Below are 57,671 nucleotides of genomic sequence, written 5' to 3'. Positions count from 1 at the left end.
CGGCGCGACCGGCAGTGGCAAGTCCACCTTGCTGCGTCTGCTGTCGCGCAGCTGGCCTCTGACGCCTGAGCAAGGAGTCCTGACGCTCGGGGGCAGAGAAGCGAGTGAGTACACACTATCCATCTGGCGCCAGCAGTTTTCACTGGTCCCCCAGGACCCGTTCCTGTTTGCGCTCTCGGTGGCCGACAATGTCGCCCTCGCCTGCCCCGAGGCCTCTGACGAGCGAATTCGTGAGGCGCTGCGCGCAGCAGCCTTCGAGGAGGATCTGCGTCGCCTCCCCCAGGAGTTGGAAACGCTGGTGGGTGAGCGAGGCATCACACTCTCCGGCGGCCAGCGTCAGCGGCTGGCATTGGCACGCAGCCTGCTCAGCGAGGCGCCTATCCTGCTGCTGGACGACACCCTGTCGGCGGTCGACCAGGTCACCGAACGCACCCTGCTGAAGACTCTCGCGCGCCTGCAGCAACCCGATCACCACGGCCTCAGGCGCACGCTGATCATCAATTCCCATCGCCTGTCTGCCGTACAGGCCTGCCAGAAAATCCTGGTGCTCGAGGACGGGTGTATCCTGGAACAGGGCGATCACGCCAGTCTGCTGGCCGCGCGCGGTGCCTACTGGCGACTATGGCAGGCCCAGCAGGTCAACCGCGAAGACGATGCCAAGGCGGAGCGCTCATGAGCCACGATGCCGCGACATGCCCCGACACCCTCAGCGGCACTCGCCTGCTCAGCCGACGGCGGCTGGCATTGCTCTGGCGACCGCTGGGCCGGCGCCGCGCAGAGGTCCTGCGCGCGCTGTTGATCCTGATCGCGGCGACCGTACTGGATGTGCTCGGCCCGTGGCTGACCCAGCGCTATCTGGATGATTACCTGATTCCCGGCAACCTCGCCCCCGAGGCCTTGGCCGGATTGGTGGCCATCTACGTGATCACCCAGCTGGGCGCCGCCGCCGGACGCTATTTCCAGCAGCTGCGCTTTGCCCGCCTGGCCCTCGCCAGCGTGCGCGATATCCGTGAGCGAGTCTTCACACACCTGCTTCACCAGCCACTGTCGACCCTCGACAATATCGCCGCCGGTGAATTGGTGGCCCGCGTGACCAACGATACCGAGTCGCTCAAGGAGCTGTATATCGGGGTGCTGGCGACACTGATCGGCAATGTGGTGCTGTTGATCGGCATCCTGTCGGCGATGGCCCTGATGGATGGCACCCTGGCGATGATCGCGACAGCGCTGGTGCCGCTCTCCATCGGCATGATCTGGCTGTATCAGCGCTTCTCCGGGCGCGCTGCGCGCGAGGTACGCCGCCTGCGTGCCTTGCAGAATGCCAGAATCGCCGAGGCGATCGGCGGCATGAGTGTGCTGCAGGCAAGCGACCAGACCGAACGCTTCAGTCGGCGCTACCATCGACTCAACGTCGCGCAATATCAGGCGAGAATGCGCACGGTACGGGTATCGGGCTTGCTGCTGCGTTCGGCTATCGACCTGATGGCGATGCTGATCACGCTCTCGCTGGTCGCCGTGTTCGGGCTGCGCGAACTGGGCGGCGGTGCGGAACTGGGGGTGCTCTACGCGTTCATCGCCTGGCTGGGACGCATCAGCGAGCCCCTGATCCAGATCACACAGCGACTGCAGGTCTTCCAGTCGGCGCTGGTGGCGACTGGCCGGCTGGAAGAGGTCCTGGACCGCCCACGCGAGATGCCTGAGCCAGACACGCGCGCCGCGCAGGCGGCCACGCGTCGGCACACGGACAATGCCGTGATAGCGAGTGGTCACTATCAACTCGAGCAGCTGAGTTTCCGTCATAAGGGTGCGGAGGGTCCGGCCCTCACTGGCCTGACGCTTGCCATCGAGAGCGGTGAGTTTCTCGGCGTGGTCGGCCCGACGGGCAGCGGCAAGTCCACCCTGCTCGATCTGCTCAGCGGGCAGCGCCCTGCCCCGGCGTCTCAGCTGCTGCTCGATGGTCGTCCGCTGATGGAGTGGTCGGCTCGGCAACGCGCTACCGCGATCGCCGTCGTCCCGCAGGAGCCCTTCATCCGCGCCACGACACTGCGCGACAACCTGCTGCTGGGGCGTGAGATCAGCCAGCAGCACCTGTCACGGGTTCTGCACAAGGCGCATCTGGCGCCGCTGGTCGATAGTCTTACGCTGGGGCTCGACACCTTGCTGGGCGAACGCGGCCTGAGTCTTTCCACGGGTGAGCGCCAATTGCTGGCGCTCGGACGCGCACTGGTCACGACACCACGCGTGCTGTTGCTGGATGAGGCCACCGCCAGCATCGATAGCCATACCGAAGCCCTGTTGCAGCAGGCACTGCATGAGCTGCGTGGCGAAGTGACCTTGATCGTGGTGGCACACCGGCTTGCCACGGTGCGCGATGCAGACCGCCTGCTGGTGCTGGAACAGGGCCGCATCACCCAGCTGGGGGCCCATGATGCCCTGATGGCAGAATCCGGCCTCTATCGGCGACTATGGCGAGAAGACATCGCGCTCTGATCAGGCCACTGGTCACCACAATACAAACGTCCTCACGATGTAAGCCCCCACGACGCAAACGCCCCCACAGGCATGGCCTGTGGGGGCGTTGTCAGTCCGAGCTCTTGATATGACGCTCAGCGTACTGCGTTCATCTCAGCCATCACGGCTTGCGCGGGCCGCGTGGCTTGTTGCCCTGTTTCTTGCCAGGCGCTGCCTTGCCAGAAGTGGTCTTGCCAGAGCTGTCCTTGCCTGGGGCTGCCTTGTCGGAACTTGCCTTGCTGGCGCCGCCCTTGGCAGCCTTGCCTCTCATGGCATTGCTTTCCTGCTTCTCACGCAAGGCACGCGCTTCACGGGCATCCAGCGGCTTGCCGACATCCTTGTTGTCTTCAGGACGCTGCTTGGCCGCGTACTTTCTGGGCAGCTTGGTCGTGCTGTTCGGGTTGACCTGACCATCACGACCGATCGCCGGTGTGCTGCGCATGCTGACCCGCGTGGAACCTTCGCGGCGGCCCTTGCCCGGCACGCTGGAGGACCAGTCGCTCCAGCTGGCAGAATCCTTGCCCGCTCCCTTGCCAGCCGTCTCACCCTTGCCACGCGGACGAGTCGGCTCGACAGCGGCCGTCGACTTGCGCTCGGCGGGCTTCTCGCTGACGCGCTTCTGACTCGGCGCGGAATGCCCATGCACCTCATCCTTGACCTGCGCCTTGATGCTGGTCTTGGGCTTGGCCGTCGCGGAATGGCGCTTGCCCTTGGCCTTGGGCGTCGCACTGTCATTGCGCACGCGAGGCTTGGCCCAGCCTTCACCGCGCTTGAGCTTCTCGCGCTTGGGCTTGGCCTGGGTCACCTCGACATCGCTGTCGCGCTTGACCTTCTGGTTGAGCTTGCGCAGCGCCAGCAGTCGCTCACGCGGCATCGGCTTGGGCTCACTGCGCGCACGGGCGACCTCTTCCGACAGCCACCACAGGCCCTTGTGCTCGACGGCAACCGACTGCGGTGCCGGCAGCGCGCCCTTGAGCACCTCGACCACTTCCTGCATGGCGGTGGAGAATTGACGATCGAACTGCCACGGCGGATTGATCACCAGCATGCCGGAACCGTACATGCCGTGATCGCCTTCCGGCGAATCGATCGTCAGCTCACTGCGCCACATCGGTGCTGGCGAATGCTTCTTGAGACGCTCGAGCAGATCATGCTGACGACCCGCCGGCAGCAGCGGATACCAGATCATGATGGTGGCATGACGTGATTTTCGCAGGGTCTCGACAACGACCTCGGCGACATCACGGTAATCATTCTTCAGCTCATAGCTGGGGTCGATCAGTACAGCGACGCGCGGCGTGGTGACCGGCACGGCAGCCAACAGACCGGACAGACCATCCTGCTGACGACGCATGACCTTGCCGAGGCTGTCACGCTGCACCGGTGCCTGATCGAAGTGGTAGATCTCGCCCGGATGCAGCTCATAGGCCAGCAGACGATCGCCGCGGCGTAGCGACTGGCTCAGCCACCAGGGCGAACCGGGATAGACGCTCAGCTCGCTGGCGCTGCCCTTGGCGGCATCCGGCTGCATGTCCGCCAGGCGTGCCAGCCAGCGGGCCAGCGGCTTTTCAGCTGACGAGGACTTGGGCTCACCCGCATCGGTCAACCAGCGATCACGCACCTGCCACAACGGCAGAACGCCCTGCTCGTATTCGCGCAGCTGTTCCGTCTCGCGGGCCGCCAGCGGATACCAGCCACGACCAGCGTGAGTGTCGACAAACGTAACGGGGGATTCTTTACGTAATAGCTGCTCAGCCAAGGTGGTGGCGAGCAGGTGCTTGTGCAGGTCGGCAAAATTGCCAGCGTGATAGGCGTGCTGATAGGCGAGCAAGAGCGCCTCCTTGATACGGCGGTATCTGTCACCTCCAGCGAGGCAGCAGATAGAAATCTGGGGGCGGCGACTACGAGGAAAACCAGAGAGGGTCACCGAAGGGGCTGAAGGATAGCAGAGATGATCACTTGTCACCCCAAAAGCCGTGCTTGCCAAGCAATGAGGCCCACGCAAATGCGCAGGCCTCGTGGTCATTCACCGTCATGTCGCCATGACAGCTGATGGGTCTCAGCTTTCCATCGGCGTCAGCGTGATCTCGACGCGACGGTTCTGGGCGCGCCCGGAGGCAGTGTCGTTGGATGCCACCGGGCTGGCTTCACCATAACCGCGCATGTTCAGACGGTTGAAGGCGATGCCGCCACTGGCCAGATAGTTGCCGACGGCCTGGGCACGCAGTTCAGACAGGTTCTGGTTGTAGTTGCTGGCACCGGTGGAATCGGTATAGCCCGCGATGTTGACGCGAGTCTCGTCGTATTCCTTGAGTACGGTGATGACGCCATCCATGACCGGCTGAATCTGGCCGGACAGGGTGCTGGAGTCGGAGCCGAAGGTGACGTTGGACGGCATGTTGAGGATGATCTGGTCGCCGACACGGGTCACGCTGACACCGGTGCCCTGCAGCTGATCGCGCAGCTTGGCTTCCTGAACATCCATGTAATAGCCGATGCCACCGCCCGCGGCGGCACCCGCAGCGGCGCCGATCAGCGCCTTGTCGAGACGATGGTTACCACTCTTGGTCGCCCCGGCGATTGCGCCGACGACCGCACCGATGCCGGCACCCTTCGCCGCACTGGAGGTCTGCTGCTCATTGGTATACGGATTGGTCGTGGAACAACCCGCCATCGCGACGGCGGCTGCCAACGGCAGGGCCAGGAGTACAGACTTCTTCATGGTAACGCTCCCTATCTACACACTCATTAAAGGCAAGACGACAATTGCGCAAATAATCGTCATGCCTCCGATAATGCCTGATCAATCAGGTGTCGAACATGGCCAGCAGGTCATTGAGGAACAATAAGCCCTGGGGCGTGGCGCGCAACAGCATGTCATCCTCAACGATGAGACCGCGCGAGCGGGCCTGGCTCAGGCCTGGCTCCAATGCCTCACGATCCAGCCCGGTCGTGCGGCGCAGGTCCTCGAAGCTGACACCCCCGGTCAAGCGCAGTGCATTCATCATGAACTCCAGCGCCAGCTCATCGCGGTCAATTTCCTGCTGACCCGCCACGAACCCGCGAGGGTCCTGCATCCTGCGCAAGTACGCTTCAGGCTGACGACTTTTCCAACGTCGTTGGAGCTGCAACTCGCCGTTCAAGTTCCCTGCCGAGTCGGTCTTCAACAACGTCAACTTGCCGTGCGCACCCGCTCCGATGCCCAGGTAATCCCCGAATTTCCAGTAATTGAGGTTATGACGCGCGCTGCGCCCTTCAAGGGCATAGGCGGAAATCTCGTAACGACGGAAACCGGCAGCCTCCAGCTCGGCGTGTCCGTGATCCTGGATATCCCACAGCAGGTCATCCTCCGGCAGTACCGGCGGACGCGAATAGAACTCGGTATTCGGTTCCAGCGTCAATTGATACCAGGACAGATGGGTCGGCTTGAGTGCCAGGGCACGCTGGATATCATCCAGCGCCGTCTCCAGTGTCTGGCCCGGCAGGCCATGCATCAGATCGATATTGAAATTGTCGAAGCCCGCCGCACGTGCACTGGCCACCGCGCGCTCGGCTTCTTCAGCGGAGTGGATGCGCCCCAGCACCTCGAGCTGCTCCGGCTGGAAGGTCTGTACGCCCAATGACAAGCGATTGATGCCGGCGGCGCGATAGGCGGCAAAGCGGCCCTGTTCCAGCGTGCCGGGATTGGCCTCCAGCGTGACCTCGCAGTCGGCAGAGAATGTCATGCGCGCCCGCAGACCGTCGAACAGTCGCTGGTAAGCTGCACCGCTCAGCAGACTCGGCGTGCCGCCGCCGATGAAGATACTGTGCAATTCACGCTCGGGCTGATCCTGCAGCAACTGCAGGTCCTGATCGAGATCGGCCAGCAGTGCCGTGATGTATTCCTCTTCAGGCAGGCCGGCATCACGTCCGACTCCGTGGGAGTTGAAGTCACAGTAGGGGCACTTGCGCACGCACCACGGCACGTGAATATAGAGTGACAGAGGCGGCAGGTTATCGGCGGACATCACGCCTGACCGCTCTGCGCGGCAAGCGCCTCAAGCAACTGTTGCATCGCACGTCCCCGGTGGCTGAGACGGTTCTTGGTCTCGGCATCCAGGGCAGCGGCGGTCATGCCATGCTCCGGCAGCCAGAAAAGCGGGTCATAGCCGAAGCCACCCTCGCCCTGAGGCGCGTCAAGGACACGCCCCTCCCAACTGGCCTGAACGATGATCGGCACCGGGTCTGCCGCATGGCGCAGATAGACGAGCACGCACCAGTAGCGCGCCGTACGCGCTTGCTCAGGCACGTCCTCAAGCGCTGCCAACAGGGCGGCGTTATTGTCACCATCACCGCTACCTTGCTGACGCCGTGCGGCAAAGCGTGCGGAATAGATGCCCGGCTCCCCGCCCAGCACATCGACTTCGATCCCGGAATCATCTGCCAATGCCGGCAGGCCGGTGACCTCTGCGGCGTGGCGCGCCTTGATCAACGCATTCTCGACGAAGGTCAGCCCTGTCTCTTCGGCGTCACTCACTCCCAGCTGCCCTTGAGGAATCGGTTCGATCCCCAGCGGTGCGAGCAGGTGGGAAAATTCACGTAGCTTGCCGGCATTGCCACTGGCCAGTACGAGAGAAGAAGCGGACATGTGAATCTCCGGGATAGGAACAACGAGAATGCGGCCGCGTGTGAGTCACACGGGCGAGGCGCTTGCAGCACCCCATTCTAGCGCGTGAGTCCGGTGCGTACACGCAAGAGGTCTGCGCCAGGCGCGACTGAGATTCATGGTGTCATGGGCCGATGTCACTCATGTGCTCAACTTGATGACTGACAGGCCGATACAGGCTATCTGCCCCAGCGCGGGCTAATGCCTGTGCAGGATTTGTCTGTGCCTCGCGGCTCAAGCAAGTAAACATCTCCCGAAAAAACCACGTAACGCAATGATTTTCATAGCTTTAAAGTGGGAAATAAAAGAAATGCGCGTTATGCCATCTAACACTATGCGCAGCGCCAGCCCCCAGGTGTCACTCGACTAGACTTCAAGATAACCATCGAATCACCGTGGATTCATGTCTCCGCCTCAGCCTGCTGATGATGAGCCCCCCAACGCTTGCGACAGGAGCGCCCCATGACTGCTACCAGAGTCCTGTTCGTGACAAGCCCTTCACCGCAGACCGAACTGTTCGTCGAGTACCTGCAAGAGACACTGAAATGTGTCGTCGAGGCCTGCCACCACGAAGCCCCACTGCCGTCATCTCCCTGCCTGGTGCTGATCGACAGCACCCAGTGCAGTCTGGCCCAGATGATGCGATGGAGCCATATCGACAAGATCGCTGCCTTCAATGTCGAACATGAAGACGATGCCATCTCACTACTTCTGAATATTCCCTTCAGCGGAATCTTCTATCGTCAGGACAGTCTTGAACAAATCAGCAAGGGTATCGGCAAGATACTCGAGAATGAAAATTGGTTGACTCGCAATATCATGCAGACATTGATTCGTCATTATCGTCAACAACAACAGATTGCGTTCCAGCCTGTCATGGGACTGACACAAAGGGAACTGGAAATATTGTCACTTATTGCATCACAGCAGAGTAATGCAGACATCGCGCATAAATTGATGTTGAGCCAGCACACCGTGAAGTCTCATTTATATAATATCTTTCGCAAGATTAGAGTCCATAACCGCCACCAGGCGATCCAATGGGCCCACGAGCACCTCAACCTTTACATCCCCAAGCGCACGACGGAGCCTGAATCCTGAGGCCCAGGTGACGCTAGGCGAGCACCTCTTTCAGGAGGTGGACCTATGAGGTCACTACTGCGACAGAGCATGTCTCACGCCGGCTACGCGTAGTAAGCGCTTCACTTTTCAATAGTGAAATGACTCATGCGCAGTACTGCGTCGCATTCCTGACGCCCCTTGAATCCGAAGATACAAAAAGACAAGGCCGGTTACATAATGACATTGAAGGGAAGCCTTTCAGCATTAGAAATGTGGTACCTTTGGACCAGCAGAAGCCTTGGTAAAAAAAGCGCAAAGGTCTGGTTTTCATTGCACTCTCGAGAAGGGTCATCATGACCAGCGCTATTTTCATCAGGTTTACGTACTGTTTTTCCTATTCTTTTTCTGGATTAAATCAGGACTGAAGGGGAAGGATAAACTGGTTATTTTAGCAAGTACTGATTAGAGGTTGCCTTATCCCCACTATCGCGCAATCCTATAAAGGTGCTCAGCGCGTAATGCCCGACGTGAATGAGTGCAGTGCTACACGACTCACCCAACCACACTTCAGATATGGCTCCGCCAAGAAAAATCGGTACGACAACTCAGAGGTCTCGCACCATGATTACAGGGAACGCAATGGTGCTGCTGGTGACTGACTGCAATCCGCAGTCAGCGCTTTTCATGGATTACATTCGCCAGCAGCTTGAGTGTCAGGTGGCTTCCGCAAGCCCCGACGAGGATTACACACCCGGGCAGGCAGAAAGAACGATAGTGCTGCTGGACACCGACCACGTCGATGAAGGCACGATGCAACGCTGGGATGCAGATGCCAGCCAGGATGCCAGCGCAGAGCTGGCCGCTATCAACATCAGTGATGAAGAGGAAGCTGCCAGCCTGCTGGTCAGCACCCATCTTCAAGGCGTGTTCTACCGACAGGACAGCCTCTCACTGATCAGCAAGGGCATCGCGAAACTGCTGGAAGGCGACATGTGGATGTCCCGGCCGCTGATGACCCGCCTGCTGGATTTCTACCGCCGTCAGCAGCTCAACGCCTATCGCCCGGTCTGTGGTCTGACCCAGCGTGAGGTGGAAATCATCGGCTTGCTGGGCACGGGTGCCTCGAATACCGAGATTGCTGACCAGCTGTTCGTCAGTGAACACACGGTCAAGTCACATCTCTACAACATCTTCCGCAAGATCAAGGTGCATAACCGCATTCAGGCCATGAACTGGGCACGTCAGAACCTGGCGATGCCTGTCTCGCGCACCCCACGTATCGCTCGCAGAGCGCAGATGTCGTGAACGGCCGGGGCATGACAAGCCGCCAGGTGGTCGCCTGGGGACTGACATGCTTCAGTCTGTCGCCCGCCTTCGCGCAATCCGCGCCGGAGGCGGTGCGACCCGAGGTATCCGTTGCCAGTGAAGAGCAGCAGGCTCGCCCTCAGGGAGAAGATGGCGTCGCCATTCAGCGCGCGCGCCCTACGCTCTCCGATGGTCTCAGCGGCGTGATGATCGATCGCACCATGACCATGATCGGCAAGACCTTCTTCCGCCAGTTCAGCCAGCAACGCCTCGATAGCCCAGCCATCCGCAACACATCTCTCAGCATCCATGAACGTCCCTCAGCACGCTGGGGAAGTCTCATCTGGATCACCGAGGGCAACAACGTTCTGTATGAAGCGACGCTTCCTCCACGCCTGAATGACGTGGATATGTATGCCAGTGCCGCCGTATCTAGCGTCTCCGACCAGTTCCTGCGTCGCAAGGTCATGGAAGCCCTGCGCAATGACCCGGACATGGCCGGTGACGAATTCTGATGTATTGAAGACCGACATAATAAATGGGCTCCGGACACGGAGACCCTGACAATACGCAAGGGAACAGGGGAACATCATGAAGCATCAGACACTCGCGGTGTCGTTGCTGTTGTCGGCGATGCCGCTATATGCCGGTGAACTCATCTATCAGCCCATCAACCCGAGCTTTGGTGGCAATCCTCTCAATGGCAGCTACCTGCTTGGCAAGGCCCAGGCTCAGGACACCCACGAGGATCCTGATGCCTACTCCTTCGATAGTCTTTCCGAAACAGAACTTTTCATCAGCGACCTTCGCAATAGCCTGGTATCCGATGCCATCACTGATGCTGTCGATTCCACAGAGCCCGGCCGTTCCAGCGTGATCGACAGCGCTCAGCTGCGTGTCGAAGTCATCAGTAACGGCAATGGCGGTTTCTCCATGCAGGTGCTTGACCGCGCCACAGGTGAAACCACCGTCATCAACCTCGGCACATCAGGCAATACATTCTGATCCGCTACTGATGAAGGGTTTCGCTCAATGAAGACACTCACTTCCATGCTGGCCGTTGCCAGCCTGGCGCTTGCTGGCTGTGCGCCGATGGTCGCCAATACTCAGGGTCTTGAAGGGGTGCCCAGCACCTTGATGCCAAGAACCGCCACCTATCAGGACCTGATCAGTCTGCCACCTCCCGCCGGACGTATTCCGGTCGCCATCTATGACTTCCGTGACCAGACGGGGCAGTACCGGCCTGCCCCTGCCAGTACCTTCTCTACGGCGGTCACCCAGGGCGGCGCCGCCATGCTGAGCGCAGCATTGTCGGACTCCGGCTGGTTCATCCCCCTCGAGCGCGTGGGACTGCAGAACCTGCTGACAGAGCGCAAGATCATCCGCGCCAACATGGAGCGCACGGGCCAGAATGATCTTGCCGCGCTGCAAGCCGCTAACCTGCTGTTCGAGGGTGGCATCATTGCCTTCGACTCCAATGTCAGAACAGGCGGGGCAGGTGCGGAATACTTCGGCATCGGCGCCTCTGGTCAGTATCAGGTGGACCAGGTGACGGTCAATCTGCGGGCTGTGGATATCACCACGGGGCAGGTCATCGCCAACGTCAATACCAGCAAGACGATCTACTCACGCGAGCTGAGGGCGGGCGTCTATCGCTTCATCGATTTCAGTCGCTTGCTGGAGATGGAGGCGGGGTATACCAGCAATGAACCCGTACAGATGGCGGTCATGTCCGCCATCGAATCTGCCGTGATTCACCTGATAGCACAAGGCGTCGAACGCCAGCTCTGGGTTCTCCAGGACCCGGACAGCCTTCAGACATCAGAGCTGATGGATTACCTGCAAGCCCCGACCCCGATGTTGTAGAGCCAACCCACATTCAAGCCCCCCGTAGAGAGTATCGTGGTATTCGCGGTGATTCTCTCTCCCTCAAAAGGCAGTCACCTCGCAAGAGGTGGCTGCCTTTTTTCGTATCGGCACAAACATGAGAAATAAATAAAACAATAAAGCATGAAATATTACGCACTTAATACCATCAACAGTAAAACCACCCTGAACGGTGCTGAAAATCTGCCCACCCTTTGTCATTACTCATCGCTATTGAGTGAGGCATCAAGAGTAGCAATCCCTAGCCCTCATAAACCCGAAAAGGACTGATGGTGATGGCCTCGATAAAGGCCAATAGTTAGTGCACCTAGACGGTCACCTGGATGGACTCACGCCATGGTTTTGGCAAAGCATCAACAACGAAGAATGCTACAGGCCTGCCTTTTCTTTTCATCACTGACACTCAGCTTATGGGTCTTGGCCAATGACCTGGCGACCACCTCCGAATTGGGAAGCGGCCACTCGGTGGCGGTCATCGAGCAATCTGGCACGTACAACTCAGCGATGATCACTCAGCATGGCAATGGTAACGCCTCGCTGATCGGCCAGAGCGGCGTCCTGAATGAAGCAGGTGTCAACCAATATGGCAATGGAAACACGGCATACACGCTGCAAGAGGGTGCCCTGCATGAGGCCAGCATTCTTCAGCATGGCCAATATCATGATGCACTGATCATTCAGCAAGGTGTTGGGCAAAGCGCCAGCATTCAGCAGACAGGCATCGGGGGAAGCGCCACACTTCTACAACAGGCCAGTAGTCAGATACCGGCAAGTATCACTCAATATTCACGGGGTCATATGCGTGTCCAGGTCATACAACAGTGATCTTTATCGCGATGGCTCGTATGACATCGTTATATGACGATAGTTCTTGCGAAGGTGGTGGCTGAATACTCGTTTTCGTCAAATCACCAATACGGATTTTGCCTGGCCAGGAGAGGGTCTCACTTTCATGTCGTCAAGAATCCTGCATGACGAACACGACCTTCTGGCAAGGGCACAAAAGAGCAGTAGCAGTACAACATGATGTCGCGGATCACGAAAAACCAATCCGTCATCATGTCAGGGGATGTACGACCATAAGCAAATCAATAATAAAAACACAAATCAAAAATGATCTACACAAGGGAACAAACCATGAAAATCCAAATGAGCTTGCTGGCTATCGCGATTGCTTTTTCTACCCAGGCAATGGCAGACAATAACACCGCAGATGTCGATCAAACTGGCTTCATGAACATGGCCAATGTTAGCCAAACATCACGTGATGGTGGGTCTCTCGACAGCTCCCACGATAGTGATATTGATCAGGTCGGCCTCTACAACAAGGCAAACACCTATCAGAACGGCGTCAATCATACGATTCGCATCAATCAGCTGGGTGGCGCCAACAAGGTAGAATCAACCCAATACAGCAGCACCAATACCGGTATCGTCAACCAGACTGGCGTCTACAATTCCGTTGACCTGAACCAGAAAAGCTACAAGCACCTCACCCGTGTCACTCAGGATGGCTTTGCCAACCATTCTGAATCGTGGCAGGGCGCTAGTGGCTCTCCGGCGGGGCGTGAAAATACTCTTGTCGTGACTCAGACAGGCGCATTCAATGACTCCACGGCCACCCAGCAGGGCAGTTATGCCATTGCCCGAGTGACCCAAAGCGGCTATCAGCACGCCTCGGATGTGATGCAGACCGGCGAATACAATCGCGCACGGGTCACTCAGGAAGGCCGCTTCAACAACTCCACAGTGACACAGACCGGTGAGCTGGGTCTTGCCGTCGTGACCCAGACCGGATCGCGTATCGATTCCACCGTCACCCAGGCTGGCGCCAATCAAGTCGCTCGGGTCACGCAGGATGGCAGCTCTCATGACTCGCTCGTCAACCAGAGCGATGCGAACAATACCGCGCTGGTGAACCAGTCCGACATGCTGCAGTACTCCGATATCAGCCAGACAGGTAGCGAGAACCTGGCCATCAACAATCAGAGTGGCTACTCCAACTACGCCATCGTCGAACAGGGTGGTACCAACAGTGACTCACTGATTACCCAGACCGGCCTCAATGATCATGCTCGCGTCCAGCAGACGGGATCTGGTCACAGCTCTGATGTCCTTCAGCAGTCTGGGGGTTTCCTGAGCTTCGTCGCCAACCGTGCTCACGTCGTTCAGTCAGGAGCCATGAATGCTTCCAGCGTGACCCAGACTGGCGGTGGCAACATTGCCAGCGTGCTGCAGTACTGATTACACCTCAGCGAGGATGGCTTATAGAACCCCGCGCAAGCGGGGTTTTCGTTTTTCCACCCGGTGGATCCACACAATGAAAAAGGCCGCTGACAGGGTTGTCAGCGGCCTTTCAGTACCAGCTGCGAAATGACTATCGCAGCGGCAAGTTACTTCTTTTCCAGTGTCACGGACTGCTCCGGGAAGGATTGACGATAAGTCGAGAGACTCTCGTCCACCATCTTGCGTCCCTGGGCAACCTGCTTGTTGCCACTGGTGATACGGGCCTTGCCTTTCTTGATCTGCTTGTTGCCCTTTTCAATCAGAGCCTGACCCTTGCGAACATTGGCTTCACCATCATCAACGAGATCCTCACCGCTGACGATCTGCTTCTCACCTGCCGCGACCAGTGATTTCCCTTCTTCCCACTGATCTGCCAATTGGTCACGCACCTTGGCGACAGCCTTGGCTTCCTCTGCCTGGCCTCGCATCAGGTCCGCCGTGGAAGGCTGACTCGAACAACCGGCGAGCAGCGCCAGACTGATGGCGACGGCGGCAGTAGGGACGAGATTATGACGCATGATGTTTCCTTATCTGATGCAGAGTTCTCAAGTATTGCCGGGGTTACGCGAACATTGGCCAGCGCCAAGGAGCATGACGATCACTCGCCATGCTCCTTGGCGCTGGCCGTTCGACTCAGTGCAGTCTAAGCTGCTCGCGAATCAGACGTGCCAACGTTACATTAGCGTTGGGCGCCGTCGTGTCGATGTGGACCAGCTGACCATGCTCTTCCGGTGCGAATGGCTCGCGATTGGCCAATTGCTTGTCGAGCACCTCGAGACCTGCCTCGGACGCCTCGCCACTCCGCTGGCTGCGCTTGATGATGCGCTTGCGCAGCGTCTCGTCATCGGCCTCGAAGCTGATCATCAGCACCGGCAGGCCACGGGCTTCTGCCTCATGACGCAGGCGATCACGCTGCACCTTCTTCAGACAGGTGGCATCGATGCAGACGGGGATACCCGATTCCAGCAGCGTGGCTGACAGATTCGAGAGTCGCTCATAGGTCGCATGCGTTGCCTGCGGCGTATAGATGCCGCCATTGAGTCCGGACTCGGTATCGGCATCCGCCGCAAAGCCATACAGGCGCTTGCGCTCGACATCGCTGCGAATGCGTACTCCGCCCAGCTCGCGCACCATCTCTTCGGTGAAGCGACTCTTGCCGCTGCCGGAGACACCCACGCCGATGATCATGTAAGGAAAACGGATCTCGCTATAGCGCTCCGCCAGCCCGATATAGCGCTCGTACTCGGCCAGTACGTCGGCGCGATCCGCTTCACACAGTTCGGGCTGGTGATAGCGAATCATCGCCACCTTGGCCCGGATCAGTGCGCGATAGATCTTGTAGTACGGCAGCAGACGCACCAGCGAGTAATCGCCGGAGAGCTCGAGATAACGGTTGAGAGCATGATGGGCAAAAGCCTGCTCATCACGCGCTTCAAGGTCCATCACCAGGAAGGCCAGGTCACAACCGACATCATTCCAGCGCAATTCTTCATTGAACTCGATGCCGTCAAACAGCAGGGCACGGCCTTCATGGCGCACGGCGTTACCCAGGTGGATATCGCCGTGGGTCTCACGCACGAAACCTTCCTGCCAGCGACGCTCGAACTCGGGATTGAGGCGCTGGAAGGTCTCTTCGGTCCACTGCTTGAGCAGTGCGAGTCGCTTGATGGCCTCGGCATCATCACCGAGACGCGGACGAATCAGCTCGAACTCGTTGTCGATGGTACGGCTGACCATCTGCGGGCTGCCAAGATCACTGTCGCCCTGGATGCGCTCGGCCTGCTCGTGGAAGGCCACCAGCTGGTCGACCAGATCATCCAGCAATTCCAGCGACAGCTCGCCACTGGCCTGCAGAGCGCTGAACAGGTGGCGATTGGAGAACTGGCGCATCTTGACCGCGTACTCGAAGACAGCGCTGTCGTCTCCGATGCGCGGAGCTTCGGGCGTGCCCGAGATCGCCACGGTATCCAGGTACAGCGTCGGTGCCAGACGGCGGTTGAGGCGCACTTCCTGTTCACACAGGAGCTTGCGGCGCTCAAGGGTCGAGAAATCCAGGAAGCTGCCGAAATCCAGCGGCTTCTTGATCTTGTAGGCGTAGTCGCCGGTCAGCACGATCCACGAGATATGTGTCTCATGCACTTCGATATCCTTCACGGGGTGATCGAAGCAATCGGCTGTGTGAAGGGCTCGAATCAAGGCCTGGCTCAAGGTCGTCTCCGCTAAGGCAAGCTGGCTATAAGGTCATTAGCGCAATCGCTATCGTTGGCGACAAGTGTACCGGATGGCAGCCCGCCCGGCAGCCTGCCGAGCGGGTTCCTGTCTACGTTGGCCAACCCGCGGACTCAGGGACTGTCTCGTGTCGCACTCAGTTCGATGCGGACATCTGCGCGAAGACCCGCTCAGCCGCATCCAGCGTGGCCTGGATATCAGCATCGGTATGCGCCGCGGACATGAAGCCGGCTTCATAGGCGGACGGCGCCAGATAGACGCCTTCGGCGAGCATCGCGTTGAAGAAGGTCACGAAATCCTGCTGACGGCAGCGCGTGGCGGAGGCGAAATTGCTGACCTCTGCATCATCGGTGAAGAAGACACCGAACATGCCACCGGCATGCTGGGTGATCAGACGGATGCCTGCCGCCTTGGCACGGCTTTCCAGGCCATCACACAGCATCTCGACCTTGCGGGAAAGCTCGGCATGGAAGCCGGGCGCCTTGAGCTTGCGCAGCAGCGCGACGCCAGCGGCCATCGCCAGTGGATTGCCTGCCAGCGTCCCCGCCTGGTAGACCGGCCCCAGCGGCGAGAGGTGGTGCATGATCTCGCGCTTGCCGCCGAAAGCACCCACCGGCATGCCACCGCCGACGATCTTGCCCAGGCAGGTCAGGTCAGGCGTGATGCCGTAATGCGCCTGAGCACCGCCCAAGGCAACGCGGAAGCCCGTCATCACCTCATCGAGGATCAGCACGCTGCCGTGGGCATCGCACACTTCGCGCAGGCTTTCGAGGAAGCCCGGCACCGGCGGGATGCAGTTCATGTTGCCGGCGACCGGCTCGACGATGATGCAGGCGATCTCGTCCCCCAGCTCGGCGAAGCAACGGCGCACGCCCTCGGCGTCGTTATAGTCCAGCGTGATGGTGTGCTCGGCCAGCGAGGCGGGCACGCCCGGGGAGCTCGGCTCACCATGGGTCAACGCGCCGGAGCCGGCCTTGACCAGCAGCGAGTCGGAGTGACCGTGATAGTTGCCCTCGAACTTGACGATCTTGTCGCGACCGGTGAAACCCCGCGCCAGGCGGATCGCCGACATGGTGGCTTCGGTGCCGGAGTTGGTCATGCGCACCATGTCGAGACTCGGCAGCATCTCGCAGATCAGCTCGGCCATCTCGGACTCGATCTCGGTGGGCGCACCGAAGGACAGGCCACTCTCGAGACGCTCGCGCACGGCGCTGAGCACATCTTCGTCGGCGTGACCGGTGATCATCGGCCCCCAGGAACCGACGTAATCGATATAGCGCGTATTCTCCACATCGAACAGATACGCGCCCTTGGCATGGTCGATGAACACCGGCGGACGATGCAGCCCCTTGAAGGCGCGGACCGGCGAATTGACGCCACCGGGAATATGACGGCTGGCGCGTTCGAACTGGGCAGCGGACGTGGTCATGACATACCTCTTGATAAGCGGCGAGCGGCACATGGGCCGCGAAAATGGCGGAAAAGGTGATCAGACATAAAGGCCCTGTGGATAACGTGAATGCAGCTTGTCCACAGCCGATGAAACGGTCCGATAGCCTCGGGGCGGCAAGGGGGATGTGGATAACCCGAATGCCGTCGATGGCGACAGCTTAACGCGACTCATGGGTGAGTTGCAGCCGCGCGAGCGCAAGGGGTACCGGCATCGAAAGGAGCAATAGCGTTAACGCCAGGGCAGAAACTGGGCCTCAGGCAGCGCGCCTTTCCGCCCACGTTGCTGACCATCGACGAGACTCTGCCAGGTGGCCTGCTGGGCAGCCTGCCATGCCGTTGGCAACGTCATGCCGCGGGCCAGACGCACCGCCAGGTGCGAGGCCAGCGTGCAGCCGCTGCCATGAAAGCTGCCCGTCAGTCGCGGGCAGTCCAGTGCGAGCGTGGCTTGATTACGGCGATACAGGCGATGGATCACCGACGACTCAGCCAGCGATTCAGCCAGCGAGTGAGCATCACGCTTCAGAGGGTCAGCATCGCGCTCGACAGGATCGGTACCGGTGACCAGCACGGCCCCGGCGCCGGCCGCCAGCAGATGCTCGGCGAGTTGGCCGTCGCCCGCCCCCGTAGGGCAGGCCGCCAGCCGCGCAAGCTCCGCGCGGTTGGGCGTGATCACATCCACATGCGGCAGCAAGCTCTCACGCGCCTGATAGATCAGCGAGTCGGTGGAAAGCTCCAGCCCGCCGCCCGCCTTGAGCACCGGGTCCCATACCACCGGTAGCCCCGGCCAGCGCTGCTGGAGTTCCTCGATCAGCGTCACGCACGCCGTGAGCGCCGCTTCACTGGCGAGAAGACCGATCTTGAGCGCGCCCGGACGGAAGTCCTCACACAGAGAGCGGGCCATGGCGAGCATCGACTCGCCCGATTGCGGGATCACCGCCTGCACATTGCAGGAGTTCTGCACCGTCAGCGCCGTCGGCACCGTCAGCGCCCAGCCGCCACCGGCACGGATCGCCTCGCTGTCAGCGATCAGACCCGCACCACCACTGGGGTCATGCCCCGCCAATACCAGCACGTAAGGCAATTGCGCTGAGCACTCGGTCATGGCTGAGCCATCCCTCAGAACGGTTTGACGATGACGCAGATGACGATCACCACCAGCATCAGCACCGGCACTTCATTGAAGAAGCGGAAGTAGCGCGAGGTTCTCTTGCAGGTATCGGCGGCGAACTGCTTCAGATACAGGCCACAGGCATGGTGATAGCCGACCAGCAGCACGACCATGGTCAGCTTGAGGTGCATCCAGCCCATGCTCATGAAGCTCGGCACCAGCGCCAGCAGCCAGATGCCCAGCACCAGGGTCGCGATCATCGACGGCATCATGATGCCGCGATAGAGCTTGCGCTCCATGGTCTTGAAGTACTCGATGGCCTTGGCATCGCCGGCATCACGCGCCTGGGCGTGATAGACGTACAGCCGTGGCAGATAGAAGAGGGCAGCAAACCAGCACACTACGGCAATCAGATGAAAAGCCTTGATCCACAGATACATGAGGGAGCTCCGTCAGTCAGGGTCGGGAAGGTCAGAAAGTGGACGCGCGAATGAAGCAATCGGATCGCCACGATGGCATGTGATACCGCCAAGGCCCATGCGGTATGCGGTCGCGGCCAGGCACGCGCAGAGCGCATTCACGCCGAAGAGACAGGTGCCACGCTACACTTCAGGGCGTATAGCGATAGTAGCTTTCTATTGCATCCCGCGTGATGATACCTGAAATCTTGCGAATCATCGGTGCGGTAGTGTGCTCGACATAGAGGGCATCGACATCACTGGGCAGCAGCCGCTCATAGGCCTCGGACAAGGTAGCCTGCAGGTGGATGGGCGCGAGATCCAGACGCTGAGCGGGGATCTCAAGCAGATCGAGCTCCTCCTGCTCCCGCCAGTGCTCATCCATCAGCACACGCACCAGATCCGCCGCCGGCAGCGCGACCATCGGCTTTTCCGGCGTCGAGCGCGTGACCACCAGCCATACCGGCTTGCTGTCGAGCAGGGCGCGAGCGCGTTCACGCGTAACCCGTCGCGGAACGCTGACCAGCGAGCGCTCCATTACCGCCGGCACCGCCACCCGCGACAGCGCCTGCATCAATGGCTGCTGGAGCGGATGCAGTCCCTGCGCGGTCAGCGTCGAGATGAAGAAACCCTGGCAGTGACACAGCTGGCGACAGGTCAGGCCTGCCACCACCACCGCCAGCATGCCGGGCAGGATGATATTCGGCGAATGCGTCAATTCGAGCAGTGCCATCAGGGCGGCCAGTGGCGCCTGAAGTACCGCCCCCATCATCGCTGCCATGCCGAGCAGGGCGTAAAGCGCGATATCCGAGGCCTGGTCCGGCAACAGCCATCCGCCCAGCATGCCCATCAACGCCCCGGCCGCGGCGCCCGCCACCACCACCGGACCGATGATGCCGATCGGCACGCCACAGGCCACGCACAGCGCCGACAGCACCAGCTTGCCGATCACCAGCGCCAGCAGGATATCCAGCGCCAGCTGGCCATCGAGCAACTGGGCCAGGCTGTCATAGCCGATGCCTTGTACCTGGGGATACCACCACGCCACGACGGCCGTCGAGACTCCGACCAGCGCCATGCGCATCCCCCATGACAGGTGCGCCACGCGCGCCTGCTGACGTGCCAGATGCACGAAGCCCCCCGCCAGCAGGCCGATGACCAGCGCGGTGACGATGACCCAGGGCAGATCGAGCAGTGAGTGCAGCAGCAGGGAGGGCACCGCGAAAGCCGGCGCCGAGCCGTAGACCATCTGCGTGACCACCGCGCCGGTGGTCGAAGCCAGAATCACCGGCATGAAGCCCATCAGGGTGTACTCCATCATCACCACTTCCATGGCGAAGATGACCCCCGCGATCGGCGTATTGAAGGAGGCGGAGATGCCCGCCGCGGTGCCGCAGGCGACCAGCACGCGCAGGCTGTTGTTGGGCAGCTTGAGGCGCTCGCCGATCCAGCTCGAGGCACCGGCACCCAGGTGGATCGCCGGCCCCTCACGCCCGGCCGACAGGCCGCCGAGCACGCTCACGACCCCGACCACGACCTGATTGAGCCAGGCACGCAGCGGCATCTTGCCCTGATGGTAGGTCAGACGCTCGATGACATGCCCGATGCCCAGCTTGCGCTGCGCGGGATGCTGTCGCCCCAGCACGATGCCGATCACCAGCACCGCCAGCAGCGGCAGCGAGGCGCGCACCCAGGGGGCAAGTCCCTCGAAGTTCTCCGGGTTGTCATCGGGCATGAAGCCCAGGGCACCGGCGCTCAACAGCAGGCGGAAGCCGACCATCAATGAGCCGGTCAGCAGTCCTGCCACCAGCCCCAGCAGACACAGTTGCGGGAGTGCATCGACCGCCGCCAGCTTGCGCCGAAAATTGTCGAGACTGGGACGAGGCAGATGCGGACGCGTCAGGCGTGACACTCACGACTCCTTGAAGGCACTGGCAATGACAGAGGACATCCATGTCGGCAGCGCATTACTGCCCGCCTGACACCTGTGTATCATATCGATTGCGAACCGTCGCGACCGTGCGCAATCCGACAACCTCGGCACAGCATGGCGCAACGCCTGTCTCGCGCACAGGCCACCAAAGGTCGCAGCAGCAGATCGGACACACGATTACATCTCGCATCAACAGGACACCGCCCGAAGGCGGGGAGGCAGCATGATCAAGGTAGGTATCGTCGGCGGCACCGGTTACACCGGAGTGGAACTCCTCAGGCTCCTGGCCAGCCACCCGCAGGTGGAAGTGACCGTGATCACCTCGCGAAGCGAGAAAGGCGTGCGTGTCGACGAGATGTACCCCAATCTGCGCGGCCACTACGACACCCTCGCGTTCAGCGAGCCGGATGCCGAGGTGCTGGCCGCCTGTGACGCCGTGTTCTTCGCCACGCCCCATGGTGTCGCTCACGCCCTGGCCGGCGATCTGCTGGCACGCGGCACGCGTGTCATCGACCTGTCCGCGGACTTCCGCATCAAGGACGCCGACGTCTGGGCCGAGTGGTATGGCCAGCCGCATGGCGCGCCGGAGCTGCTCGGCGAGGCCGTCTACGGTCTGCCGGAAGTCAATCGCGATGCCATCCGCGAAGCGCGCCTGATCGCGGTGCCGGGCTGCTACCCGACCTCCGTGCAGCTGGGCCTGATCCCGCTGCTGGAAGCCGGCCTGATCGAGACCGACAATATCATCGCCGACTGCAAGTCCGCCGTCTCCGGCGCGGGTCGCGGTGCCAAGGTCGGCTCGCTGCTGTGTGAAGCCGGCGAGTCCATGAAGGCCTACGGCGCCTCCGGCCATCGTCATCTGCCGGAAATCACCCAGGGCCTGGACCTGGCAGCCGGCAGCGCGGTCGGTCTCACCTTCGTCCCGCACCTGACGCCGATGATCCGCGGCATCCATTCCACCCTCTATCCGCGTCTGAGCGGCTTCAGCGGCACGCTGGAAGATCTGCAGGCGCTGTTCGAGCAGCGCTACGCCGACCACCCCGCCGTCGATGTCATGCCACTGGGCAGCCATCCGGAGACGCGCAGCGTGCGTGGCACCAACCTGTGCCGTATCGCCCTGCATCGTCCGGGCAACGGCGACACCCTGGTGGTGCTGTCGGTGATCGACAACCTGGTCAAGGGCGCATCAGGCCAGGCCATCCAGAACCTCAACCTGATGTTCGGTCTCGATGAGATGACGGCTATCGGTGCGCCGGCGATGATGCCCTGAGCCGCCAACGTTGCCCGCAAGGCGGCACGTCAGACAAAGTTGACCCTTTTGCTCGGATATAGGGATAATAGGCGTCATTCCGTTCTCTATACCGTGCCGGGCGCTGTCTTCAGCGTCCGGCCTCCGACTCCTTCCAGGAGGCCCGCATGAGCGAAGCACAAAGCTTCATCCCGACGCCGTTGTACCTGTCCGAGCGCGCCAGTGCCCGGATTGCAGCGCTGCGCGCGGAAGAAGCCAACCCGGAGCTGCGTCTCAGGGTCTACGTCACTGGCGGCGGCTGTTCCGGCTTCCAGTACGGTTTCGATATCGCCACTGATCTGGCCGATGACGACACCGTGGTCGAGCTGGGCGACGCCGCCATCGTGATCGACCCGCTGTCCTATCAGTATCTGGTCGGCTCGACGATCGACTATGAGGAAGGTCTGGCAGGCGCCCGCTTCATGATCCAGAACCCCAATGCCACCAGCACCTGCGGCTGCGGGTCTTCCTTCATGGTCTGATCAGTGAGGGCCTGAACGTGGGCCTGACAGGCCCGCGCATGACATTGACGCCTTGCTGACGCCTGATCGCCCCCTACCGGTACCCGGTAGGGGGCGATTTTTTTCGTCATCTCAGTGGCTTGCGAGCTTCCATTCGCCGCATGGCAGCGGCGGGAGACTTGACGGGGTCCGGTGTGCTCGTCAATCTAAAAACGCTATACATCCTAAAATCTAAATATAAAGAGGAATGTAAAATGCGCAGATCTCACCTGCTGGCCTCCCTCTCTGGCCTCGCGGCCGCCACCTTCATGGCCAGCGCTGCCCATGCCGTCACCCTCAAGGCGGCGACCGACCCGAGCTTCGTGCCCTTCGAGATGCTCGACCAGGAAAGCGGCGAGATGGTCGGCTTCGATATCGACATCCTCAATGCCATCGGCGAGCGCGCCGGCTTCGATATCGACCTCAAGACCATGGACTTCAATGGCATCATCCCGGCCGTGCAGACCGGTAGTGTCGATGTCGCCATCGCCGGCATCACCATCACCGAGGCGCGCGAGAAGATCGTCGACTTCACTGATCCCTACTATGACTCCGGTCTGCAGATTCTGACCGCGGCCAACAACGGCGACATCGAGGATATCGAGGGCCTGGAAGGCAAGAAGATCGGCACCAAGATCGGCTCCACCAGTTATGACTACCTCACCGCCAACCTCGGTGACTCCACCATCACGCCTTATCCGGGCAGCGCCGACATGTACATGGCCCTGATGTCCGGCAGCGTCGATGCCGTCTTCTACGATGCCCCCAACGTCGGCTACTTCGCCAAGACCAAGGGCGATGGACGCGTCAAGACGGTGGGGCCGCTCTATGAAGGCCAGCAATACGGCATCGCCTTCACCGAAGGCAGCGAGTGGACCGAAGCCGCCAACAAGGCGCTGGCCGAGATGAAGTCCGACGGCAGCTATGCCGAGATCTACCAGAAGTGGTTCGGCGCCATGCCCGGCGATAGCCAGTAAACCGCTTTCGATTCGCCTCGGACGCCCCACGTCGCGTAGTGCAGAACATAGTACAGAGCGTAGTGCAGATCATCATCACGACATTTCGGCAGCGACAGCCTGCCGGAATGTCGGTCGTTTCGAACCTCCGGCGCACGCAGCGGCGCGTGAGAGGTTCGTGCCAAGGAGCCCCCCGTGGACGTTCAGTTCCAGTTTGATTGGCAGGCCGCACTCAATTCGGTGCCCTACCTGCTCGAGGGCATTCCCTGGACCCTCGCCATTTCCTTCGGTGGCCTCGCCATCGGCTTCGTGCTCGGCATCCTGTTCGGACTGCTGAGCCTGTCTCCCAGCCGGATCCTGCGCTGGGTCGCCACCGCCTATATCGAGATCTTCCGTGGCACCCCGGTACTCGTACAGGTGCTCTTCATCTTCTATGGCCTGCCACAGATCATCGGCGGCCCCATCGATGCCCTGACCGCCGGCATCGCCGCGATCGCCTTGAACTCGGCGGCCTATATCTCGGAAATCGTGCGCGGTGGCGTGCAGTCCATCGCCCGAGGCCAGCGGGAAGCCGGGCTGTCACTCGGCCTTTCCACCCCGCAGACCTTCCGCTATGTCATCTGGCCCCAGGCGCTGCGCCGCATGATTCCAGCACTCGGCAACCAGGGCATCGTCTCGATCAAGGACACCTCATTGTTCTCGGTGATCGGCGTCGGTGAGCTGGTCCGCCAGGGTCAGATCTACATCGCCACGACCTTCAATGCGCTGGAAACCTACTTCATGGTCGCGCTGCTGTATCTGGTGATCACCCTCAGCCTGTCATTTGGCTTGCGGATGCTCGAGCGCCGCGGGTTGGTGGGCCAATGATGTCTCTCACCCCCCCACTCGCGACGGATAAAGCAGCGCCATTTCTCCTAGTGCCTGATCTCATTCCTCTGACGACCTTCCGGCATGCAGCGCCGGTTCGGAGTGCCCCATGACTGCCATCGTGAAGATGCACAAGCTCAACAAGCATTTCGGCAGCCTGCATGTCCTCAAGGACATCGAGCTCGAGGTCGCCCAGGGGGAGGTGGTGGTGATCATCGGGGCCAGTGGCTCCGGCAAGTCGACACTGATTCGCTGCGTGAACGGCCTGGAGGAGTTTCAGGACGGCAACATCGAGGTGGATGGGCACTCGCTGATCCCCCATGGCAAGAGTCACAGGGCGCTCAAGGCGATACGCACCGAAGTCGGCATGGTCTTCCAGCAGTTCAACCTCTTCCCGCACATGAGCGTGCGTGACAACGTCAGCCTGGCCCCCATCAAGGTCCGAGGCACCTCGCGACCGGCGGCCGAGCAGCAAGCCGACACGCTGCTCGAGCGGGTCAATATCCTCGAGCAGGCCGACAAATACCCGGGGCAGCTCTCCGGTGGCCAGCAGCAACGCGTGGCCATTGCCCGCTCACTGGCGATGGAACCCCGCCTGATGCTGTTCGATGAGCCCACCTCGGCACTGGACCCGGAAATGATCGGCGAGGTGCTCGATGTCATGCGCAAGCTGGCCCGCGAAGGCATGACGATGATGATCGTCACCCATGAGATGAGTTTTGCCCGTGAAGTGGCAGACCGGGTGGTGTTCATCCATCAGGGCAGCATCGTCGAGGAGGGTACGCCAGAGCAGGTCTTCGATACGCCGCAACATCCACGTACCCAGAGCTTCCTGGCCCGCGTACTGTCCCACTGAGCACCTTCCACAAGGCTCGCTGAGCCACTGGTCAGACAAGCGTTGAGCACGTGATGCCCCACCCGCTGCCATGCGTGCAGTGGCCATGCCCCGACCGTCAGGTCGGGGCATTTTTTTGTCCCCAGAGAGGCTAGCGAGCCCTGCAGAGCGCCAAACGATGAAAAATCTTCTCCCTTCATGCCATCTGTCGGCATTTCGAGAAGAAAAAAACGAATTTTTCTGGCCCCGTCCACCCCCTTGCCAGGTCACGCAAACACGCCTTGGCGCTCGAACGAAGGATGCTGTCTTCGCCTGGCAATCCTCACTGAGACGGCGCTTTAGCGTGTGAAAAACAGGGATAAATCAGGGGCCTAGCCGGAAAACCACACGAGGATAGCGTGCACCGTCAGTCGCTGAGGCAGCGTTCAGGCAGTCTCAGCGGCCGACACGGGCAAAACAAGCGAAAAAGTATCCACAGGCTGGGGTGCGTCGCGTCATTGGCACCATTGGCGAGGGCTGTAGCCGTTCACACACCACTTATCCCATGACTGTCTACAGCCTTGGGCAGCGCAGGAAATCGACATTTGCCTCTGTGGACATTTTCCGGCATTATCCGCGGCCTTCTTGCCGTCAGGCCATGCAGCACTAGGGGTTGTGGGTAACAACGCCACTTGTGCACAGCAGGGCAGAAAAGTCGGGTACCAGCTCGGTATGAATCAGGGGATAATCGGGGCTGTGGACAAGGGCGCATTTCATCCACAGGAAGCGACCGGTGGCGTCCTCAGGTACTCCGCATTTTCTCCCCAACTATATCAACATCGTAAGCGTTTGATTTGTAACAGATAAAGTCGATTTCCCACTGATTTTGTCCACAACAGTAGTTACAACATCAACAGAACCCCTTTTTCTTTTCTTTATATAATCTTGTTATCCGGAAACCCGAAGGACGGACCGAGACCTCACGATCGACCTGACGTGAACTCGCCGAATCCAAAGTGTTCGGGATAACGAACGGCTGCCTGGGTAGCGCATCCCTCGCCGGAAAATCGACGCGTCGTATCCGCAAGACTCGTGAATCGCCGCGGCGTGGATTGATGCTCCAGAAGAAACAACCCGGGCATTCGCTCATGGCCTGCCAGGGCAAGGCGCTGTGGAAAACTCCTGACGCTTACCCACAGGCGGTTTATACTGTGCGGCCCGGACGTCATCCTGCTGGCTTGCAAGCTCCCTCACCGGTCGAGCACATGCCTTCGGCGACGGACATCATTCGCCATGCCGTCTGGCAGTCCTTGATTCATCCAGGCATCGATTCATCGCCCTGCCTGGCCGATTTGCCTGCTTCGCCAACCAGCGAGCAGCGCTTCACCCAAGTTTCGTGATACCCCGAGGTGCCAACGTGGATTACCCGAACCGCTTTGACGTGATCGTCATCGGCGGCGGTCATGCCGGTACGGAAGCCGCACTGGCTGCTGCCCGCATGGGCCGTCAGACCCTGCTGCTGACCCATAACATCGAGACGCTGGGCCAGATGTCCTGCAATCCCGCCATCGGCGGGATCGGCAAGAGCCATCTGGTCAAGGAGATCGATGCGCTGGGCGGTGCCATGGGCCTGGCCACCGACATGGCGGGTATCCAGTTCCGTACCCTGAATGCCCGCAAGGGGCCGGCAGTACGTGCCACTCGCGCACAGGCCGACCGAGCGCTGTACAAGGCCGCGATCCGCAACGTGCTGGAAAACCAGCCGAACCTGACGCTGTTCCAGCAGGGGGCGGAAGACCTGATCGTCGAAGGCGAGACCGTGCGGGGTGTCGTCACCCAGACCGGAATCCGCTTCCACGCCACCACGGTGGTGCTGGCGACCGGGACCTTCCTCGGTGGCGTGATCCACATCGGCCTGGACAACCATGCCGGTGGCCGTGCCGGTGATCCACCCGCCAATGGCCTGGCATCGCGTCTGCGTGAACTGCCGTTCCGGGTCGATCGCCTCAAGACCGGCACCCCGCCGCGCATCGATGCCAAGAGCGTCGACTTCAGCAAGATGGAAGCCCAGCCGGGCGACACGCCGCGTCCGGTGATGTCCTACATGGGCAGCCGTGAGATGCAGCCGGAGCAGGTCAACTGCTACATCACGCACACCAACGAGCGCACCCACGAGATCATCTTCGCCAATCTCGACCGCTCGCCGATGTACTCCGGCGTCATCGATGGCATCGGGCCGCGTTACTGCCCGTCCATCGAGGACAAGGTGCATCGCTTCGCCGACAAGAACAGCCATCAGGTCTTCATCGAGCCGGAAGGCCTGAATACCCATGAGCTGTATCCCAACGGCATCTCCACCTCGCTGCCCTTCGATACGCAGCTCGAGGTGGTGCGCTCGATCCGTGGCATGGAGAACGCGCACATCACGCGCCCCGGCTACGCCATCGAGTACGATTTCTTCAATCCCCAGGACCTGCATCATTCCCTGGAGACGCGTTTCATCAAGAACCTCTACTTCGCCGGTCAGATCAACGGCACCACCGGCTATGAAGAAGCCGGTGCCCAGGGGCTGCTGGCGGGCGTCAATGCCGCCTTGCGCGCCACTGACGACGAGTCCTGGCATCCGCTGCGTGACGAGGCCTACACCGGTGTGATGGTCGATGACCTGATCACCCTCGGCACGCGCGAGCCGTACCGCATGTTCACCTCGCGCGCCGAATATCGCCTGCTGCTGCGTGAGGACAATGCCGATCTGCGTCTGACCGCCAAGGGCCGCGAACTGGGCCTGATCGATGACGCCCGCTGGGAAGCCTTCGATCGCAAGCGTGAAGCCATCGCCCGCGAGACCGCGCGTCTCGAGAGCACCTGGCTGACGCCGAAGAGCCCGGAGCTGGCCCCGTTGAGCGACAAGCTCAGCTCGCCGCTCAAGCGTGAAGCCAGCCTGATGGAGCTGCTCAAGCGTCCGGAGCTCGAGTATCCGGATGTGGCAGGCCTGAAAGGGGAAGGGGTCGACGACTGGCGCATCGCCGAACAGGTGCAGATCACTGCCAAGTACGCAGGCTATATCCAGCGTCAGCAGGAGGAGATCGACCGCCTGCGTCGTCACGAGCACACCGAACTGCCGACCAGCCTCGACTATGATTCCGTCGATGGTCTGTCCAACGAGATCAAGCAGAAGCTCAACGAAGCGCGCCCGGCGACGCTGGCTCAGGCCGGCCGCATTTCCGGTGTCACGCCGGCAGCTGTCTCTATCCTGTTGATCCACTTGAAGAAGCGTCAGCTGATCAAGGCGGAGATACCCGCAGATGCCGCAACGGCTGACACGGGAGCCGCGCAATGAGCCAGACGCTCAACGAGACACAGCGTGAACGTTGCGCTCAACTGCTCAGTCGCGGTGCCAGCGCCATGGGAGTGGCGCTGAGCGAGGAACAGCACGCCCAGCTGATGACGTTGCTGGTGCTGTTGCACAAGTGGAATCGCGCCTATAACCTCACCGCGGTACGGGAGCCGGAGGCGATGGTGACTCGCCATCTTCTCGACAGCCTCAGTGTGCTGCCTTATATCCGTGGGCCACGCCTTCTGGATGTCGGCGCCGGTCCGGGCCTGCCCAGCATCGTGATCGCGATCATGCGTCCCGATATCGCCGTCGTGCCGTTGGATTCCAATGGCAAGAAGGTGCGCTTCCAGATTCAGGCCGGCCATGAGCTGGGCCTCAAGAATCTGAGCCCGACCCAGGTACGTATCGAAGCCTATGATGGTGCGCCGTTCGAACAGATCATCTCGCGTGCCTTCGCCGATACCGATGCCTTCGTCAATCTGTCAGCGGCCGTGCTCGCCGAGGGCGGCGAATGGCTGGCCATGAAAGGGCGCATCCCCAGTGATGAGATTGCCCGCCTGCCGATGGGTGTCTCGCTGGTCGAGACATTGGTGCTGGAAGTGCCCGGCGAGGAAGGGGAGCGTCACCTTCTGCGCCTCAAGCGCGACTGATAAAGCGCCTCAAGGCGTGCGCAGGGATTGTGCCGGGCGCAAAAGGCAGGCAGCCTGATGTTTTCACGAGGGCAGATCATTGATCTGTCCTCGTGAGCATGCGGCTGGTGCCAATGGCCCCGCTTCTCAAGGAACCAAGGAAGTCGCTCGTGACCAAGATCATCGCGCTGACCAACCAGAAGGGTGGCGTCGGCAAGACCACCACTGCCGTCAATCTGGCGGCGTCGCTGGCGGCACTCGATCGCCGCGTTCTGCTGATCGATCTCGACCCGCAGGGCCATGCCACCATGGGCAGCGGCATCGACAAGCACGACCTCGAAGGCAGCGTGCTGGATGTGCTGCTGGGCGAGCTGCGTGCCAGTGACGTGATTCTCGATTGTCCCGATGCCGGCTACGCCCTGTTGCCCGGCAATGGCGACCTTACCGCCGCCGAGGTCGATCTTCTCGGTGTCGAGGGGCGTGAGCGCCGCCTCACGGAAGCTCTGGCGCCGATCGCCGCGGAATATGACGTGGTGCTGATCGACTGCCCGCCCTCGCTCAACATGTTGACCGTCAATGCCCTGACTGCCGCCCACGGCGTGCTGATCCCGCTGCAGTGCGAGTTCTATGCACTGGAAGGGCTGTCAGCGTTGCTCGATACCGTCGAGCAGATTCAAGGCAACGTGAATCCGGCCCTCGACGTGTTCGGGATCGTGCGTACCATGTACGACGCTCGCAACAGTCTGACCCGCGATGTCAGCAAGCAACTTTCCGATTACTTTGGCGATACCCTGATCAAGGCGACCATTCCGCGCAACGTGCGGGTGGCGGAAGCGCCGAGCCACGGTCTGCCGGTGACCAAGTATGCGCGTCTGTCGCGTGGCAGCCAGGCCTATCGGGTGCTCGCCAAGGAATTGATTCGTCGTCTCTCGCTGTAACTTCACCGAGGAAGGTCCATGACGCGTAAGCGTGCCCTGGGAAGGGGCCTGGATGCCCTGATTGGCGCCGGAAACCGCCGCCGCCATGTCGAAGCCGATATAGAAGCTGTCGATGGCGATGCCATCGATGCGTCACCGGATGCCGCGCTGGCCGCGAATCCGGCCGCTGCCACGGCGGAATTGCCCAGCGAGCGTCTCGAGCGCCTGCCGCTCGGGCAGCTGCAGCGTGGCAAGTATCAGCCACGGCGTGACATTCAGCCGGAAGCGCTCGAGGAGCTGGCGGATTCCATCCGGGCTCAGGGCGTGATGCAGCCCATCGTGGTGCGTCCGGTGGGGGAGGGGCGCTACGAGATCATCGCTGGCGAGCGCCGCTGGCGTGCCTCGCAGCTGGCGGAGCTGGATACCATCCCCGCTGTCGTCCGCGAAGGCATCAGCGATGAGATCGCGCTCGCGCTGGCATTGATCGAGAACATCCAGCGCGAGAACCTCAATCCGGTCGAGGAAGCGCTGGCGCTCAAGCGCCTGCTTGAGGAATTCGAGCTGACCCAGCAGCAGGTGGGCGACGCCGTCGGGCGTTCACGCGCCCAGGTCACCAACCTGCTGCGACTGCTGACGCTGGAACAGGAAGTGCAGACCCTGCTGGAGCGCGGTGAGCTCGACATGGGGCACGCGCGTGCCCTGATCGGTCTGACCCCGGCACGTCAGCGCAAGCTGGCCCATGAAGTGGTCGAGCGCGAGCTGACCGTGCGCCAGACCGAAGCGCTGGTGAAAAGCGTGCAGAAGGGTGAGCAGCCCAAGCCGGCACCGGCGCGACCGGACGCCGATATCCAGCGCCTGGAAACGCGCCTCTCGGAACAACTGGGTGCTGCCGTCAATATTCGGCACGGCAAGAGTGGCAAGGGCAAGGTCACCATCTCCTACACCAGTCTGGATGAGCTGGACGGCATTCTCGGCCATATCCACTAGTAGGCAAGCAGGGGAGGGCTGACCGCGCGTCACACCTCCCCGGGCGGCAATTTTCCGCGTGACGGATCACGATCCTCTTTCGCGCCCCTGTGACCCATTGTCGCAGGGGCGCGAAATGCATCTGACATTCAAGATATTGAAGGATGTTGCTGACGTCAGGTTGTGATTCATGCAACCCTGTGTCGCTCGCATCGCAAGCGACTGTCAACGTAAGCAAACTGTCATCGGTTTCCCGCAAGATAGTGAGGCTTTGGTCGTAAGCTTGCGAAAGATCAAGGAATTTAGCTTGTCGTTTGGTTGATGGCGGTGAAGCGCTCCCCTATAATCCGGCGAGTTTGCTCCCGGGCTGTGTCCAGCGCAGCGCCAGAAATGGCGAAGGCCATCATTGCGAGACACAGGTCCAAGATGCACAAGACGACACCCGCTGCTCTACAACGCCCTCAGGTGGCTCGATTGCTCTGGGGCCAGGCGCTGGTCATCGTGATTGCCGTCTTGCTGGCGGGGGTGATGAAAGGCAGTGGTGCGGCGCTTTCCGCGCTGTGTGGTGGGCTGGTCTGCCTGCTGCCCAATCTGTTTTTCGCCTGGCGTTCACTGCGTGTGACCGGTGCACGCTACGCCCAGGCAATGGTCAAGGCCTTCTATCAGGCCGAGGCCGGTAAGTTCGGTTTGACGGCCGTATTGTTTGCGTTCTTCTTCATTGCAGTGCCGCCCTCAAACCCCGCTTTATTTTTTTGCGCTTACGTGGCGGCAATGGCGGTTCACTGGCTGGGCCCCTGGCTGGTGAAGCGAACACCGTACACACGAACCTGAGGCAGAGTCATGGCAGGCACCAACCCGAGTCCCTCCGAATATATTCAGCACCACCTGCAGAATCTGACGTACGGCAACCACCCGGAACACGGATGGTCACTGGCGCACAGCGCTCAGGAAGCGGCCGACATGGGATTCTGGGCCATCCACCTGGATACCATGGGCTGGTCCATCGGTCTGGGCCTGATCTTCCTGTGCCTGTTCCGCAAGGTCGCCAAGTCCGCCACCACTGGCGTTCCCAGCGGTCTGCAGAACTTCGTCGAATTGATGGTCGAGTTCGTCGATCAGTCTGTGCGTGAGACCTTCCACGGTCGTTCACGCCTGATCGCGCCGCTGTCACTGACGATCTTCTGCTGGATCTTCCTGATGAACCTGATGGACTTGATCCCCGTCGACTGGCTGCCTGGCGTTGCTGCCAAGGTCGGTGAGATGTTCGGCGCCGATCCGGCTCACGTGTTCTTCAAGGTGGTGCCGTCCACTGACATCAATGCCACGCTGGGCATGTCACTGTCCGTGTTCGCGCTGATCATCTTCTATTCCATTCGCGTCAAGGGCCTCAAGGGCTTCCTGGCCGAACTGACGCTGCACCCGTTCAACACCCCGAACAAGCTGGCACAGATCGCGCTGATCCCGGTCAACTTCCTGCTTGAGTTCGTGACGCTGATCGCCAAGCCGATCTCTCTGGCGCTGCGTCTGTTCGGTAACATGTATGCAGGCGAGCTGATCTTCATCCTGATCTCGCTGGTCGGTATCTGGCAGCTGCCCCTGCACTTCCCGTGGGCGGTCTTCCATATCCTGGTCATCACCCTGCAGGCATTCATCTTCATGATGCTGACCATCGTCTACCTGAGCATGGCCAGCGAAGACCACTGATGCAATTCGCCCCACGCCATCCGTGGCGTGGGGCAAGATTTCCGAGCTCTGCTCACACCCTCAACCCTTGACTTAAACTTGACTAAAACTGGAGTTCCACAATGGAAGCACAAGTTCTTGGCATGACCGCTATCGCCGTCTCCCTGCTGATCGGCCTGGGCGCCCTGGGCACCGCCATCGGTTTCGGTATCCTCGGTGGCAAGTTCCTGGAAGGCGCAGCGCGTCAGCCGGAAATGATCCCGCAGCTGCAGGTCAAGATGTTCATCGTCGCTGGTCTGCTGGATGCCGTGACCATGATCGGTGTTGGTATCGCGCTGTTCTTCACCTTCGCCAACCCGTTTGTCGGTTAAACATCGGCTGGCCTTCGGCCTACCGTGTTTTTGACCCAACAATCGTGAAGCGAGAGGTGCTGGCGTGAATCTGAACTTAACCCTGATTGGTCAGGCCATCGCCTTTGCGGTCTTCGTTTATTTCTGCATGAAGTATGTCTGGCCGCCGGTCACACAAGCTCTGGCAGAACGTCAGAAGAAGATTGCAGATGGTCTGGATGCTGCCAGCCGTGCTACCCGTGACCTCGAACTGGCGCAGGAAAAAGCCACCGAGACTCTGCGGGAAAGCAAGGATGAAGCAGCACGCATCATTGAGCAGACCCATAAGCGCTCCAACCAGATGATCGAGGAAGCACGTGAAACTGCACGTGCGGAAGGCGAGCGTCTCGTTGCGCAGGCCCGTGCCGAAATCTCCCAGGAGATCAACCAGGCCAAGGACGAGCTCCGTGGCCAGGTCGCTGCTCTTGCAGTGATCGGCGCCGAGCGCATCCTGGAATCCTCCATCGACGAAGCCAAGCACCGCGAGCTGATTGACAAGCTCGCTGCCGAGCTCTGAGGAGACTGATTCCATGGCTGAAACGTCTACCTCCACCGCGGCTCGCCCGTACGCCAAGGCGGCGTTCGAGTTTGCACGCGGCCAGCAGGCGCTAGAGGCCTGGTCCGGCATGTTGTCGACAGCGGCGCTCGTCGCTGTCGACGCAAACGTCAAGGCGGTGCTCGACAACCCCAAGCTCTCCACCGAGCACAAGGTTGGCACCTTCCTGGACGTGTGCGGTGAGGCGCTGGATGACAGCGCCCGCAACTTCATCCGGACTCTCGGTGAGCAGGACCGCCTCGCGGCCCTGCCCTCCGTGGCCGAATTGTTCGAGGCCCAGAAGGCCGAGCAGGAACAGCGTGTCGAGGTGACCCTGGTGTCTGCCTTTGCACTGGAGAGTGAGCAGGAAGAAAAGCTCGCCACTGCCCTGCGCAAGCGTCTGAACCGCGACATCTCCATTACCACTCAGGTGGATAGTACGCTGCTCGGCGGCGTCATCATCCGTGCCGGAGATACCGTCATTGACGGCTCCGTGCGCGGCAAGCTGGCCCGGCTTTCCGAAGCACTGAACTCCTGAGTCCGAGGGACATGGCATGCAGCAACTGAATCCTTCCGAGATCAGCGACATCATCAAGCAGCGTATCGAAAAGCTTGACGTCGCATCCGAAGCCCGTAATCAGGGCACCATCGTCAGCGTCTCCGACGGCATCGTGCAGATCCACGGCCTCGCAGACGTCATGTTCGGTGAGATGATTGAATTCCCGGGTGGCGTCTTTGGTATGGCGCTCAACCTCGAGCGCGACAGCGTCGGTGCTGTCGTTCTGGGTGACTACCTCCAGCTCGAAGAGGGCATGACCGCGCAGTGCACCGGTCGTATCCTCGAAGTGCCGGTAGGCCCGGAAATGGTCGGCCGTGTGGTCGACGCGCTGGGTAACCCGATTGACGGCAAAGGCCCGATCGACGCCAAGCTGACTGACGCGGTTGAGAAGGTCGCTCCGGGCGTCATCGCCCGTGAGCCGGTCGACCAGCCGGTGCAGACAGGTCTGAAGTCCATCGATGCCATGGTGCCGATCGGCCGTGGTCAGCGCGAGCTGATCATCGGTGACCGTCAGATTGGTAAGTCTGCCATCGCGATTGATGCCATCATCAATCAGAAGGGCAAGGGCATTACCTGCGTCTACGTCGCCGTCGGCCAGAAGCAGTCCACCATTGCCAACGTCGTGCGCAAGCTCGAAGAGCACGGCGCGATGGAACACACCATCATCGTCGCTGCTGGCGCTTCCGACCCGGCTGCCATGCTGTTCCTGGCACCGTACGCCGGTTGCACCATGGGTGAGTACTTCCGCGACCGCGGTGAAGACGCGATGATCGTTTATGACGATCTGACCAAGCAGGCATGGGCGTATCGTCAGATCTCCCTGCTGCTCAAGCGTCCGCCGGGCCGTGAAGCCTACCCGGGTGACGTCTTCTATCTCCACTCCCGTCTGCTTGAGCGTTCCGCACGCGTCAACGCCGATTATGTCGAGCAGTTCACCAAGGGTGAAGTGAAAGGCAAGACCGGTTCCCTGACTGCGCTGCCGATCATCGAGACCCAGGGTGGCGACGTGTCTGCGTTCGTTCCGACCAACGTGATCTCCATCACCGACGGTCAGATCTTCCTCGAGACCAGCCTGTTCAACTCCGGTATCCGTCCGTCCATCAACGCGGGTCTGTCTGTTTCCCGTGTCGGTGGTGCTGCTCAGACCAAGATCATCAAGAAGTTGGGTGGTGGTGTGCGTCTGGCACTGGCTCAGTACCGTGAGCTGGCAGCTTTCTCCCAGTTCGCCTCCGATCTGGACGAAGCGACCCGCAAGCAGCTCGAGCATGGTCAGCGCGTCACCGAGCTGATGAAGCAGAAGCAGTACTCTCCGATGTCCGTGGCCGACATGGCGATCTCGCTGTTCGCGGCCAACGAAGGCTACCTGGACGACGTCGAAGTCGCCAAGGTGCTGGGCTTCGAGAAGGCGCTGCTGGACTTCATGCGCTCCGAGCACGCGGATCTTCTGGACAAGATCAATCAGTCCGGCGGCTACGATGACGAGATCAAGAATGGTCTCAAGGCTGGCGTCGAGAAGTTCAAGGCGACTCAAAGCTGGTAAGTGGCATGGCCCGGCCAGTCCGGGCCATGTCGTTTCCCTTCGGGTGGCATGAATAAGGCAGATCGCTATGGCAGCTGCAAAAGAGATTCGCTCCCAGATCGGGAGCATCAAAAATACGCAAAAGATCACCAGCGCCATGGAAATGGTGGCTGCGTCCAAGATGCGTAAAGCGCAGGATCGCATGGCGGCCAGCCAGCCTTATGCTCATCAGATCCGCAAGGTTGTAGGACACATCGCCCGGGCCAACCCGGAATATCGCCATCCGTATCTGATGGAACGCGATGTGAAGCGTGTCGGTTATATCGTGGTCTCCAGTGATCGCGGCCTGTGTGGTGGCCTGAACGCCAATCTGTTCAAGGCTGTCACCAAGCATGCGAAGAGCTGGCGCGACCAGGGTGTCGAGGTGGACTTCTGTGCCCTCGGCTCCAAGGCCGGTACCTTCTTCCGCAACTACGGTGGCAACCTGCTTGCCGCCAAGTCCGGTCTCGGGGATTCCCCGGGTACCCAGGATCTGATCGGTAGCGTCAAGGCCATGCTGGACGCATTCGACGAGGGCAGCCTCGACCGTCTGTATGTGGTGTTCAACGAGTTCGTCAACACCATGACGCAGAAGCCGGTCGTGCGTCAGCTGCTTCCTCTCGAAGCTGATCTGAATGACGAAGAAACCGGTCCCACTACATGGGACTACCTGTATGAGCCGGATGCCGTCTCGTTGCTCGACAAGCTGCTCAAGCGCTATGTCGAGGCCCAGGTCTACCAGGCCGTGGTCGAGAACATCGCCTGCGAACAGGCAGCGCGAATGATCGCAATGAAGAGTGCGACCGATAACGCCGGCGACCTGATCGACGACCTTCAGCTGGTCTACAACAAGGCCCGCCAGGCAGCGATCACTCAGGAAATCTCCGAGATCGTATCCGGTGCCGCCGCCGTCTGATGACAGCGTGGCAACAGGCAAGCAGGTTTCAATCGCAGGTTTAAGAGGAACCAGGAATGAGCGGACGTATCGTACAAATCATCGGCGCGGTGATTGACGTCGAGTTTCCGCGGGACGCAGTGCCCAAGGTCTACGACGCCCTGAACGTCGCCGATAGCGAGACCGTACTCGAAGTCCAGCAGCAGCTGGGCGACGGCGTGGTCCGTACTATCGCAATGGGTTCGACCGAAGGCCTCAAGCGCAGTCTCGCAGTTGAGAGCACCGGTGCTCCGATCTCCGTGCCGGTCGGCACGGCGACTCTGGGTCGCATCATGAACGTGCTGGGTCAGCCGATCGACGAAGCTGGCGACGTGGGTGCTGAAGAGCACATGCCGATCCACCGTGCAGCCCCGAGCTTCGCGGAACAGGCAGCGTCCAACGAGCTTCTGGAAACCGGCATCAAGGTCATCGACCTGGTCTGCCCGTTCGCCAAGGGCGGCAAGGTCGGTCTGTTCGGCGGCGCCGGTGTCGGCAAGACCGTCAACATGATGGAGCTGATCCGCAACATCGCCACCGAGCACAGCGGTTATTCCGTGTTCGCGGGCGTGGGTGAGCGTACTCGTGAAGGTAACGATTTCTTCCACGAAATGAAGGAATCCAACGTTCTCGACAAGGTTGCCCTGGTCTATGGCCAGATGAACGAGCCGCCGGGTAACCGTCTGCGCGTGGCACTGACCGGCCTGACCATCGCCGAGAAGTTCCGTGACGAAGGTCGTGACGTTCTGCTGTTCGTCGACAACATCTATCGTTACACCCTGGCGGGGACCGAAGTGTCCGCACTGCTGGGTCGTATGCCGTCCGCGGTAGGTTATCAGCCGACTCTGGCGGAAGAGATGGGCGTCCTGCAGGAACGCATCACTTCTACCAAGACTGGCTCGATCACTTCCGTGCAGGCCGTCTACGTCCCCGCGGATGACTTGACCGATCCGTCTCCGGCGACCACCTTCTCGCACCTTGACGCGACTGTCGTACTGTCCCGTCAGATTGCCGAGCTGGGTATCTATCCGGCCGTCGACCCGCTCGACTCCACCTCTCGTCAGCTCGACCCGCTGGTCGTTGGCGAAGAGCACTACAACACTGCCCGTAACGTTCAGGGTGTGTTGCAGCGCTACAAGGAGCTGAAAGACATCATCGCCATCCTCGGGATGGACGAGCTGTCTGACGAAGACAAGCAGACCGTGGCACGTGCGCGCAAGATCCAGCGCTTCCTGTCACAGCCGTTCTTCGTTGCGGAAATCTTCACCGGCGCGCCGGGCAAGTACGTGTCCCTCAAGGACACCATCCGCGGCTTCCAGGGTATCCTGGACGGCGAATATGACGCACTGCCGGAGCAGGCGTTCTACATGGTCGGCACCATCGACGAAGCTGTCGAGAAAGCCAAGGGCATGTAATTTCCCTGTTCAGGCATGAGGAAACAGGTATGGCTATGAGCGTCCATTGCGACATCGTCAGCGCTGAGAAAGGCATCTTTTCCGGCCTGGTCGAGCGTCTCGTGGCTGCCGGCAGCGAAGGTGACCTCGGCATCATGCCGGGTCACGCTCCGCTGCTGACCGAGCTGCAACCCGGCCCGATTCGCGTTCAGCGTCAGGGTGGGGCCGAGGAAATCTACTACGTCAGTGGCGGATTCCTCGAAGTGCAGCCGAACCTCGTTTCAGTCCTCGCCGACACCGCAGTACGTGCCGACGATCTGGATGAGGCAGCAGCCCAGGAAGCCAAGGAAGTGGCCTTGAAGGCCATGAACGAACAGGCTTCCGAACTGGAATACTCACGCGCCACGGCCGAACTGGCCGAGGCGATGGCCAAGCTGCGCACCGTGCAGCAGATGCGTCGTCACACGCGCTGAGATGCACTGGGCCATGACGGCCAGTGACAGGAAAGAGGCGACCTTCGGGTCGCCTTTTTTTGTGCTCATCACCCGGGAATGGACAGTCTTGCCGCTGGGGTAGCCTGGCGCGATTCAAGGTTGAGCGTGCTCATCCGTCAGCACCTTGAGCGCTGAGCCGCTTGGCTGAGAGCCCTTGCGGGAGCACTGATACTTTCTCGGGTCTGTTCTCGGCGACAGTCCCGTGGGTAAACCTCGTCACTGGCAGGTCACGGATCAGCTGCTATCATGGCGCCACTATTTTAGGGCTTCAGGTATGAAGACCCGCTTTCTACAGGAGTTCACCGATGAGCAGCGCAGAGCGTACCGACGTCGTCATTCTTGCCGCAGGCCAGGGCACCCGGATGCGTTCCAAATTGCCGAAGGTGCTGCACCCGCTGGCAGGCAAGGCGATGGTGCGTCATGTGGTTGACACCGCTGCAGGCCTGGACGGTGCGCATCTGAATGTCGTCATCGGTCATGGTGGCGAGCGTGTGCAGCAGCAGCTGGCCGATACCGGTGCCAGCTTCGCGGTGCAGGCAGAGCAGAAGGGCACCGGCCATGCCGTGGCCCAGTCACTGGACGCCATCGGTGATGGCAAGGTGCTGATCCTGTATGGCGATGTGCCGCTGATTCGTCGTGAGACCCTCGAGGCGCTGCTGTCCGAAGTCAGTGAGCAGACCCTGGGCCTGCTGACGGTGATCCTGGAAGACCCGACAGGCTATGGCCGTATCGTGCGTGACGCCGAGGGTCGCGTCAGCGCCATCGTCGAGCACAAGGATGCCACGCCGGAGCAGCTGGCCATCCAGGAAGGCAACACCGGTATCCTCGCCACCACCGGTGCCCAGCTCAAGCGCTGGCTGCCGGCGCTGTCCGCCGACAATGCCCAGGGCGAGTACTACCTGACCGACATCATCGCCATGGCGGCCAGCGAAGGCGTCAACATCGCCACCGCCCAGCCGGCGGCGGTCGAGGAAGTGCAGGGCGTCAACAACCGCCTGCAGCTGGCCGATCTCGAGCGTGCCTTCCAGCGTCGTGAGGCTAACCGCCTGATGACCGAAGGTGCCAGCCTGGCCGATCCGTCACGCATCGACGTGCGCGGCAATCTGACCATCGGCACTGACATCAGCATCGATGTGGGCTGCATCTTCGAAGGCGACGTCACCCTGGCGGATGATGTGGTCATCGGCGCCCACTGCGTGATCCGCAATGCCACCATCGGGGCCGGCGCCAACATCGCGCCGCACAGCGTCATCGACGGCGCCGTGCTGGAAGGTGACAACAACGTCGGCCCGTTCGCGCGTCTGCGTCCGGGCACCGAACTGGCGCGTGGCGCACGCATCGGCAACTTCGTCGAGACCAAGAATGCCCAGGTTGGCGTGAATGCCAAGATCAATCACCTGAGCTATGTCGGCGACGCGACCCTCGGTGAGGCGGTCAATGTCGGCGCCGGCACCATCACCTGCAACTACGATGGTGCCAACAAGTTCCGCACCGAAATCGGCGCCAATGCCTTCATCGGCTCCAACTCGGCGCTGGTGGCACCGCTCAAGATCGGTGCCGGTGCCACCGTGGGCGCCGGCTCTACCTTGAGCCGCGATGTCGCCGAGGGCGCGCTGAGCGTGGCGCGTGGCAAGCGTATCGACAAGCCGGAATGGCCGCGTCCGACCAAGAAGTGATCGGCAGCAGTGGTAGCGATGCCTGCCCTTGAGGGGGATGAGCATCACAGACGGGGAGTCACCGACAGGTGTCTCCCCGTTTTTCGTCACGGCAGATTGTGCTGGACGGCCTGCCGGGAGTGAATCGTCTCATCCCCTATCGTCTTTCACTTGATGTTTCGATTTATCTCTCTTATCTTTCGGTTCGAAACTTTATGGGGGTCCCCGATGTCAAAGCGACTGACACCACAACGGCGTCACCAGATCCTTGATCAGCTGGCGCGTGACGGTGAGGTCAGTGTCGAGGCACTGGCGCGGGAGCTTGCCACCTCGGAGGTCACCATCCGCAAGGACCTGGCCTTCCTCGAGAAGAGTGGCCTGCTGCTCAGACGCTATGGCGGTGCCGTGGCCATGCCGCGTGAGCTGCTGGTGCATGACGAGCCGGTCAGCGCCGCCAAGCAGGCCATCGCCCGCCTCGCCGCGAGCCGTATCCGCGCGCACCAGCGCATCATCATCGACAGCGGCACCACCACGGTGGTGTTGATCCCTGAGCTCAAGGGGCGGGATGACCTGATCGTGATGACCAACTCGCTGAGCGTGGCCAATGCCATCCGCGAGCTGGAAAACGAGCCGGTGCTGCTGATGACCGGCGGCACCTGGGACCCGCACTCCGATTCCTTCCAGGGTCAGGTGGCGGAGCAGGTACTGCGCAGCTATGACTTTGATCAGGTATTTCTCGGCGCGGATGGTCTCGATCTCGAGCGTGGCACCACCACCTTCAACGAGCTGATCGGCCTGTCGCGCGTGATGGCCGAGGTGTCGCGTGAAGTGGTGGTGATGGCGGAATCCCACAAGCTGGGCCGCCGCATTCCCAACCTGGAGCTGGCCTGGTCCAGCGTCAGTACCCTGATAACCGATGACGCGTTGCCTGATGCTGCGCGTGACCAGATTCGTGCTCATGGCGTCGAGGTGTTGATCGCCCCGCTCATCGAGCCAGCAACTGCATAAGGAGATCGCTCATGTGTGGCATCGTCGGCGCCGTCGCCAGTCGTAACGTCCAGAACATCCTGCTCGAGGGCCTGCACCGCCTCGAATACCGTGGTTATGACAGCGCGGGCATGGCCGTCCTCTCCGAAGAAGGCCGCCTGAATCGCGTGCGTGCGCTGGGCAAGGTCGGGGCGCTGCAGAGCCGCCTCGAGGAAGCCCCGCTCAAGGGCCGTGTCGGCATCGCACACACCCGCTGGGCCACCCATGGCGCGCCGAGCGAAGCCAATGCCCACCCGCACCAGTCCGGCGACAGCCTGGCCGTGGTCCACAACGGCATCATCGAGAACTATGAGACCCTCAAGCGCGAGCTGGAAGGTCAGGGCTACGTCTTCACCTCCGAGACGGACACCGAGGTGGTCGCTCACCTGCTGGCGCGTGAATACACCCTGAGTCAGGACCTGCTGACCGCGGTGCAGAAGGCCGTGGCGCTGCTCGATGGCGCCTTCGCGCTGGGCGTGGTGCATCGTGCCCAGCCGGACGTGCTGATCGGCGCGCGTCAGGGCAGCCCGCTGGTGATCGGTGTCGGGATCGACGAGCACTTCCTGGCCTCCGATCAGCTGGCGCTGCTGCAGGTCACCGATCGCTTCATCTACCTGAAGGAAGGCGATCTGGTGCGCATGACCGCCGAGCAGATCGAGATCTTCGAGCAGGGCGAGCGTCTGGTCACCGAGGCCAACGAGCGTCCGGTCCAGACCTTCGAGCACGCGCAGGATGCCGCTTCCAAGGGCGATTACCGTCACTTCATGCTCAAGGAAATCCACGAGCAGTCGCGTGTGCTGGCCGCCACGCTGGAAGGCCGCCTGAACGGTGATCACGTGCTGGTGCGCAGCTTCGGCAGCGAGGCGGAAAACCTCTTCCGTCAGGTCAAGCAGGTGCAGATCGTCGCCTGTGGTACCAGCTACCACGCCGGCATGGTCGCGCGTTACTGGATCGAGCGTCTGGCCGGTATTCCGGCGGCGGTCGAGGTCGCCTCCGAGTTCCGCTACCGTCCGGTGGTGGTCGCCGATGGCACCCTGTTCGTCACTCTGTCCCAGTCCGGCGAGACCGCCGATACGCTGTCCGCGCTGCGCTATGCCCAGTCATTGGGTGGCTTCCTCGGCAGCCTGGCGATCTGCAACGTCCCGGGCAGCTCGCTGGTGCGGGAATCAGACCTCAGCCTGATGACCATGGCCGGCCCGGAAATCGGCGTCGCCTCCACCAAGGCCTTCACCACCCAGCTGGTCGGCCTGATGCTGCTGACACTGTCGCTGCGTCGTGTGCGTGGCGGTGATGAGGCCGGTGAAGCCGAAGTGGTGCGCGAGCTGCGTCAGCTGCCGTCGCTGGTCACCAAGGCGCTGGCCATGGACAGCGAGATCGAGCGTCTCTCCGAGGCCTTCGCTGACAAGCACAATGCCCTGTTCCTCGGACGTGGCACCCAGTTCCCCATCGCACTGGAAGGCGCGCTCAAGCTAAAGGAAATCTCCTACATCCACGCCGAAGCCTATCCGGCGGGCGAGCTGAAACACGGCCCGCTGGCACTGGTGGATGCCGACATGCCGGTAGTGGCGGTGGCGCCGAACGACGAGCTGCTCGAGAAGCTCAAGTCGAACCTGCAGGAAGTGCGCGCGCGTGGCGGCGAGCTTTACGTGTTCGCTGACGAGAACATCAGCCTTGAAGAGAGCGAAGGCGTGCGCGTGCTGCGCATGCCGCATGTCAGCGAGGTGCTGGCGCCGATCCTCTACACCCTGCCGCTGCAGCTGCTGTCCTATCACGTCGCCGTGCTCAAGGGCACCGATGTCGATCAGCCGCGCAACCTGGCCAAGAGTGTCACGGTCGAGTGATTTTCGATGCAAGACTGCTGCGTCGTGTCTGGCGCAGCACTGGATGAGCTCAGTCTCATTACGCCAACGGCAGCCTCAGGGCTGCCGTTTTTGGTATCCTGTGCGCCTGCCTTCTTATCCCCTTCCGTCCGCTGCGCGTTCATCGCCCGGCGCACGCACGTGACCTGCCATGACTGATCGCGACGCATCGCTTACCCGCCTCAACAAGTTCATCAGCGAAACGGGCTTCTGCTCGCGGCGTGAGGCGGACCGCTACATCGCTGAAGGACGAGTGACCATCAATGGTGTCGTGCCCGAAATGGGCACCAAGGTCGCGCCGGGCGATGAGGTGCTGGTCAATGGCAAGCCATTGAAAGCCAAGCAGGAAGCGGTCTACCTGGCCTTCAACAAACCGGTGGGCATCACCTGCACCACCGAGCGTCATGTCGACGGCAACATCATCGATTACATCGGTCATCCGAAGCGGATCTTCCCGATCGGCCGCCTCGACAAGCCCTCCGATGGCCTGATCTTCCTGACCAGTGACGGCGATATCGTCAACAAGATCCTGCGTGCCGGCAATGCCCACGAGAAGGAATACGTGGTGCGGGTCGACAAGCCGATCAACGGCGACTTCCTCAAGCGCATGGCCGCTGGCGTGCCGATTCTCGACACCATCACGCAGCCGTGTCGCATCGAGCAGATCTCGACCTATGTGTTCCGCATCATCCTGACCCAGGGCCTCAACCGTCAGATCCGTCGCATGTGTGAGGCACTTGGCTATGAGGTCTTCAAGCTCAAGCGGGTGCGTATCATGAATGTCAGCCTGGACGGGCTGGGAGTCGGCGAATGGCGCTATCTCACCCAACGCGAGATGGCGGATATCCAGCAGATGATCGAGGGCTCCAGCGGCACTGAGGAAGCCTCGCGCCTGGCGGCGGCACCGCCTCCTTCCCAGCATGCGACGGCCGCGCGCCATCAGCGCGCCGCCCAGGATACGGACGCTGGCCGGCGTAGCGGGACTCGGCGCCAGGAAGGTGGCAAGAACGGATCCGGCCAGCGCAGCCCTGATAAACGCGACACACGTCAGCGCGATGCTGATCAACGCCATCCGGGCCAGCGTTCAGGCGCTCAGCAGGCTGGAGCCAAGCAAGAGGGTGCGGGGCGTCGCGAGCGTTCAGACGAGCGCACCACGGGGCGTGGCAATCAGGAAGGCAGAAGCGACGGCAGAAGTGGCAGCAGGAATGCCAACAAGAATGCCAGCAAGAGTGCGGGAGGCGCCGGCAAGCTCGCCAGCGGCCTCAAGCCGCGCACGCGTGGCAATGCCAGCGATGGCCGCAATGAGCGTGGCGCGACCAACAGCAAGACTTCTGCCAACAAGGGTGGCAGCAGCAAGAGTTACGGCAACACGAGTTCGGGGAAAAACAGCCCGGCTGGCAAGGGCACCTCGTACAAGGGCGGCGGCTCCAATGGCGGGCGCGGTCGCCGCTAGTGAGCCGTCTGCACCTGCTTGTCATGCGCCGGTGAGGTAGATTGTGTGGTCTGGGGCGTGCGGCGATGATAGCGGCCCAGCACGAAGGACAGTGTCGCGAATGCCAGCGCCGAGCAGATGACCTGTGGCCAGGGATAGACCAGCGCGGCGATCGCGATCAGCAGCAGGTCGAAGGCGAAGGTGGTGCGACCCGCATGGATGCCGAAACGTCGTTCCAGATGCAGCGCCAGAATGTTCAGGCCGCCCAGCGAGGCGTTCTCGCGAAACAGCAGCGTGATGCCCAGGCCGATCAACAGGCCTGCGGCAATCGCCGCGACTGGCAGGCTGACGGCGCCCAGCGGCAAGCTGACCGCCAGCACATCGGACAGCACGGAGAGCAGGCTGACGCAGCCCAGCGTGCGCAGGGTGAAATTCAGCCCCAGCTGTTTCCAGGCCAGGCCGTAGAAGGGCAGGTTGATCAGGAAGAACAGGCTGCCGAAACTCAGTGCTGTGAGGTCGGCACCCAGCAATGACATGCCGGCGGTGCCACTGACCATCAGGCCACCGGCCTGCAGCAGGCGTACGCCGAGCGCCACCAGCAGGCAGCCCTCGATGAGCGTGATCAGGCTGCGCAGGGTGATGGCATTTGCCGCGCGTGAGCGGCTGCCGCTGGCGCGCAGAATGAGTCGTTGGAAAGCGGTCATGACAGGCTCCGGGGTATGGGCAGTCAACAATAGTGTCTTCCGGCGTGGCTTGTGGCTGGCAGGAAGTGGAGTCAGGGCGGTAGGTGGACCGCCTGCTGACGTGTCATGCAGGATGCGGACCATAGCACGCCGTGATGACAGTTTTTATTGTGCTTACGTCGCTCTGGCAGGCGATATTCTTCGGCTTGTTGGCTCTTTGACCCTTATATTCCTCTAGTTCTGGCCTCCTCATGCACCATTTTCATGCAGCCTCCGCACCGTCAGATGCCTCGCACTCGGCGGGGCATCTTCATCTCGGGCTCGCGATGTGGGCCAATGACGACTGGCGCGGCAGCCTGTTGCCGGGCAGCGGCCCGCGGGAACATCTGGCGGATTACGCCCGGGTCTTCGATAGCGTCGAGGGCAATACCAGCTTCTATGCCCAACCCACACCTGCTGCCATCGCCAGCTGGGCACGTCAGGCGCCGGCCAATTTTCGCTTCTGCTTCAAGTTGCCGGGCCGACTGACTCATGAATTGCGTCTGCAGGGCATCGAGCAGGAGCTGGCGGAGTTTCTCGATTGCCTGGCACCGATAAAGGGCCGCCTCGGCCCGATCATGATTCAGCTGCCGCGTGACCTCGGGGCGGACGTCCTGCCACGCCTCGAGCAATTCCTGCAGTCGGTGAAGGGAGAAGAGCTTGCCTGGTCGGTAGAGCCCCGCGACCCGGTATTCTTTGCCAAGGGTGAGGCGGAACGACAGTTGAATCGCTTGTTGATAACTCACGCAGTCGATCGCGTGATGCTGGATGTGCGTCCACTCTTCAGTGGCCCTACCACCGCACATCCGGGCCTTGCGGTGGCGCGCTCGGAAAAGCCTCACCGCCCATTGCATGTGTTCTCCAGCGGACAACATCCCGTGGTGCGTTTCATCGGTCATTACGATGAAGCTACCAACCGGGCACTGTTCGCTCCCTGGGTAGAGCGGCTTTTCTTGTGGATAAGTCAGGGGAAAAGCCCGTTCCTCTTCGTGCATACACCGGACAACAAGGCAGCACCCGCGCTGGCACGCCTGCTGGCCAATCAGGTGCTGGCGAAACTGGACCGGCCCTTGATCGGGGCCTTTCCGGGAGAGGGGCAGGGCAGCCTGTTCTGACGCTCCATCTGGCCGCGAGGTTTCTCCTGTGAGGCCATGGTCTGATGGTGGCTTGCTGGCAGATGGCCCCTCAATCGAGTAGCTTTAGCCACATGTTGCCGTTACCGCGGCGATATTTACCGGAGATGGGCAGTCTGCCCATTCCGGCGTGCCTATCGGCACTTGCCTGTCATTCCCCACGACCTACCCGGTCAGCGTGAATGCCGGGAGCACCACAGCAGTGATCCTGCGACGCCATCGTGTTGGCCACGGATGATCCGTCCGCATTGGCAGCATGATGCAACAAGCACAACAAGGTGCCCGAAGTCGCTACCAGCGACTGGCACCCTCGCGACGAATCAGGGATTCACATGTCATCCAAACCGCATTCCCACGCACAGTGGTCTTCTCGCCTGGCCTTTACCCTGGCTGCCGTCGGATCTTCCGTCGGTCTGGGCAATATCTGGAAATTCCCCTACATGACAGGTGAGAGCGGCGGCGGTGCCTTCGTCCTCGTCTATCTGATCTGCATACTGCTGATCGGTCTGCCGATTCTGATGTCGGAATGGCTGCTGGGTCGCCTGGGGCAGAAGAACCCCATCTCGACCATGAGCCACATCAGTGCGCGGCTCAAACGCAGTCCCGCCTGGGTCTTGATCGGGGTGGCCGGCGTGCTCGGGGCCTACCTGATCCTGTCCTTCTACAGCGTCATCGGCGGCTGGGCGCTGGCCTTCATCGCCGACGCGGCCAGTGGCAGTTTCGAAACCCTGACCTCTGACACGGCCGGTAGCCTGTTCGGCGGTCTGCTGGGGGATCCGACTACACTGCTGGCCTGGCACAGTGCCTTCATGCTGATGGTGATCCTGGTCGTGGCCGGCGGGGTCGCCGGTGGCCTGGAGCGTGCCGCCAAGATTCTGATGCCGCTGCTGGCGGTGATGTTGATCGTGCTGGTCGGCTACGCCGCCACCACCGATGGCTTCGCTGATGCGGCCGCCTGGCTGCTGACGCCGGACTTCTCCAAGCTCGACAAGGATGGCGTGCTGGCGGCCATGGGGCATGCCTTCTTCACCCTGTCACTGGGCATGGGCATCATGATGGCCTACGGCTCCTACCTCTCCGATGACGTCAACATCGGGCGTACCGCGCTGGTCGTGGTGGTGCTGGATACCGTCATCGCCCTGCTGGCCGGTCTGGCCATCTTCCCGGTGGTGTTCTCCAACGGCCTCGACGCCGCCGCGGGGCCGGGCCTGATCTTCCAGACCCTGCCGCTGGCCTTCGGCCACATGCCGGGTGGTGAAGTCTTCGGCGTGGTGTTCTTCGTGTTGCTGGTCTTCGCGGCCTGGACCTCGGGCATCTCGCTGCTGGAGCCCATCGTCGAATGGCTGGAAGAGAAGACGCCGATGTCACGCGTCGGCTCGGCCTGGGTTGCGGGTATCGCCACCTGGCTGCTGGGCATCGCCACCATCCTGTCCTTCAACCTGTGGAGTGATGTGGCGCCGCTGGGCATGTTCGCCAAGTTCGAGGGCATGACCATCTTCGACCTGCTCGACTACGCGACCAGCAAGCTGATGCTGCCGCTGACCGGTCTGGCGACCATCGTCTTCGTCGGCTGGTTCATGGGCCGTGACGAGGTGCGCAGCCAGCTCAACATGAGCGACTCGGCCTTCTCGCTGTGGAGCTTCGTGGCGCGCTATATCGCCCCGATCGGTGTGGTCGTGGTGTTCGCGTCCAGCCTGTAGGTCTCGTGAGATCTCGTGAAACACTTGCCATGGCATGCCTCAGGCATGTCATGGCAAGCAACAGAAAAGGCCTGCCATCCGGCGGGCCTTTTCTGTTGCTGAGCTTTAAGAATCTCAACCCTGCCGCGTGCTTGCCTAGCAGGCGTCATGGCTGGGTAGCACAGCGCAGCGTGGCCGTCGTCTGTCATTCGTTTGACGTAGAAGAATCATCCTTTGCGAGAGGAAAAGTCGCCATCAGGGGTGAGCCCGGTCGCAGGTATTGAGAGGCGCATGGCGGCGGATACGCACTGAAATGGTGCGTCAAGGATGATGATGGCACGCGACAGAGGAGAAATGTGACAAACGAAAGAAGAGCAGTGGGGCAAGAAATGAGGTGAGAAAAAACGAATATCTCGGGATTGATGAGCAGAACCCCATGCATGACAGCGCAGAAGGCACACCCGTCAGGGGGGGAAGATGCTGAAATTGCGGGCGAAGGGGGGATGACCATGCTCGAAAGAGATGGTGGAAGGTGTCGCATGGAGCCTGAACCCTGGCGGATCAGAGCGTGAAAACATCACGGATCGGCGGGGAGCGTATCGCCTCCCCGCCTGGAATCAGTGGGTGTCGATATCGCTTTCAGTATCCATTTCCAGCACTTCGATGTCGCTTAAATCCTCGCTTAGGCGCTTGATTTCGTTGTGCAATTCTATTCCACGACGGGCGCGGAGATGGCGGACTGCGCTTTGTTTCTTGCGGGCCTGATGTTCGTCGGCACCGAGAGTCATGAAAATATCGAGAAGCTCTTTCTTGAGCGTATCTACCTGCTCTGAATTACGCATGATTCGACCTCCATGGCATCCAAAGGATGTGGGCTTTCACTGGCGCCACACCGTTTTACTATAGCTCACTTGACAAAATTGTGACTATAGCCTGCCTGTGCAGGCGACACCCCTGGGGGGATGACGTAAGCTCAGGCATGCCCATGAAGTCTGCAAGGAGTGTGCCGTGAGCCATGCCATCTTCGACGACCTGAGGAGCCGGATGGAGAATTTCCGCCGCTCTGAACAAAAGGTCGCACGCTATGTCCTTCGCCATCCGGAGGAAGTGATTCACATGCGGATCGTCGATCTGGCCAGCGAGTCATCGGTCAGTGAGCCGACGGTCGTGCGTTTCTGTCGGGCAATGGGCTTTGCCGGCTTCCAGGATTTCAAGCTGCAGCTGGCGCAACGCCTCGCCACCGGCACCCAGTTCGCCCAGTTCTCCATGAATGACTCCGACAGCGTGGCCGAGTTCTCGCACTCGCTGTTCGATTCCACCATCGGCACCCTGCTGTCAGTGCGTGACCGCCTGGACGCCGAAGCCGTCGCGCGCGCCATCCACTCGCTGGCCTCCGCCAGCCGGGTCGAGTTCTACGGCTATGGTGCCTCGGGCGCCGTGGCTCACGATGCCCAGCACAAGTTCTTCCGCCTGCAGATCTCCACCGCCGCCTACACCGACCCGCATATGCAGAACATGTCAGCGGTGACGCTGGGGCCGCGCGACGTGGTGGTGGCCATCTCCCAGACCGGCCGCACCAAGGCACTGATCGCCAGCGTGCGTCTGGCGCGTGATGCCGGCGCGACCGTCATCGGGCTGTGCCCGAGTGGCTCGCCACTGGCGGATGAAGTCACGCTGCCGCTGCATATCGATGTGCACGAAGACACCGAGATCTACACCCCGATGAGCTCGCGTATCGCGCACCTGGTGATCGTCGATACGCTGGCGGTCGGTGTCGCCAAGGCACGCGGACCCAAGCTCAAGGAGCAGCTGGAGGCGGTCAAGAAGAGCCTTGCCACCCTGCGCATCGACGACCACGACTTCGATACCCACTGAGCACCGCCCCTGTTGGCATCTGCCTTGAAGGCAAGTGCGGGGAGCGCATGTGCCAGGAAGACCGGCGCGGGGAAGAGCAGGGCAGGCCGCTGTGATAAGGTGGATGCCTGAACAGGGGCAGCGAATCTCACGCTGCTCCGCTCCTCGACTCCTCTGCCCTGTGGTGAGCCCTGCATGTCTGAATCGCCCCTCCTCGATCACCTCAACACGCATCAGCGTGAGGCCGTGTCCGCGCCGCCGGGCAACATGCTGGTACTGGCGGGCGCCGGCTCCGGCAAGACCCGTGTGCTGGTTCACCGCATCGCCTGGTTGATGGACCAATACCAGTTCTCGCCCTACGCCATCCTGTCGGTGACCTTCACCAACAAGGCCTCGCGAGAGATGCGCACGCGTCTCGAGGCGCTCAATGGCAGCAGCCTGCGCCACATGTGGGTCGGCACCTTCCACTCCATCAGTCACCGTCTACTGCGCACCCACTGGCAGGAGGCGCGCCTGCCCGAGCACTTCCAGATCATCGACAGCGATGACCAGCTGCGCATGGTCAAGCGGCTGCTCAAGGAGCACAACGTCGATGACGAGCGCTGGCCGCCCAAGCAGGTCCAGTACTTCATCGCCGGCTGCAAGGAGGAAGGTCTGCGCGCCCATCAGGTGCAGACCCATGGCGATGCCTACATGGGCAAGATGGTCGAGATGTACGAGCTCTATCAGCTCGCCTGTGAACGCGGCGGGCTGGTCGATTTCGGCGAGCTGCTGCTGCGCTCGCTGGAGCTGCTGCGCGACACGCCGCATCTGCTGGCGCATTACCGCGAGCGCTTCGCCCACTTGCTGGTCGACGAGTTCCAGGATACCAACACCCTGCAGTACGCCTGGTTGAAGCTGCTGGCTGGTGATCGTGAGTGCATGACCGTGGTCGGCGATGATGACCAGTCCATCTATGGCTGGCGTGGCGCGCGGGTCGAGAACATCCAGCGCTTCACCGAGGAGTTCGCCAACACCCGCGTGGTGCGTCTGGAGCAGAACTACCGCTCCTCCAGTGCCATTCTGGAGGCCGCCAACGCCCTGATCAGCCACAACGGCGGGCGCATGGGCAAGGAGCTGTGGACCGACAGCGGTCGCGGTGAGCGCATTCGTGTCTATGCCGGCTTCAATGACATTGACGAGTCGCGCTACATCGCCGACACCATCCGCGAACTGGTCAACGAGCATGGTTACAGCCGCGACGAGATCGCGATCCTGTATCGCTCCAACGCCCAGTCACGCGTGCTGGAGGAGACGCTGATCCGTCAGGGCATGCCGTATCGCATCTATGGTGGCCAGCGCTTCTACGAGCGTCTCGAGATCAAGAATGCGCTCGCCTATCTGCGTTTGATGAACAACCGCGAGGACGATGCCGCCCTGGAGCGCGTGATCAACGTGCCGGCACGCGGCATCGGCATGCGTACCGTCGAGCAACTGCGCGAGCGCGCGCGCTATGGCAATCTGACCATGTGGCAGGCGATGAGCGATGCGGTCTCCGACGGTGCTCTCAAGGGGCGCGCCGCCACCGCCGTGCGTGCTTTCGCCGACATCATCGATGGTCTCGACAATGACACCGCCGGCATGGCGCTGCATGAGCTGGTCGAGCACGTCATCCACGTCTCCGGCCTGCGTGAGCATCACGCCGCCGAGAAGGGCGAGAAGGGCCAGGCGCGCCTCGAGAACCTCTCGGAGCTGGTCAACGCCTGTCGCGCCTTCAGTCAGGGCGAGCGCATGGACCCGGAAGCCCCCAGCGAAGGCGCCGAGGCGCTGGAGCCCTTCCTCGCCGAAGCCGCGCTGGACGCCGGTGATCACGAAGCCGCCGAAGGCGAGGAATGCGTGCAGATGATGACGCTGCACTCCGCCAAGGGGCTTGAGTTCCCGGTGGTATTCGTCGCCGGGGTCGAGGAGGGGCTGTTCCCGCACAAGATGTCGCTGGAGGAGCCGGGGCGTCTCGAGGAAGAGCGCCGCCTGTGCTATGTCGGTGTCACCCGCGCCATGCAGCGCCTCTACCTGACCTACGCCGAGCTGCGGCGCATGCACGGCAAGGAGACCTTCCAGCGGCCGTCGCGCTTCCTGCGTGAATTGCCGGAAGAGCTGATGGAAGAAGTGCGTCTGCGTGGCCAGGTCTCGCGTCCGGTCTCGACCCAGCGTGCCACGCCGAATCGTCGTCCTTCCGGCCCGCGTCAGGAGAGTGTCGAAGCCAATGGCGACATGCCGGCACTCTCGCTCGGCAGCCTGGTACGGCATCCGCTGTTCGGCGAGGGCGTGGTCATCAACGCCGAAGGCCAGGGCGAGCGCGCGCGTGTCCAGATCAGCTTCGAGGGCGAAGGCGACAAGTGGCTGGTGCTGGGCTTTGCCAAGCTGGAAGTGCTGAGCTGATCCTGCATTGATGGCAGACGCAGACATGAGGCGCTGACAGCGGGCGCTGGCAAGAAGCGAAAAGCGGCACAGGGGGCGCTGGCAAGAAGTGAAAAGCGGCACAGGGGGCGCGGTATTCGTGCGCCATTACGGCCTTGGTGCAGTTGTGGGCCATCCATGGGTCGCGGCATAGTGGCAGATAGTCTGCTGTCTCGATGCAGCGTCATGCATTGCCCACAACTCGAACAAGGAACGTCCCATGCAACGCCGCCGTTTTCTCTCTGCTCTGGGGGCCGGTGCTGCCGGTCTCGCCGCCGCGCCTTTCGTGTCCACCGCCAATGCCGCCGAGGGCGAGACCATCCACTGGAAGATGGTCACCTCCTGGCCGAAGAACTTCCCCGCGCTGGGTACCGGCGCCAATGAATTCGCCAGTCTGATCGGTCAGCTCTCCGGTGGCCGTCTGCAGGTCAAGGTCTATGGCGCCGGCGAGATGGTGCCGGCGCTGGAAGTCTTCGATGCCGTGTCCTCCGGCACCGCCCAGATGGGCCACTCGGCCTCCTACTACTGGAAGGGCAAGGTGCCTGCGGCCCAGTTCTTCACCGCGGTGCCCTTCGGCATGAATACCACCGAGACCAACGCCTGGCTGTATCACGGTGATGGCATGAAGCTGTGGGACGAAATCTACGCGCGTCACAACCTCAAGCCGCTGGCGGTGGGCAACACCGGTACCCAGATGGCCGGCTGGTTCAACAAGGAAGTGAACAGTCTCGCGGACATGAAGGGTCTGAAGATTCGTCTGCCGGGGCTGGCGGGCGAAGTGATGAATCGCATCGGCGCCAGCGCGGTCAATCTGCCGGGCAGCGAGATCTTCACCGCGATGGAAACCGGCGTGATCGATGCCACCGACTGGGTCGGCCCCTACAATGATCTGGCATTCGGCCTGCATCAGGTGGCCAAGTATTACTACTCCCCGGCCTGGAACGAGCCCTCCGCCATCCTCGAAGGTACCGTCAACCTCGAGGCCTGGCAGGCGCTGCCGGAAGACCTGCAGCAGGTGGTGATCCAGGCGGCCAGAATCGCCAATCACGCCATGGTGGATGAATTCGCGCTGCGCAACGCCACCGCGCTGACCTCGCTGGTCGAGGAGCACGGTGTGGAGCTGCGTGAATTCCCCGAGGACGTCTATGCGGCACTGTTCGATGCCTCCAACGAGGTGCTGGACGAGTTCATCGCCAAGGACGAGGACGCCAGGCGCGTCTATGAGTCCTACCGCGCCTTCCAGCAGCGGGTCGCGCCCTGGTCGCGCATCGGTGAGCAAGCCTATCTGGATGCGCGTGGTCGGGTGCTGGGCGAAGCCTGAGCGAGTCTCTTTCGGACTGTCTGAGCGCGTGACTGATTGTTGACGAAAAAGCCGCCCCTGAGGGCGGCTTTTTCTTGGCGTGTGGCTGACAGGAAGAGAGGCGAGGCGCCTGGCTCAGTCTTGCTCAAAATCAGTCTTGCTCAAAATCAGTCTTGCTCAAGATCAGTCCTGCTCCTCGATGATGGCGGTGCTTGCCTGCTCCGGTACGGCACGGATGCGGCCATTGTCATCGAGTGCCACCATCACGTAGCAGGCTTCGGTCACCTTGGTCAGCGCATGTTGATTGCGCTCCTGCGGCGGGCGGATCCAGACCTCGACGGAGAGCCTGATCGAACTGCGCCCGACCTCGGCCACCTGAGTGAAGATATTGACCACCGAGCCGATACGCACCGGCGACAGGAAATCGAGGCCCTCGACGGCCACGGTGGCAGTACGCCCGTGGGCGACGCGCCCGGCGGCCAGCTCACAGGCCTCGTCCATGCGGTGCATCAGCCAGCCGCCGCTGATGTCGCCATAGAGATTGGTGTCCTGGCGCTGGGCGATCAATTTGAGCGTCAGTGTGCCGTTCGGCGTCGGGATATCATCCAGAGCTTGCATGTCATGACTCGCTATCTTGTTGTTATAAAATGGTCATTTCATTTCTGCACCCTTCCATCTGAAAAAGGTGCGTCTTTTGGCGCAGGGCGCTGCCTTGCACAGGGTGCTTCCTTGTACAGGACACTTCGGCAATGGCCGAGGAAAGTCACCGGGTGCCATCGATAGCATCAGCGCGACGCAGACCATGGCGGATGAGCCGCAGCGGCTTCATCATCTCCTGTATCCTACTCCGGCGGACAAAGCACTGTCCTCACTGACATGGAGCTGTCAGGAGATTTTTTGCGCTGCAGCATGGGGAATCGTTCCTCAACGAAGCAATGACGGATACTCGCTGTCTTTCGCCATGCTGCACGGGCCGCCTTGTTCCACCGTCGCCTGCCCGTCACCACGGGTGCGGCAAGCCGTGGTCAGCTCCGTGTCTCATCGTCATCTCGTTCATTCTCTGGTGGGAAGTCGCCATGTCAGTTTCCGTCGGGTCGCTTGTCCGTTCAGGCTTTCGCGCCGTGTTCGCGTCGCGTCGCGGATCATCCGTGTCCTCCTCACGTGTGCCCTCCTCATGCGCTATCTGCCTGCGCTCAGGGCTGCCGTCGCTGCGGCTGATGTCGCTTGCCTGCCTGCTGGGGCTCTCGACGCTCTCGGCTCCGGCACTGGCTGACAAGGTGCCCGAATATCGCCCGGCGTCCGGGGTGGTGGGCAACCTGACGGCGGTGGGCTCCGATACCCTGTCGGTGCTGGTGACGCGATGGGCTGCCCAGCTGCGCCGCTATCATCCGGGGGTGCGCGTGCAGCTGCAGGCCGCGGGTTCCTCGACGGCACCGCCGGCATTGATCGCCGGCACTACCCGCATCGGCCTGATGTCGCGCCCGATGAGCGACCAGGAGCGTCAGGACTTCACGCGTGAATTCGGCTATCCGCCGCTGGGTGTGCCCGTGGCGCTGGATGCAATGGGCATCATCGTGCATCGCAGCAATCCACTGGAGGAGATCAGCATCGCGCAGCTGGATGCCATCTTCTCCGCCACGCACAACTGTGGTGGCCAGGCGGCCAATCGCTGGGGCCAGCTCGGGCTGAGTGATGAGTGGAATGACCGTCAGATCACGCGCTTCGGGCGCAGTGCCACCTCGGGCACCTACGGCGCCTTCCGCCGTGTCGCGCTGTGCGGTGGTGACTTCCGTCTCGATGTCAGTGAACAGCCGGGCTCTGCCTCCATCATCGGTGCGGTGGGCTCCTCGCCCAATGGCATCGGCTATGCCAGCTTCAGCACTTCTTCGCCGTTGGTGAAGCAGCTGTCCGTCAGCCGTGAGGCGGGTGGCCACGCTGTCTTCCCGAGCCGGGCCAGCATTCGTGATGGCCGCTATCCGCTGACCCGTGCGCTGTACATCTACGTCAATCGCGTACCGGATGAGCCGCTCCCGGCGCTGGAGCAGGCCTTCCTGTCATTGATCATGTCGCGCCAGGGCCAGCAGGCCATCCTGCGCGGTGGCTATGTGCCGCTGCCGGAAAAGCAGCTGCTGCACTGGCGTCAGCAATTGGGGCTTTAGGATGTGGATGCCCTTTGATTCGCCTTTGTCATCTCTCTGTCATCACTTGGACATAATCTCGGTGCCATACCCGCTTCATGCGTCTGCGGAGTCGACACTCCAGGGCGCGAATCCTTTCGTGGTGATATTTCATGTCGGCAGTTGATGCCTCCCGAATGCAACGTCGTCGCCTGCGGCATGACCGTCTTGCCAGTCTGTGGCTGACAGCGGCCGGGCTGGGCGTGATGGTCATCGTCGTCGTGATGCTGGCCTATCTGGTCAGCGTGTCGTGGCCGCTGCTCAAGCCCGCCAGCGTCACGTCGCTTCCTCAGCAGGCGCTCGAACAGCAAGTGAGCGACCAGCAGATGCCTGCCGCGCAGACCGATCCTGACTGGCTAAGCGACCCTGACTGGCTATCCGATCCTGACTGGCTGAGCGCCTTGCCTGACATGCGGCTTGCCGAGCGTGACGGGCTGCCTCCCGTGCTGGCCAGTGATGATTCGACGGCGGATTCGCGCACCTCGCCGCTGGCGGGTGTCTGGCTCGCGGATGATCGCCTGCAGGTGGTTCAGCAGTCCGCCGCTGGCGTGCGCCTGCGCGGCAGTGCCATCGAGGTTCCCGCAGGGCTTGAGCGCCGCCAGGCAAGCCTGGTGCTCAGCCGTGACCAGCTGTGGCTGCGCATTCCGTCCGAGGATGGCGATGGCCTGTGGCTGGCGCGTCTGGCCTTGTCATCTCCACACGCCTCCGCAGGCGAGCTGGATGACGATGCAGCAAGCCAGACTCCGCACTCCGAGTGGCAGCAACAGTGGTTGCCGGGCGCGGCCAGGCTGTCTTCGCTAAAGGGAGGTCTGCTGGTCACCGCTGACCGCGATGGCTTCACCCAGTGGCAACTGAGTGAGGCCTCCACCGGAACCAGGCCGCTGGCGCGCAAGCTGGCACATCACGCTGTGGCCTCTGCGTCATCGCCAGCGATCACCGCGCTCAGTGTCCTGCGCGGCGGCAGAAGCCTGATCGTCGGGGACGCCGCCGGTGGCCTGACCCATTATCTGTTGCCGGCGCACGCGCAGCCGCTGGTCAAGGCCGGTGTCTTTGACAGTGGTCTGTCGGCGCCGGTGGTGACGATGGCTGCCGCCCATCACAGCCTCGGCTTTGCCGCGCTGGACGCCAACGGTCGCCTCGGCCTCTATCTGGCCACCAGCGAGCGCCGCCGTCAGGTGCTGGACTGGCTGGATGCCTCTCGGGTCGCGGCAGGCGTGGCGCTGGAATTCGGCAATGATGATCGCCGCTTGCTGGCATCGGCGCCCCGGGAGGCAAGGCTGCCCGGTCAGCTCGCACAGGACGCACCGCTGGAGGGGCTCGGCAAGGCCTATACGGGGCTTGCGATACACGACCCGCATCAGGCCGTCGGGCTCGACGCCATCTTCGGCAAGGTCTGGTATGAGGGGCGCGCTGCGCCGGAGTGGATCTGGCAGCTGGAGAGCACCGGCACCCACGAACCCCGTCTGTCGCTGGTGCCCATCATGTGGGGCACGCTCAAGGCGGCACTGGTCGGGCTGCTGTTTGCCGTGCCGTTGGGGCTGGGTTGTGCCATCCATGTCGCCTGCTTCATGGCACCGCGCCAGCGTTCCCGTATCAAGCCGCTGCTGGAGATGATGGAGGCGCTGCCGACCGTGGTGATCGGCTTCATCGCCGCCCTGGTGGTCGCGCCCTTCGTCGAGCGTGAGCTGATGGCGGTGTTGCTGGGGCT

General features: G+C 61.6%; 52 protein-coding genes (2 of these 52 only partly in view). 39 read left to right on the top strand and 13 right to left on the bottom strand.

The features are described from left to right. On the top strand, nt 1-676 hold the 3' end of the coding sequence (locus tag F8A90_RS17495; protein ID WP_200018263.1) for an ABC transporter ATP-binding protein. The gene continues 1,220 nt to the left of window position 1, outside the view; 676 of the gene's 1,896 nt are visible here — the last part of the coding sequence; its start codon lies beyond the left edge, outside the window; its stop codon occupies nt 674-676. Beyond that, complete coding sequence (locus tag F8A90_RS17490; protein WP_233593376.1) at nt 673-2,490, top strand: ABC transporter ATP-binding protein; 1,818 nt, start codon at nt 673-675, stop codon at nt 2,488-2,490. Before F8A90_RS17495 ends, F8A90_RS17490 begins: the two co-directional genes overlap by 4 nt. 142 nt (nt 2,491-2,632) lie before the next feature. Here the strand turns inward: F8A90_RS17490 and F8A90_RS17485 are convergent, their stop codons facing one another. From F8A90_RS17485 to rdgB, 4 genes are all read right to left on the bottom strand, one after another. Then, nucleotides 2,633-4,342, bottom strand: a complete 1,710-nt coding sequence (locus F8A90_RS17485) for a 23S rRNA (adenine(2030)-N(6))-methyltransferase RlmJ (protein WP_200018259.1) — start codon at nt 4,340-4,342, stop codon at nt 2,633-2,635. Between the two features lie 228 nt (nt 4,343-4,570). Next, nucleotides 4,571-5,233: an OmpA family protein gene (locus tag F8A90_RS17480; RefSeq protein ID WP_043331663.1), complete on the bottom strand. Its 663-nt coding sequence runs from the start codon at nt 5,231-5,233 to the stop codon at nt 4,571-4,573. 85 nt (nt 5,234-5,318) lie between these two features. Next, a complete protein-coding gene (gene hemW, locus F8A90_RS17475) occupies nt 5,319-6,518 on the bottom strand; it encodes a radical SAM family heme chaperone HemW (RefSeq protein WP_200018257.1) in 1,200 nt (399 codons plus the stop codon). Next, nucleotides 6,518-7,138 (bottom strand): RdgB/HAM1 family non-canonical purine NTP pyrophosphatase, encoded by a 621-nt coding sequence (gene rdgB / locus F8A90_RS17470; protein ID WP_200018248.1) that lies wholly within the window; start codon nt 7,136-7,138, stop codon nt 6,518-6,520. The genes hemW and rdgB overlap by 1 nt, the downstream gene beginning before the upstream one ends. A gap of 480 nt (nt 7,139-7,618) precedes the next feature. Here rdgB and F8A90_RS17465 point away from each other — a divergent pair, with 480 nt between their 5' ends. The 7 genes from F8A90_RS17465 to F8A90_RS17435 all read left to right on the top strand — a co-directional run bounded on the left by F8A90_RS17465 (nt 7,619) and on the right by F8A90_RS17435 (nt 13,654). After that, nucleotides 7,619-8,257, top strand: coding sequence for a LuxR C-terminal-related transcriptional regulator (locus F8A90_RS17465; protein ID WP_200018246.1), 639 nt, complete (start codon nt 7,619-7,621; stop codon nt 8,255-8,257). 582 nt (nt 8,258-8,839) lie between these two features. Then, entirely contained in the window at nt 8,840-9,523 is a 684-nt protein-coding gene (locus tag F8A90_RS17460; RefSeq protein ID WP_043331668.1) for a LuxR C-terminal-related transcriptional regulator, read from the top strand. A gap of 11 nt (nt 9,524-9,534) precedes the next feature. Next, complete coding sequence (locus F8A90_RS17455) at nt 9,535-10,038, top strand: CsgE family curli-type amyloid fiber assembly protein (protein WP_200018245.1); 504 nt, start codon at nt 9,535-9,537, stop codon at nt 10,036-10,038. 76 nt (nt 10,039-10,114) lie between these two features. Beyond that, entirely contained in the window at nt 10,115-10,528 is a 414-nt protein-coding gene (locus F8A90_RS17450) for a curli assembly protein CsgF (RefSeq protein ID WP_054556371.1), read from the top strand. Nucleotides 10,529-10,555: 27 nt separating this feature from the next. Beyond that, nucleotides 10,556-11,389 (top strand): CsgG/HfaB family protein, encoded by an 834-nt coding sequence (locus tag F8A90_RS17445; RefSeq protein ID WP_054556370.1) that lies wholly within the window; start codon nt 10,556-10,558, stop codon nt 11,387-11,389. A 357-nt stretch (nt 11,390-11,746) separates the two neighbouring features. Further along, complete coding sequence (locus F8A90_RS17440; protein WP_200018244.1) at nt 11,747-12,235, top strand: hypothetical protein; 489 nt, start codon at nt 11,747-11,749, stop codon at nt 12,233-12,235. A gap of 312 nt (nt 12,236-12,547) precedes the next feature. Then, nucleotides 12,548-13,654: a hypothetical protein gene (locus F8A90_RS17435; protein WP_200018242.1), complete on the top strand. Its 1,107-nt coding sequence runs from the start codon at nt 12,548-12,550 to the stop codon at nt 13,652-13,654. 149 nt (nt 13,655-13,803) lie between these two features. Here the strand turns inward: F8A90_RS17435 and F8A90_RS17430 are convergent, their stop codons facing one another. From F8A90_RS17430 to F8A90_RS17405, 6 genes are all read right to left on the bottom strand, one after another. Then, the gene (locus F8A90_RS17430; RefSeq protein WP_200018241.1) at nt 13,804-14,214 is read right to left on the bottom strand and encodes a hypothetical protein; all 411 of its coding nucleotides are present in this window, start codon (nt 14,212-14,214) and stop codon (nt 13,804-13,806) included. A gap of 115 nt (nt 14,215-14,329) precedes the next feature. Continuing rightward, on the bottom strand, nt 14,330-15,835 hold the full coding sequence (locus F8A90_RS17425; RefSeq protein ID WP_233593375.1) for a bifunctional aminoglycoside phosphotransferase/ATP-binding protein: 1,506 nt from the start codon (nt 15,833-15,835) through the stop codon (nt 14,330-14,332). A 226-nt stretch (nt 15,836-16,061) separates the two neighbouring features. Beyond that, a complete protein-coding gene (gene hemL / locus F8A90_RS17420; protein WP_200018238.1) occupies nt 16,062-17,354 on the bottom strand; it encodes a glutamate-1-semialdehyde 2,1-aminomutase in 1,293 nt (430 codons plus the stop codon). Nucleotides 17,355-17,606: 252 nt separating this feature from the next. After that, the gene (gene thiD, locus F8A90_RS17415; RefSeq protein WP_200018237.1) at nt 17,607-18,479 is read right to left on the bottom strand and encodes a bifunctional hydroxymethylpyrimidine kinase/phosphomethylpyrimidine kinase; all 873 of its coding nucleotides are present in this window, start codon (nt 18,477-18,479) and stop codon (nt 17,607-17,609) included. A 14-nt stretch (nt 18,480-18,493) separates the two neighbouring features. After that, entirely contained in the window at nt 18,494-18,925 is a 432-nt protein-coding gene (hemJ, locus tag F8A90_RS17410) for a protoporphyrinogen oxidase HemJ (protein WP_200018236.1), read from the bottom strand. 169 nt (nt 18,926-19,094) lie between these two features. Further along, the gene (locus tag F8A90_RS17405) at nt 19,095-20,846 is read right to left on the bottom strand and encodes a chloride channel protein (protein ID WP_200020095.1); all 1,752 of its coding nucleotides are present in this window, start codon (nt 20,844-20,846) and stop codon (nt 19,095-19,097) included. Between the two features lie 253 nt (nt 20,847-21,099). On the opposite strand from F8A90_RS17405, the gene argC reads away from it, so the two are divergent. The 23 genes from argC to rluF all read left to right on the top strand — a co-directional run bounded on the left by argC (nt 21,100) and on the right by rluF (nt 44,683). Continuing rightward, nucleotides 21,100-22,143, top strand: coding sequence for an N-acetyl-gamma-glutamyl-phosphate reductase (argC, locus tag F8A90_RS17400; protein WP_200018235.1), 1,044 nt, complete (start codon nt 21,100-21,102; stop codon nt 22,141-22,143). 146 nt (nt 22,144-22,289) lie between these two features. Further along, nucleotides 22,290-22,643 (top strand): iron-sulfur cluster insertion protein ErpA, encoded by a 354-nt coding sequence (gene erpA / locus F8A90_RS17395; protein ID WP_200018234.1) that lies wholly within the window; start codon nt 22,290-22,292, stop codon nt 22,641-22,643. 233 nt (nt 22,644-22,876) lie between these two features. Then, entirely contained in the window at nt 22,877-23,638 is a 762-nt protein-coding gene (locus tag F8A90_RS17390) for a transporter substrate-binding domain-containing protein (protein WP_200018233.1), read from the top strand. 174 nt (nt 23,639-23,812) lie between these two features. Continuing rightward, the gene (locus F8A90_RS17385; RefSeq protein ID WP_043331697.1) at nt 23,813-24,484 is read left to right on the top strand and encodes an amino acid ABC transporter permease; all 672 of its coding nucleotides are present in this window, start codon (nt 23,813-23,815) and stop codon (nt 24,482-24,484) included. A 109-nt stretch (nt 24,485-24,593) separates the two neighbouring features. Further along, complete coding sequence (locus F8A90_RS17380; protein ID WP_054556363.1) at nt 24,594-25,340, top strand: amino acid ABC transporter ATP-binding protein; 747 nt, start codon at nt 24,594-24,596, stop codon at nt 25,338-25,340. A gap of 1,073 nt (nt 25,341-26,413) precedes the next feature. Continuing rightward, nucleotides 26,414-26,698, top strand: a complete 285-nt coding sequence (locus tag F8A90_RS17375) for a hypothetical protein (RefSeq protein WP_200018231.1) — start codon at nt 26,414-26,416, stop codon at nt 26,696-26,698. Nucleotides 26,699-26,715: 17 nt separating this feature from the next. After that, nucleotides 26,716-28,638, top strand: coding sequence for a tRNA uridine-5-carboxymethylaminomethyl(34) synthesis enzyme MnmG (mnmG, locus tag F8A90_RS17370; protein WP_200018228.1), 1,923 nt, complete (start codon nt 26,716-26,718; stop codon nt 28,636-28,638). Continuing rightward, the gene (gene rsmG, locus F8A90_RS17365) at nt 28,635-29,285 is read left to right on the top strand and encodes a 16S rRNA (guanine(527)-N(7))-methyltransferase RsmG (RefSeq protein WP_200018226.1); all 651 of its coding nucleotides are present in this window, start codon (nt 28,635-28,637) and stop codon (nt 29,283-29,285) included. Before mnmG ends, rsmG begins: the two co-directional genes overlap by 4 nt. A gap of 149 nt (nt 29,286-29,434) precedes the next feature. Next, complete coding sequence (locus F8A90_RS17360; RefSeq protein ID WP_043331702.1) at nt 29,435-30,202, top strand: ParA family protein; 768 nt, start codon at nt 29,435-29,437, stop codon at nt 30,200-30,202. 18 nt (nt 30,203-30,220) lie between these two features. Continuing rightward, complete coding sequence (locus tag F8A90_RS17355; RefSeq protein WP_043331703.1) at nt 30,221-31,168, top strand: ParB/RepB/Spo0J family partition protein; 948 nt, start codon at nt 30,221-30,223, stop codon at nt 31,166-31,168. A gap of 405 nt (nt 31,169-31,573) precedes the next feature. Then, nucleotides 31,574-31,978 carry an ATP synthase subunit I gene (locus F8A90_RS17350; protein ID WP_043331819.1) on the top strand — a complete coding sequence of 135 codons (405 nt, stop codon included), beginning with the start codon at nt 31,574-31,576 and terminating at the stop codon, nt 31,976-31,978. A gap of 9 nt (nt 31,979-31,987) precedes the next feature. Next, nucleotides 31,988-32,851, top strand: a complete 864-nt coding sequence (gene atpB, locus F8A90_RS17345) for a F0F1 ATP synthase subunit A (RefSeq protein ID WP_043331706.1) — start codon at nt 31,988-31,990, stop codon at nt 32,849-32,851. 101 nt (nt 32,852-32,952) lie between these two features. Further along, nucleotides 32,953-33,201 (top strand): F0F1 ATP synthase subunit C, encoded by a 249-nt coding sequence (atpE, locus tag F8A90_RS17340; protein WP_011508579.1) that lies wholly within the window; start codon nt 32,953-32,955, stop codon nt 33,199-33,201. A 64-nt stretch (nt 33,202-33,265) separates the two neighbouring features. Then, nucleotides 33,266-33,736, top strand: a complete 471-nt coding sequence (locus F8A90_RS17335; protein ID WP_175088902.1) for a F0F1 ATP synthase subunit B — start codon at nt 33,266-33,268, stop codon at nt 33,734-33,736. A 13-nt stretch (nt 33,737-33,749) separates the two neighbouring features. Further along, nucleotides 33,750-34,292, top strand: coding sequence for a F0F1 ATP synthase subunit delta (locus F8A90_RS17330; protein ID WP_043331710.1), 543 nt, complete (start codon nt 33,750-33,752; stop codon nt 34,290-34,292). A 16-nt stretch (nt 34,293-34,308) separates the two neighbouring features. Beyond that, nucleotides 34,309-35,853, top strand: a complete 1,545-nt coding sequence (gene atpA / locus F8A90_RS17325) for a F0F1 ATP synthase subunit alpha (RefSeq protein WP_200018224.1) — start codon at nt 34,309-34,311, stop codon at nt 35,851-35,853. Between the two features lie 67 nt (nt 35,854-35,920). Then, entirely contained in the window at nt 35,921-36,787 is an 867-nt protein-coding gene (gene atpG, locus F8A90_RS17320) for a F0F1 ATP synthase subunit gamma (RefSeq protein WP_043331714.1), read from the top strand. A gap of 56 nt (nt 36,788-36,843) precedes the next feature. Continuing rightward, nucleotides 36,844-38,217, top strand: a complete 1,374-nt coding sequence (atpD, locus tag F8A90_RS17315) for a F0F1 ATP synthase subunit beta (RefSeq protein WP_043331716.1) — start codon at nt 36,844-36,846, stop codon at nt 38,215-38,217. A 29-nt stretch (nt 38,218-38,246) separates the two neighbouring features. Then, nucleotides 38,247-38,669 carry a F0F1 ATP synthase subunit epsilon gene (locus F8A90_RS17310; protein WP_200018222.1) on the top strand — a complete coding sequence of 141 codons (423 nt, stop codon included), beginning with the start codon at nt 38,247-38,249 and terminating at the stop codon, nt 38,667-38,669. A gap of 326 nt (nt 38,670-38,995) precedes the next feature. Next, entirely contained in the window at nt 38,996-40,366 is a 1,371-nt protein-coding gene (gene glmU, locus F8A90_RS17305; protein ID WP_200018220.1) for a bifunctional UDP-N-acetylglucosamine diphosphorylase/glucosamine-1-phosphate N-acetyltransferase GlmU, read from the top strand. A gap of 207 nt (nt 40,367-40,573) precedes the next feature. Next, nucleotides 40,574-41,353, top strand: a complete 780-nt coding sequence (locus tag F8A90_RS17300) for a DeoR/GlpR family DNA-binding transcription regulator (RefSeq protein WP_043331724.1) — start codon at nt 40,574-40,576, stop codon at nt 41,351-41,353. 11 nt (nt 41,354-41,364) lie between these two features. Further along, nucleotides 41,365-43,212, top strand: a complete 1,848-nt coding sequence (gene glmS / locus F8A90_RS17295; RefSeq protein ID WP_043331725.1) for a glutamine--fructose-6-phosphate transaminase (isomerizing) — start codon at nt 41,365-41,367, stop codon at nt 43,210-43,212. A gap of 169 nt (nt 43,213-43,381) precedes the next feature. Then, nucleotides 43,382-44,683, top strand: coding sequence for a 23S rRNA pseudouridine(2604) synthase RluF (gene rluF / locus F8A90_RS17290; protein WP_200018218.1), 1,302 nt, complete (start codon nt 43,382-43,384; stop codon nt 44,681-44,683). Here the strand turns inward: rluF and F8A90_RS17285 are convergent. Continuing rightward, nucleotides 44,680-45,366: a YitT family protein gene (locus F8A90_RS17285; RefSeq protein ID WP_200018210.1), complete on the bottom strand. Its 687-nt coding sequence runs from the start codon at nt 45,364-45,366 to the stop codon at nt 44,680-44,682. The two genes, rluF and F8A90_RS17285, sit on opposite strands and share 4 nt — an antisense overlap. 230 nt (nt 45,367-45,596) lie before the next feature. On the opposite strand from F8A90_RS17285, the gene F8A90_RS17280 reads away from it, so the two are divergent. Both F8A90_RS17280 and F8A90_RS17275 read left to right on the top strand, forming a co-directional pair. Further along, complete coding sequence (locus tag F8A90_RS17280; RefSeq protein WP_200018208.1) at nt 45,597-46,499, top strand: DUF72 domain-containing protein; 903 nt, start codon at nt 45,597-45,599, stop codon at nt 46,497-46,499. A gap of 350 nt (nt 46,500-46,849) precedes the next feature. Then, the gene (locus tag F8A90_RS17275; RefSeq protein WP_043331727.1) at nt 46,850-48,217 is read left to right on the top strand and encodes a sodium-dependent transporter; all 1,368 of its coding nucleotides are present in this window, start codon (nt 46,850-46,852) and stop codon (nt 48,215-48,217) included. A gap of 596 nt (nt 48,218-48,813) precedes the next feature. Here F8A90_RS17275 and F8A90_RS17270 read toward each other — a convergent pair. Then, the gene (locus F8A90_RS17270; protein ID WP_043331728.1) at nt 48,814-49,038 is read right to left on the bottom strand and encodes a PA3496 family putative envelope integrity protein; all 225 of its coding nucleotides are present in this window, start codon (nt 49,036-49,038) and stop codon (nt 48,814-48,816) included. A 166-nt stretch (nt 49,039-49,204) separates the two neighbouring features. On the opposite strand from F8A90_RS17270, the gene hexR reads away from it, so the two are divergent. From hexR to F8A90_RS17255, 3 genes are all read left to right on the top strand, one after another. Continuing rightward, nucleotides 49,205-50,071, top strand: a complete 867-nt coding sequence (hexR, locus tag F8A90_RS17265; protein ID WP_043331730.1) for a transcriptional regulator HexR — start codon at nt 49,205-49,207, stop codon at nt 50,069-50,071. Nucleotides 50,072-50,245: 174 nt separating this feature from the next. Then, nucleotides 50,246-52,468, top strand: coding sequence for a DNA helicase II (gene uvrD / locus F8A90_RS17260; RefSeq protein WP_043331731.1), 2,223 nt, complete (start codon nt 50,246-50,248; stop codon nt 52,466-52,468). A gap of 238 nt (nt 52,469-52,706) precedes the next feature. After that, nucleotides 52,707-53,807 (top strand): TRAP transporter substrate-binding protein, encoded by a 1,101-nt coding sequence (locus F8A90_RS17255; protein WP_200018207.1) that lies wholly within the window; start codon nt 52,707-52,709, stop codon nt 53,805-53,807. A gap of 162 nt (nt 53,808-53,969) precedes the next feature. On the opposite strand, the gene F8A90_RS17250 is transcribed toward F8A90_RS17255, so the two are convergent. Then, the gene (locus F8A90_RS17250; protein WP_043331734.1) at nt 53,970-54,404 is read right to left on the bottom strand and encodes an acyl-CoA thioesterase; all 435 of its coding nucleotides are present in this window, start codon (nt 54,402-54,404) and stop codon (nt 53,970-53,972) included. A 530-nt stretch (nt 54,405-54,934) separates the two neighbouring features. Here F8A90_RS17250 and F8A90_RS17245 point away from each other — a divergent pair. Continuing rightward, entirely contained in the window at nt 54,935-55,945 is a 1,011-nt protein-coding gene (locus F8A90_RS17245; protein WP_200018206.1) for a PstS family phosphate ABC transporter substrate-binding protein, read from the top strand. Nucleotides 55,946-56,100: 155 nt separating this feature from the next. After that, nucleotides 56,101-57,671, top strand: partial view of an ABC transporter permease subunit gene (locus tag F8A90_RS17240; RefSeq protein ID WP_200018205.1) — the 5' portion only. It continues 691 nt past the right edge of the window; only the first 1,571 of its 2,262 coding nucleotides appear in the window; the start codon lies at nt 56,101-56,103; its stop codon lies off the right edge, out of view.

It is taken from the genome of Cobetia sp. cqz5-12, from assembly GCF_016495405.1.
GTDB lineage: Bacteria > Pseudomonadota > Gammaproteobacteria > Pseudomonadales > Halomonadaceae > Cobetia.
The sequence above is the reverse complement of the archived record's forward strand: the minus strand, read 5'-3'. Positions and strand labels throughout refer to the sequence as shown.

What these genes read in the sequence shown, in the direction of transcription:
- F8A90_RS17490 (WP_233593376.1), top strand. Translation starts at nt 673, where the DNA reads ATGAGCCACGATGCCGCGACATGCCCCGACACCCTCAGCGGCACTCGC.
- F8A90_RS17480 (WP_043331663.1), bottom strand. Translation starts at nt 5,233, where the DNA reads ATGAAGAAGTCTGTACTCCTGGCCCTGCCGTTGGCAGCCGCCGTCGCG.
- hemW (WP_200018257.1), bottom strand. Translation starts at nt 6,518, where the DNA reads ATGTCCGCCGATAACCTGCCGCCTCTGTCACTCTATATTCACGTGCCG.
- rdgB (WP_200018248.1), bottom strand. Translation starts at nt 7,138, where the DNA reads ATGTCCGCTTCTTCTCTCGTACTGGCCAGTGGCAATGCCGGCAAGCTA.
- F8A90_RS17465 (WP_200018246.1), top strand. Translation starts at nt 7,619, where the DNA reads ATGACTGCTACCAGAGTCCTGTTCGTGACAAGCCCTTCACCGCAGACC.
- F8A90_RS17460 (WP_043331668.1), top strand. Translation starts at nt 8,840, where the DNA reads ATGATTACAGGGAACGCAATGGTGCTGCTGGTGACTGACTGCAATCCG.
- F8A90_RS17455 (WP_200018245.1), top strand. Translation starts at nt 9,535, where the DNA reads ATGACAAGCCGCCAGGTGGTCGCCTGGGGACTGACATGCTTCAGTCTG.
- F8A90_RS17450 (WP_054556371.1), top strand. Translation starts at nt 10,115, where the DNA reads ATGAAGCATCAGACACTCGCGGTGTCGTTGCTGTTGTCGGCGATGCCG.
- F8A90_RS17445 (WP_054556370.1), top strand. Translation starts at nt 10,556, where the DNA reads ATGAAGACACTCACTTCCATGCTGGCCGTTGCCAGCCTGGCGCTTGCT.
- F8A90_RS17440 (WP_200018244.1), top strand. Translation starts at nt 11,747, where the DNA reads ATGGTTTTGGCAAAGCATCAACAACGAAGAATGCTACAGGCCTGCCTT.
- F8A90_RS17435 (WP_200018242.1), top strand. Translation starts at nt 12,548, where the DNA reads ATGAAAATCCAAATGAGCTTGCTGGCTATCGCGATTGCTTTTTCTACC.
- F8A90_RS17430 (WP_200018241.1), bottom strand. Translation starts at nt 14,214, where the DNA reads ATGCGTCATAATCTCGTCCCTACTGCCGCCGTCGCCATCAGTCTGGCG.
- hemL (WP_200018238.1), bottom strand. Translation starts at nt 17,354, where the DNA reads ATGACCACGTCCGCTGCCCAGTTCGAACGCGCCAGCCGTCATATTCCC.
- thiD (WP_200018237.1), bottom strand. Translation starts at nt 18,479, where the DNA reads ATGACCGAGTGCTCAGCGCAATTGCCTTACGTGCTGGTATTGGCGGGG.
- hemJ (WP_200018236.1), bottom strand. Translation starts at nt 18,925, where the DNA reads ATGTATCTGTGGATCAAGGCTTTTCATCTGATTGCCGTAGTGTGCTGG.
- argC (WP_200018235.1), top strand. Translation starts at nt 21,100, where the DNA reads ATGATCAAGGTAGGTATCGTCGGCGGCACCGGTTACACCGGAGTGGAA.
- erpA (WP_200018234.1), top strand. Translation starts at nt 22,290, where the DNA reads ATGAGCGAAGCACAAAGCTTCATCCCGACGCCGTTGTACCTGTCCGAG.
- F8A90_RS17390 (WP_200018233.1), top strand. Translation starts at nt 22,877, where the DNA reads ATGCGCAGATCTCACCTGCTGGCCTCCCTCTCTGGCCTCGCGGCCGCC.
- F8A90_RS17380 (WP_054556363.1), top strand. Translation starts at nt 24,594, where the DNA reads ATGACTGCCATCGTGAAGATGCACAAGCTCAACAAGCATTTCGGCAGC.
- F8A90_RS17375 (WP_200018231.1), top strand. Translation starts at nt 26,414, where the DNA reads ATGCTCCAGAAGAAACAACCCGGGCATTCGCTCATGGCCTGCCAGGGC.
- rsmG (WP_200018226.1), top strand. Translation starts at nt 28,635, where the DNA reads ATGAGCCAGACGCTCAACGAGACACAGCGTGAACGTTGCGCTCAACTG.
- F8A90_RS17355 (WP_043331703.1), top strand. Translation starts at nt 30,221, where the DNA reads ATGACGCGTAAGCGTGCCCTGGGAAGGGGCCTGGATGCCCTGATTGGC.
- F8A90_RS17350 (WP_043331819.1), top strand. Translation starts at nt 31,574, where the DNA reads ATGCACAAGACGACACCCGCTGCTCTACAACGCCCTCAGGTGGCTCGA.
- atpB (WP_043331706.1), top strand. Translation starts at nt 31,988, where the DNA reads ATGGCAGGCACCAACCCGAGTCCCTCCGAATATATTCAGCACCACCTG.
- atpE (WP_011508579.1), top strand. Translation starts at nt 32,953, where the DNA reads ATGGAAGCACAAGTTCTTGGCATGACCGCTATCGCCGTCTCCCTGCTG.
- F8A90_RS17330 (WP_043331710.1), top strand. Translation starts at nt 33,750, where the DNA reads ATGGCTGAAACGTCTACCTCCACCGCGGCTCGCCCGTACGCCAAGGCG.
- atpA (WP_200018224.1), top strand. Translation starts at nt 34,309, where the DNA reads ATGCAGCAACTGAATCCTTCCGAGATCAGCGACATCATCAAGCAGCGT.
- atpG (WP_043331714.1), top strand. Translation starts at nt 35,921, where the DNA reads ATGGCAGCTGCAAAAGAGATTCGCTCCCAGATCGGGAGCATCAAAAAT.
- atpD (WP_043331716.1), top strand. Translation starts at nt 36,844, where the DNA reads ATGAGCGGACGTATCGTACAAATCATCGGCGCGGTGATTGACGTCGAG.
- F8A90_RS17310 (WP_200018222.1), top strand. Translation starts at nt 38,247, where the DNA reads ATGGCTATGAGCGTCCATTGCGACATCGTCAGCGCTGAGAAAGGCATC.
- glmU (WP_200018220.1), top strand. Translation starts at nt 38,996, where the DNA reads ATGAGCAGCGCAGAGCGTACCGACGTCGTCATTCTTGCCGCAGGCCAG.
- F8A90_RS17300 (WP_043331724.1), top strand. Translation starts at nt 40,574, where the DNA reads ATGTCAAAGCGACTGACACCACAACGGCGTCACCAGATCCTTGATCAG.
- glmS (WP_043331725.1), top strand. Translation starts at nt 41,365, where the DNA reads ATGTGTGGCATCGTCGGCGCCGTCGCCAGTCGTAACGTCCAGAACATC.
- rluF (WP_200018218.1), top strand. Translation starts at nt 43,382, where the DNA reads ATGACTGATCGCGACGCATCGCTTACCCGCCTCAACAAGTTCATCAGC.
- F8A90_RS17285 (WP_200018210.1), bottom strand. Translation starts at nt 45,366, where the DNA reads ATGACCGCTTTCCAACGACTCATTCTGCGCGCCAGCGGCAGCCGCTCA.
- F8A90_RS17280 (WP_200018208.1), top strand. Translation starts at nt 45,597, where the DNA reads ATGCACCATTTTCATGCAGCCTCCGCACCGTCAGATGCCTCGCACTCG.
- F8A90_RS17275 (WP_043331727.1), top strand. Translation starts at nt 46,850, where the DNA reads ATGTCATCCAAACCGCATTCCCACGCACAGTGGTCTTCTCGCCTGGCC.
- F8A90_RS17270 (WP_043331728.1), bottom strand. Translation starts at nt 49,038, where the DNA reads ATGCGTAATTCAGAGCAGGTAGATACGCTCAAGAAAGAGCTTCTCGAT.
- uvrD (WP_043331731.1), top strand. Translation starts at nt 50,246, where the DNA reads ATGTCTGAATCGCCCCTCCTCGATCACCTCAACACGCATCAGCGTGAG.
- F8A90_RS17255 (WP_200018207.1), top strand. Translation starts at nt 52,707, where the DNA reads ATGCAACGCCGCCGTTTTCTCTCTGCTCTGGGGGCCGGTGCTGCCGGT.
- F8A90_RS17250 (WP_043331734.1), bottom strand. Translation starts at nt 54,404, where the DNA reads ATGCAAGCTCTGGATGATATCCCGACGCCGAACGGCACACTGACGCTC.